Source organism: Cupriavidus sp. 01L45 (assembly GCF_056399885.1).
This window is the reverse complement of sequence record NZ_JBFTSG010000015.1, coordinates 1-55672: the sequence shown is the minus strand read 5'-3', so window position 1 is coordinate 55672 and position 55672 is coordinate 1. Positions and strand designations below refer to the sequence as shown.

The 55672-nt window shown below is 66.2% G+C and carries 50 protein-coding genes; 21 read left to right on the top strand and 29 right to left on the bottom strand.

The features are described from left to right. Window positions 1-173 precede the first annotated feature (173 nt). The 4 genes from AC1DT6_RS12480 to AC1DT6_RS12465 all read right to left on the bottom strand — a co-directional run bounded on the left by AC1DT6_RS12480 (window position 174) and on the right by AC1DT6_RS12465 (window position 4526). A complete protein-coding gene (locus AC1DT6_RS12480; RefSeq protein ID WP_441636752.1) occupies window positions 174-1250 on the bottom strand; it encodes a phosphotransferase in 1077 nt (358 codons plus the stop codon). A gap of 66 nt (window positions 1251-1316) precedes the next feature. Next, entirely contained in the window at window positions 1317-2051 is a 735-nt protein-coding gene (locus AC1DT6_RS12475) for a histidine phosphatase family protein (RefSeq protein WP_441636754.1), read from the bottom strand. 78 nt (window positions 2052-2129) lie between these two features. Next, on the bottom strand, window positions 2130-2909 hold the full coding sequence (locus AC1DT6_RS12470) for an oxepin-CoA hydrolase, alternative type (protein ID WP_045238115.1): 780 nt from the start codon (window positions 2907-2909) through the stop codon (window positions 2130-2132). 93 nt (window positions 2910-3002) lie between these two features. Next, complete coding sequence (locus AC1DT6_RS12465; RefSeq protein WP_441636756.1) at window positions 3003-4526, bottom strand: 3-hydroxyacyl-CoA dehydrogenase; 1524 nt, start codon at window positions 4524-4526, stop codon at window positions 3003-3005. 224 nt (window positions 4527-4750) lie between these two features. On the opposite strand from AC1DT6_RS12465, the gene AC1DT6_RS12460 reads away from it, so the two are divergent. Then, complete coding sequence (locus AC1DT6_RS12460; protein ID WP_441636758.1) at window positions 4751-5392, top strand: glutathione S-transferase; 642 nt, start codon at window positions 4751-4753, stop codon at window positions 5390-5392. A gap of 135 nt (window positions 5393-5527) precedes the next feature. On the opposite strand, the gene AC1DT6_RS12455 is transcribed toward AC1DT6_RS12460, so the two are convergent. Next, a complete protein-coding gene (locus AC1DT6_RS12455; protein ID WP_441629935.1) occupies window positions 5528-6724 on the bottom strand; it encodes a pyridoxal phosphate-dependent aminotransferase in 1197 nt (398 codons plus the stop codon). 54 nt (window positions 6725-6778) lie between these two features. Then, a complete protein-coding gene (locus AC1DT6_RS12450) occupies window positions 6779-7318 on the bottom strand; it encodes a putative toxin-antitoxin system toxin component, PIN family (protein ID WP_441629937.1) in 540 nt (179 codons plus the stop codon). Between the two features lie 39 nt (window positions 7319-7357). On the opposite strand from AC1DT6_RS12450, the gene yaaA reads away from it, so the two are divergent. Further along, window positions 7358-8143 (top strand): peroxide stress protein YaaA, encoded by a 786-nt coding sequence (gene yaaA / locus AC1DT6_RS12445; protein WP_441629939.1) that lies wholly within the window; start codon window positions 7358-7360, stop codon window positions 8141-8143. Window positions 8144-8254: 111 nt separating this feature from the next. After that, on the top strand, window positions 8255-9397 hold the full coding sequence (locus AC1DT6_RS12440) for a M14 family metallopeptidase (protein ID WP_441629940.1): 1143 nt from the start codon (window positions 8255-8257) through the stop codon (window positions 9395-9397). 78 nt (window positions 9398-9475) lie between these two features. Here the strand turns inward: AC1DT6_RS12440 and AC1DT6_RS12435 are convergent, their stop codons facing one another. The 3 genes from AC1DT6_RS12435 to AC1DT6_RS12425 all read right to left on the bottom strand — a co-directional run bounded on the left by AC1DT6_RS12435 (window position 9476) and on the right by AC1DT6_RS12425 (window position 12438). After that, window positions 9476-10309, bottom strand: coding sequence for a BspC domain-containing protein (locus tag AC1DT6_RS12435; RefSeq protein ID WP_477114713.1), 834 nt, complete (start codon window positions 10307-10309; stop codon window positions 9476-9478). A 257-nt stretch (window positions 10310-10566) separates the two neighbouring features. Beyond that, window positions 10567-11439: an N-formylglutamate amidohydrolase gene (locus tag AC1DT6_RS12430; protein ID WP_441629944.1), complete on the bottom strand. Its 873-nt coding sequence runs from the start codon at window positions 11437-11439 to the stop codon at window positions 10567-10569. 12 nt (window positions 11440-11451) lie between these two features. After that, window positions 11452-12438 (bottom strand): tripartite tricarboxylate transporter substrate binding protein BugE, encoded by a 987-nt coding sequence (locus AC1DT6_RS12425; protein ID WP_441629946.1) that lies wholly within the window; start codon window positions 12436-12438, stop codon window positions 11452-11454. A gap of 132 nt (window positions 12439-12570) precedes the next feature. Between AC1DT6_RS12425 and gcvA the strand changes: the two genes are divergently transcribed. The 3 genes from gcvA to AC1DT6_RS12410 all read left to right on the top strand — a co-directional run bounded on the left by gcvA (window position 12571) and on the right by AC1DT6_RS12410 (window position 16408). Further along, the gene (gene gcvA, locus AC1DT6_RS12420; RefSeq protein WP_035868553.1) at window positions 12571-13473 is read left to right on the top strand and encodes a transcriptional regulator GcvA; all 903 of its coding nucleotides are present in this window, start codon (window positions 12571-12573) and stop codon (window positions 13471-13473) included. A gap of 407 nt (window positions 13474-13880) precedes the next feature. Then, entirely contained in the window at window positions 13881-15254 is a 1374-nt protein-coding gene (locus AC1DT6_RS12415; RefSeq protein WP_441629948.1) for a DUF1800 domain-containing protein, read from the top strand. A gap of 5 nt (window positions 15255-15259) precedes the next feature. After that, the gene (locus AC1DT6_RS12410; protein WP_441629950.1) at window positions 15260-16408 is read left to right on the top strand and encodes a DUF1501 domain-containing protein; all 1149 of its coding nucleotides are present in this window, start codon (window positions 15260-15262) and stop codon (window positions 16406-16408) included. Window positions 16409-16455: 47 nt separating this feature from the next. On the opposite strand, the gene AC1DT6_RS12405 is transcribed toward AC1DT6_RS12410, so the two are convergent. From AC1DT6_RS12405 to AC1DT6_RS12395, 3 genes are read right to left on the bottom strand one after another with little or no spacing between them, the layout of a single operon-like run. Beyond that, the gene (locus AC1DT6_RS12405) at window positions 16456-17631 is read right to left on the bottom strand and encodes a vWA domain-containing protein (protein WP_441629952.1); all 1176 of its coding nucleotides are present in this window, start codon (window positions 17629-17631) and stop codon (window positions 16456-16458) included. A gap of 52 nt (window positions 17632-17683) precedes the next feature. Continuing rightward, a complete protein-coding gene (locus AC1DT6_RS12400) occupies window positions 17684-18298 on the bottom strand; it encodes a GNAT family N-acetyltransferase (protein WP_441629954.1) in 615 nt (204 codons plus the stop codon). A gap of 39 nt (window positions 18299-18337) precedes the next feature. Beyond that, entirely contained in the window at window positions 18338-19216 is an 879-nt protein-coding gene (locus tag AC1DT6_RS12395) for an AAA family ATPase (RefSeq protein ID WP_045238101.1), read from the bottom strand. A 410-nt stretch (window positions 19217-19626) separates the two neighbouring features. On the opposite strand from AC1DT6_RS12395, the gene AC1DT6_RS12390 reads away from it, so the two are divergent. Then, entirely contained in the window at window positions 19627-19974 is a 348-nt protein-coding gene (locus AC1DT6_RS12390) for a c-type cytochrome (protein WP_045238100.1), read from the top strand. A gap of 12 nt (window positions 19975-19986) precedes the next feature. Then, window positions 19987-20385, top strand: a complete 399-nt coding sequence (locus tag AC1DT6_RS12385) for a c-type cytochrome (RefSeq protein WP_441629957.1) — start codon at window positions 19987-19989, stop codon at window positions 20383-20385. 136 nt (window positions 20386-20521) lie between these two features. Here AC1DT6_RS12385 and aroG read toward each other — a convergent pair whose 3' ends face one another. Together aroG and AC1DT6_RS12375 are read right to left on the bottom strand one after the other, a co-directional pair. Next, on the bottom strand, window positions 20522-21601 hold the full coding sequence (aroG, locus tag AC1DT6_RS12380; RefSeq protein WP_441629959.1) for a 3-deoxy-7-phosphoheptulonate synthase AroG: 1080 nt from the start codon (window positions 21599-21601) through the stop codon (window positions 20522-20524). Window positions 21602-21915: 314 nt separating this feature from the next. Beyond that, window positions 21916-22227 carry a helix-turn-helix domain-containing protein gene (locus AC1DT6_RS12375; protein WP_441629961.1) on the bottom strand — a complete coding sequence of 104 codons (312 nt, stop codon included), beginning with the start codon at window positions 22225-22227 and terminating at the stop codon, window positions 21916-21918. Window positions 22228-22442: 215 nt separating this feature from the next. On the opposite strand from AC1DT6_RS12375, the gene AC1DT6_RS12370 reads away from it, so the two are divergent. After that, window positions 22443-23498, top strand: coding sequence for a class I SAM-dependent methyltransferase (locus AC1DT6_RS12370; protein ID WP_441629963.1), 1056 nt, complete (start codon window positions 22443-22445; stop codon window positions 23496-23498). 36 nt (window positions 23499-23534) lie between these two features. Here the strand turns inward: AC1DT6_RS12370 and tldD are convergent, their stop codons facing one another. The 3 genes from tldD to AC1DT6_RS12355 form a co-directional block, all read right to left on the bottom strand. Beyond that, a complete protein-coding gene (tldD, locus tag AC1DT6_RS12365) occupies window positions 23535-24995 on the bottom strand; it encodes a metalloprotease TldD (protein WP_276287790.1) in 1461 nt (486 codons plus the stop codon). 103 nt (window positions 24996-25098) lie between these two features. Continuing rightward, complete coding sequence (locus AC1DT6_RS12360) at window positions 25099-25947, bottom strand: carbon-nitrogen hydrolase family protein (RefSeq protein ID WP_035868525.1); 849 nt, start codon at window positions 25945-25947, stop codon at window positions 25099-25101. Between the two features lie 152 nt (window positions 25948-26099). Next, entirely contained in the window at window positions 26100-30431 is a 4332-nt protein-coding gene (locus AC1DT6_RS12355) for a YhdP family protein (RefSeq protein WP_441629966.1), read from the bottom strand. A gap of 231 nt (window positions 30432-30662) precedes the next feature. Here AC1DT6_RS12355 and glnE point away from each other — a divergent pair, with 231 nt between their 5' ends. Together glnE and rrtA are read left to right on the top strand one after the other, a co-directional pair. After that, entirely contained in the window at window positions 30663-33500 is a 2838-nt protein-coding gene (glnE, locus tag AC1DT6_RS12350; RefSeq protein ID WP_441630081.1) for a bifunctional [glutamate--ammonia ligase]-adenylyl-L-tyrosine phosphorylase/[glutamate--ammonia-ligase] adenylyltransferase, read from the top strand. Continuing rightward, the gene (rrtA, locus tag AC1DT6_RS12345; RefSeq protein WP_441629968.1) at window positions 33497-34123 is read left to right on the top strand and encodes a rhombosortase; all 627 of its coding nucleotides are present in this window, start codon (window positions 33497-33499) and stop codon (window positions 34121-34123) included. Before glnE ends, rrtA begins: the two co-directional genes overlap by 4 nt. Window positions 34124-34167: 44 nt before the next feature. Here the strand turns inward: rrtA and AC1DT6_RS12340 are convergent, their stop codons facing one another. The 4 genes from AC1DT6_RS12340 to AC1DT6_RS12325 all read right to left on the bottom strand — a co-directional run bounded on the left by AC1DT6_RS12340 (window position 34168) and on the right by AC1DT6_RS12325 (window position 39248). Next, window positions 34168-35850: a S8 family peptidase gene (locus tag AC1DT6_RS12340; RefSeq protein WP_441629970.1), complete on the bottom strand. Its 1683-nt coding sequence runs from the start codon at window positions 35848-35850 to the stop codon at window positions 34168-34170. Between the two features lie 193 nt (window positions 35851-36043). Continuing rightward, window positions 36044-36478, bottom strand: a complete 435-nt coding sequence (locus AC1DT6_RS12335) for a hypothetical protein (RefSeq protein ID WP_441629972.1) — start codon at window positions 36476-36478, stop codon at window positions 36044-36046. A 46-nt stretch (window positions 36479-36524) separates the two neighbouring features. Continuing rightward, window positions 36525-38249 (bottom strand): DNA repair protein RecN, encoded by a 1725-nt coding sequence (gene recN / locus AC1DT6_RS12330; RefSeq protein ID WP_441629974.1) that lies wholly within the window; start codon window positions 38247-38249, stop codon window positions 36525-36527. 81 nt (window positions 38250-38330) lie between these two features. Next, window positions 38331-39248, bottom strand: coding sequence for an NAD kinase (locus tag AC1DT6_RS12325; protein WP_035868511.1), 918 nt, complete (start codon window positions 39246-39248; stop codon window positions 38331-38333). Window positions 39249-39362: 114 nt separating this feature from the next. Here AC1DT6_RS12325 and hrcA point away from each other — a divergent pair, with 114 nt between their 5' ends. The 3 genes from hrcA (at window position 39363) to AC1DT6_RS12310 (ending at window position 42057) form a co-directional block, all read left to right on the top strand. After that, complete coding sequence (gene hrcA / locus AC1DT6_RS12320) at window positions 39363-40400, top strand: heat-inducible transcriptional repressor HrcA (RefSeq protein ID WP_035868786.1); 1038 nt, start codon at window positions 39363-39365, stop codon at window positions 40398-40400. A gap of 112 nt (window positions 40401-40512) precedes the next feature. Beyond that, window positions 40513-41628: a ferrochelatase gene (hemH, locus tag AC1DT6_RS12315; protein ID WP_477114712.1), complete on the top strand. Its 1116-nt coding sequence runs from the start codon at window positions 40513-40515 to the stop codon at window positions 41626-41628. A 33-nt stretch (window positions 41629-41661) separates the two neighbouring features. Then, the gene (locus tag AC1DT6_RS12310; RefSeq protein ID WP_441629979.1) at window positions 41662-42057 is read left to right on the top strand and encodes an RNA-binding S4 domain-containing protein; all 396 of its coding nucleotides are present in this window, start codon (window positions 41662-41664) and stop codon (window positions 42055-42057) included. Between the two features lie 44 nt (window positions 42058-42101). Here the strand turns inward: AC1DT6_RS12310 and AC1DT6_RS12305 are convergent, their stop codons facing one another. Further along, window positions 42102-42257 (bottom strand): hypothetical protein, encoded by a 156-nt coding sequence (locus AC1DT6_RS12305; protein WP_035868505.1) that lies wholly within the window; start codon window positions 42255-42257, stop codon window positions 42102-42104. Window positions 42258-42532: 275 nt separating this feature from the next. On the opposite strand from AC1DT6_RS12305, the gene grpE reads away from it, so the two are divergent. Beyond that, window positions 42533-43087: a nucleotide exchange factor GrpE gene (grpE, locus tag AC1DT6_RS12300; protein ID WP_035868503.1), complete on the top strand. Its 555-nt coding sequence runs from the start codon at window positions 42533-42535 to the stop codon at window positions 43085-43087. 89 nt (window positions 43088-43176) lie between these two features. Beyond that, the gene (locus AC1DT6_RS12295) at window positions 43177-43617 is read left to right on the top strand and encodes a thioredoxin family protein (RefSeq protein ID WP_441629982.1); all 441 of its coding nucleotides are present in this window, start codon (window positions 43177-43179) and stop codon (window positions 43615-43617) included. 29 nt (window positions 43618-43646) lie between these two features. Here the strand turns inward: AC1DT6_RS12295 and AC1DT6_RS12290 are convergent, their stop codons facing one another. Both AC1DT6_RS12290 and AC1DT6_RS12285 read right to left on the bottom strand, forming a co-directional pair. Beyond that, window positions 43647-44960 carry a phospholipase A gene (locus AC1DT6_RS12290; protein WP_441629984.1) on the bottom strand — a complete coding sequence of 438 codons (1314 nt, stop codon included), beginning with the start codon at window positions 44958-44960 and terminating at the stop codon, window positions 43647-43649. A 137-nt stretch (window positions 44961-45097) separates the two neighbouring features. After that, a complete protein-coding gene (locus AC1DT6_RS12285) occupies window positions 45098-45529 on the bottom strand; it encodes a DUF1841 family protein (RefSeq protein ID WP_441629985.1) in 432 nt (143 codons plus the stop codon). 137 nt (window positions 45530-45666) lie between these two features. Between AC1DT6_RS12285 and AC1DT6_RS12280 the strand changes: the two genes are divergently transcribed. Then, the gene (locus AC1DT6_RS12280; RefSeq protein WP_441629987.1) at window positions 45667-46611 is read left to right on the top strand and encodes a DMT family transporter; all 945 of its coding nucleotides are present in this window, start codon (window positions 45667-45669) and stop codon (window positions 46609-46611) included. Between the two features lie 84 nt (window positions 46612-46695). Beyond that, on the top strand, window positions 46696-47283 hold the full coding sequence (locus tag AC1DT6_RS12275) for a malonic semialdehyde reductase (RefSeq protein ID WP_035868490.1): 588 nt from the start codon (window positions 46696-46698) through the stop codon (window positions 47281-47283). An 84-nt stretch (window positions 47284-47367) separates the two neighbouring features. On the opposite strand, the gene nth is transcribed toward AC1DT6_RS12275, so the two are convergent. Both nth and rsxB read right to left on the bottom strand, forming a co-directional pair. Further along, window positions 47368-48012, bottom strand: coding sequence for an endonuclease III (gene nth, locus AC1DT6_RS12270; RefSeq protein ID WP_441629989.1), 645 nt, complete (start codon window positions 48010-48012; stop codon window positions 47368-47370). Then, window positions 48009-48830, bottom strand: coding sequence for an electron transport complex subunit RsxB (gene rsxB / locus AC1DT6_RS12265; protein ID WP_441629991.1), 822 nt, complete (start codon window positions 48828-48830; stop codon window positions 48009-48011). Before rsxB ends, nth begins: the two co-directional genes overlap by 4 nt. 203 nt (window positions 48831-49033) lie before the next feature. Between rsxB and AC1DT6_RS12260 the strand changes: the two genes are divergently transcribed. Beyond that, a complete protein-coding gene (locus AC1DT6_RS12260) occupies window positions 49034-49669 on the top strand; it encodes a TetR/AcrR family transcriptional regulator (protein WP_045238081.1) in 636 nt (211 codons plus the stop codon). A 71-nt stretch (window positions 49670-49740) separates the two neighbouring features. Here the strand turns inward: AC1DT6_RS12260 and AC1DT6_RS12255 are convergent, their stop codons facing one another. After that, window positions 49741-50982, bottom strand: a complete 1242-nt coding sequence (locus AC1DT6_RS12255) for a polyhydroxyalkanoate depolymerase (RefSeq protein ID WP_276288595.1) — start codon at window positions 50980-50982, stop codon at window positions 49741-49743. A gap of 274 nt (window positions 50983-51256) precedes the next feature. Then, entirely contained in the window at window positions 51257-52453 is a 1197-nt protein-coding gene (locus AC1DT6_RS12250) for an amino acid aminotransferase (RefSeq protein WP_441629994.1), read from the bottom strand. 157 nt (window positions 52454-52610) lie between these two features. Here AC1DT6_RS12250 and uvrB point away from each other — a divergent pair, with 157 nt between their 5' ends. After that, complete coding sequence (uvrB, locus tag AC1DT6_RS12245) at window positions 52611-54710, top strand: excinuclease ABC subunit UvrB (protein WP_441629996.1); 2100 nt, start codon at window positions 52611-52613, stop codon at window positions 54708-54710. A gap of 83 nt (window positions 54711-54793) precedes the next feature. Then, window positions 54794-55093: a putative quinol monooxygenase gene (locus AC1DT6_RS12240; RefSeq protein WP_441629998.1), complete on the top strand. Its 300-nt coding sequence runs from the start codon at window positions 54794-54796 to the stop codon at window positions 55091-55093. A gap of 72 nt (window positions 55094-55165) precedes the next feature. On the opposite strand, the gene AC1DT6_RS12235 is transcribed toward AC1DT6_RS12240, so the two are convergent. After that, on the bottom strand, window positions 55166-55411 hold the full coding sequence (locus AC1DT6_RS12235) for a hypothetical protein (RefSeq protein WP_428177876.1): 246 nt from the start codon (window positions 55409-55411) through the stop codon (window positions 55166-55168). Window positions 55412-55672: the final 261 nt, after the last annotated feature.

Below are 55672 nucleotides of genomic sequence, written 5' to 3'. Positions count from 1 at the left end.
GCGGGCGTTCCCAATGCGGCTTGCCATCCGTTCGCCGGCACCCATTGCAATCCTGCTGGTTAAATCGAGAATGACCTCATCACATCATCTGATACGATAACTAGGGCTTAAAAAAAGACCTCTTCAACAAGCGAAGAGGTCTTCCCATTCAAGCCGTGCGCAGCAATGCGCGCTTATTGCTGCGCCATCTTTGCATACTCCCACCCCATCTCCGCCATCGGTCGGGCTCGCTTCCCCGCATCCAGGGCCTGCGCCGACGAAGCCGTCCCGTCGACCACGCGCTTCATGATCCCCTGCAGGATCCCCGCGATCCGGAACATGCTGAACGCCAGGTAGAAATTCCAGTCGCCCGTGATCGGCCGGCCGGTGCGCTGCTCGTAGGTCCTGCGGTAAGTCGCCTCGTCGGGAATGCCGAGCCCTGCGTGGTCCAGGCCGGCAATGCCGCGGAACTGGCCCGGCGCGATATGCCAGCTCATGCAGTGATAGCCGAAGTCGGCCATCGGATGCCCCAGTGTGGAGAGTTCCCAGTCGAGCACCGCCAGCACGCGCGGCTCGGTGGGATGGAACATCAGGTTATCCAGCCGGTAGTCGCCATGCACGATCGAAGTGAGATCGGCGTCTTCCTGCGGAATATGATCAGGCAGCCAGGCCATCAGCGAGTCCATGGCGGGGATGCTCTCGGTCTCGGACAGCTTGTATTGCTTGGTCCAGCGCTCGATCTGGCGCGAGAAGTAGTTGCCCGGCTTGCCGTAGTCGCCCAGGCCGATGGCCTTGTAGTCGACCGTGTGCAGTGCGGCGATGACACGGTTCATCTCGTCGTAGATGGCGCTGCACTCCGCCGACGTCATGCCGGGCAGGGACTGGTCCCACAGCACGCGGCCGGCGACGAATTCCATGATGTAGAAGGCGCGGCCGATCACGGTTTCGTCCTCGCATAGCGCGTACATCCTGGCGACCGGCACGTCGGTGCCTGCCAGCGCGGCCATCACGCGGTACTCGCGTTCGATGGCATGGGCCGAGGGCAGCAGCTTGGACTTGGGGCCGGGCTTGGCGCGCATCACATAGGTCTGGCCCGGCGTGATCAGCTTGAAGGTGGGGTTGGACTGGCCGCCCTTGAACTGCTCGATGGTGAGCGGGCCGGCAAAACCCGCCACATGCTCGCGCATCCACACCTCCAGCGCGGCCATGTCGAAGCGTTGCTGCTCGGCTACCTCGCGGGTGCCTTCGAAATTCGAAACGTTGGTGCTCATGCTGTCTCCGTTTTTTCGGTATGTTCCGGGTTTTCCGAGATTCGAAACTGTCTGCCTGCGGCGTGGCTAGCTGGCCGGCCCCCGCAAGTCGCGAAAGCGCAGGTACTGGTGCAGCAGCACTTCCATGGTGGTGTGGCGCGTGCCGCTGTGCACCGGCGTGGGCGGCGAGTAGTTCATCATGCGCACCACCCAGTCCAGCGGATCGTCGCCCACGTCCAGCACGTTGATGCAGCCGGCGGTTTGCATCAGGCTGCCGTAGAACAAGCGGCGACCGCAGGTGATGGCGTGGGACAGGATGGCGCGATTGGTGCCGCCATGCAGGACGAGCAGGACGGTGTCCCAGTTGGGATCCTCGCGCAGGCGGCGCAGTGCGGGCAGCACGCGGTCAAGGAATTCGCCGACGCTTTCGCCGTCGAGAAAGCGCTTGTCTTCCGGCACTTCGCCTTCGAAGGCGCCGATAAAGGCATCGCGCAGCTTGTCGTCGCTGATGCCCTGCAGCTTGCCGCCACGGATTTCCTGCAGCTCGGGCCAGGTTTCCAGCGTGGCGTCTTCCATCCCGGGCAGTTCGGCCAGCACGCGTTCGGCGGTTTCCACCGTGCGCGGCAACCCGCTGACGATGATGCGGTCGAAGCGGATGTTCTCCGCGGCAAAGGCGCGGCCGGCGGCGCTGGCCTGCGCCCGGCCGGTTTCGTTGAGCGGTACCAGCTCGGGCAGCGCCGGGCGGCCGGTCGCGTCGAAGTAGGTCACGGCGCCGTGGCGCAACAGGTAGACGCGGCGGCGGGGCGAGGGCGGCAATTCCATGCAAGTCTCCGGTGCTTGGCCGATGCGCCCGTCTGCGCGGGCATGGTCGGCGTGGTATTGCGTGGCCAGGTCGGCCGCTCAGCGATAGTTCGGCTTGCGCTTTTCCAGGAAGGCGCCAATGCCTTCGCCCGCATCCTTGTGATGCAGCGCGGCCACGAAGTTGTCGCGCTCTTCGGTCAGGTGCCCGGTCAGGCTGGCGGTGCTGGCGTGATTGATCAGCGCCTTGATGCGGCCCACGGCATGCGGCGAGCGCGCGGCCAGCGTTTCGCCCAGGCGCAGCGCTTCGGTGAGCGCCTGGCCGGCAGGCACCACGCGGTTGACCAGCCCGAAATGGGCCAGGCGCGCGGCATCGATGGGCTTGCCTTCCATCATCAGTTCGGAGGCGAGCTGGCGGGGCAGGGCGCGGGCCAGTTCATACGAGCCGCCACCGTCAGGCGTCAGCCCGACATTGACGTAGGCCATGACGAACTTCGCATCGCTGGCGGCCACTACGAAATCGCACGCGAGCACCAGCGAGAAGCCAGCGCCCGCGGCAGGGCCTTCCACCGCCGCGATGATGGGCTTGGGAAAGGCGTGCAGCGTTTCGATCCAGTGATTGAGGACTTCGATGCTCTCGGCCTGCACTTCGGGCGGCTTGGCGCGGTTGCCCAGCAGGCGGTTGAGGTTGCCGCCGGCACAGAACACGCCGTCGGCGCCGGTGATCACCACCGCACGGATTTCCTGATCGCGTGAGGCAAGTTCAAGTGCTTCCTGCGATGCCGCGTAGATGTCCGGGTGCAGCGCGTTGCGTGCCTCGGGGTTCGAGATGGTCAGCACCAAGGTGGAGTCGACGCGTTCGGATAGCAACTGTGCGGTCATGGCGGCCTGTGGGAAGAAGCGAATGCAACAATGCAGAAGCGGGGGGCGGATACGAAACGACCGCAGGCCAAGACAAGCCTGCGGTCGCGGTTCTTACTGCTCTTCGGCCAGCAGCGACAGGCCGAGGCCGGCGCGGCGCCACAGCCACGGGCTGGGGCGGTAGCGCATGTCGCCGGTCAGGCGTTCCAGGTTGCGCAGCACCGTCAGCACCAGGTGCGGGCCGATCACGTCGCCCAGCGCCAGCGGGCCCTTGGGGTAGCCCAGGCCGAGGTTGACGGCGAGATCGATGTCGACCGGCGTGGCAATGCGCTGCTGCGCGATGTCGCTGGCGATATTGACGATGCAGCTGACAATGCGCTGGGCCACGAAGCCGGCCGAGTCGCGGATCACGGTGACGGGCACGCCATCGCTGCCGAACAGGCCGTGTGCGGCCTCGCGCATGGCGGCGGAGGTGGCGGGCGTGGTCATCAGCGTGCGGCGCTTGGTGGCTTCGAACGGCAGCAGGGTGTCGATGGCGACCACGCGTGTCGCATCCAGGCCCTCATGCAGCGCGCAGGTGGTGGCGTCCAGGCCCAGCGGCGTGACCACGATCAGGGCGTCGTCCGAGGGCCGGTTGCCGGCTTCGGGCGTGATGCCCAGCGAGAGCAGCAGCTTGACGGCCATGCCGTGGCCACGTTCGTCGGCAAGGCTTACCCACACGCTGGTGGGGCGCGCGGCCGGCACGGCGGCCGCGGCGGGCACCTGCTTCTGGCCATCGGCATAGCGGTAGAAGCCGGCGCCGGCCTTGCGGCCGATCAGGCCGCCCACCGAGCGGACCGCCGTGATGGGCGACGGGCGGTAGCGCGGCTCCTGGTAAAACTGGTTGTAGATGGATTCCATCACCGGGTGCGAAACGTCCAGCCCGGTCAGGTCCATCAGCTCGAAGGGGCCCATGCGGAAGCCGGCCTGCTCGCGCATGATGGCGTCGATGTCGGCGAAGTCGGCCACGCCTTCCTGCGCCACCTTCAGGCCTTCGATATTCATGCCGCGGCCGGCATGGTTGACGATAAAGCCGGGCATGTCCTTGCAGCGCACCGGCGTGTGGCCGAGCCGGCGCGACAGCGCCATCAGCGCATCGCCCACGGCGGGGTCGCCCGACAGGCCGTCGATGACCTCGACCACCTTCATCAGCGGCACCGGGTTGAAGAAGTGGTAGCCGGCGATGCGGCCGGGCTGCTTCGCGCCGACCGCGATCGCGGTAATCGACAGCGACGACGTGTTGGAGGCAATCACCGCATCCGGACGCAGAATGGCTTCCAGCTTTGCCACCAGGTCACGCTTGACTTCCAGCTTCTCGACGATGGCTTCGAGCACCATGTCGCAGCCGGCCAGGTCGTCCAGCGTGGCGCAGGGCAGCACGCGGGCCAGCGCCGCTGCGCCGTCCTCTGCACTCATCTTGCCCTTTTCGGCCAGCTTGGCAAAGGTGTCCTGCAGGTATTGCCGGGCCGCCGCCACGGCTTGCGCGTTGGTGTCGTACAGGCTGACGGTCAGGCCGGCTTGCGCGGCGATCTGCGCAATGCCACGGCCCATGGCGCCCGTGCCGACGATGCCGAGGGTGTCGATGGTGAAAGTGCTCATAGTGCTTCCAGAAAAGTGTGGTTAAATTAGCACGATCGTACGTTTTTTGCATCATCCGCGACAGTGGGCCGATGCAAGCGGCGTGCGCTGATCGGCCAGAGAGGACCACCAGAGTCTGTCATGGCTCACAATGCCTGTTGATCAGGTATGCGCAGGACACGATGCCCCCTGATTCCATCGCGATTCCCCCCCTGTGGATCGCAAATAACGAGGAGAGAGACGACATGCTGAAACTTTGTGGCTTTGCCGCCAGCAACTACTACAACAAGGTCAAGCTGGCCTTGCTGGAGAAGAACCTGCCGTTCGAGGAAGAACTGGCCTGGATCGGCAAGACCGATCTCGAAGCCTCGCCCTTGGGCAAAGTGCCCTACATGATCACCGATCACGGCCCGCTATGCGAGTCCGAAGTGCTGGACGCCTATATCGAGTCGACCTATCCGCAATCTCCGCTGCTGCCGGCGGACCCTTACCGGGCCGCGAAGGTACGCGAACTGGTGACCTTCCTCGAGCTTTACCTGGAACTGACCGCGCGCGAGCTTTATCCGGAAGCGTTCTTTGGCGGCAAGGTGAGCGATGGTGTGAAGGAGCGCCAGAAGAAGCTGCTGGAGCGATATATCCCCGCGTTCGCCAAGCTGGCGAAGTTCTCGCCTTACCTGGCTGGCGAGACCTTCACGCTGGCGGACTGCGCCGCGGTGGTGCACTTCCCGCTGATTTCGTCGTGCACCAAGATCATCTACGGTACGGACATGTTGTCCGACCTGCCGGTCAGGGATTACCTCAAGCGGATGGGTGAGCGGCCCACCGTGCAAAAGGTGAACGCGGATCGCAAGGCGAACACGGAGCTCATGCTGAGCGGGCGGAAGTAAGTCAGGGTTTGCTCCAGGCAAAACGCCCGCGATCCGCGGGCGTTTTGCGTTGATGGTCTTGCGTCAGGGGCGGGAGCGGCTCGCAGGACCGTTCTGCTTGGGTAACCAGCGCCGCACGCAGTCCCGCAGGCGCTCTTACAACGCCTTCAACCTCTCCAGAGCCAACGCCAGCGTCTCCTCCTTCTTGGCAAAGCAGAACCGCACCACGCCAGACTCGCGCGGCTGCGAATAGAACGCCGACACCGGGATCGCCGCCACCCCGATCTCGCGCGTCAGCCACATCGAGAAATCCGCCTCGCTCATATCGGAAATGGCCGAGTAGTCCACGCACTGGAAGTAGGTGCCATCCGACGGCAGCAGCTTGAAGCGCGTCGTGGCCAGCCCGGCGCGGAAGAAGTCGCGCTTGGCCTGGTAGTAAGCCGGCAGGTCCAGGTAAGGCGCGGGGTCCGCCATGTACTCGGCCAGCCCGTACTGCACCGGCGTATTCACCGTAAACACGTTGAACTGGTGCACCTTGCGGAATTCCGCGGACAGCGCCGCCGGCGCGGCCACATAGCCCACCTTCCAGCCGGTGACGTGATACGTCTTGCCGAAGCTCGACACCACGAAGCTGCGCCGTGCCAGTTCGGGATGGCGCGAGACCGACTGGTGAAGCTGGCCGTCGAACACCATGTGCTCGTAGACCTCGTCGGACAGCAGCAGGATATCGGTGCCTGCCAGCAGTTCGGCCAGGCGCTCCATGTCGCCCGCGCGCCAGATGGTGCCGGTGGGGTTGTGCGGGGTGTTGATCAGCAGCATCCGCGTGCGCGGCGTGATGGCGGCGGCGAGTCGGTCGAAGGGGATGCGGAAGTGCGGCGCGTCCAGCGCGACCGATACCACCTTGCCGCCGGCCAGTTCGATGGCGGGGATGTAGCTGTCGTAGCAGGGCTCCAGCACGATCACCTCATCGCCCGGATGCACGGCGCACAGGATGCTGGTGAGGATGCCCTGGGTGGCGCCGGCCGTGACCGTGATCTCGCTGTCCCAGTCGTAGGCATGGCCGTACAGCTTGCCGATCTTGTCGGCGATGGCCTGGCGCAGCCTAGGCACGCCCGCCATCGGCGGGTACTGGTTGAGGCCCGAGCGCATGGCATGCGCGACCGCATCGACGATCTTCGGGTCGCAGTCGAAATCCGGGAAGCCCTGGCCCAGGTTCACCGCGTTGCGCTCGGCGGCCAGCGCCGACATCACGGTGAAGATGGTGGTGCCGACGTTGGGCAGGCGCGACATCGGCGGGGTGAGCGGATCGAGGGTGCTGGCGCCGGACGGGGCGCTCGGATTGGTGGTGGGCATGGGAAGCTGCGTCAGGCTGGACGGTCTGGATGGACGGGAAACGTTGCTGGCATTCTAGCGGGGATCGGCCTGCGCCTGCGCACGGCGTGCCGCCAGCCAGCCGGCGAAGGCCTGGGGCAGCAGGATGTCCACGCCGCTCTGGCGGCGCAGCCGGCTCTTCAGCTTGAGCACAGCCTTGTCCTTGGACACCAGGCAGGCCGCCTGGGCAAAGTGCGCCAGTTCGATGAACTTCTGGTCGTCGGTGTCGCGGCAGCGCGGCAGGCGCGCCGCCAGCGTCTCGGTTTCCTCCGGGATGGCGAAGGCGGTGGTCAACCGGTCCACCGTGGCCATGGCGGCGGGAATGTCGACGCCGAAATGGGCAAATTGCGGATAAGCCAGCACACGGCGCAGTTCCTCGCGGCAGTCGGGCCGGATTACCGCGGCGATGGCGCCGCTGTGCAGCGCGGCCCGGATGGGTTCGACATGGGGGTCGGCAAAGACCAGCAGGTCGACCCAGATATTGGAGTCGAGCACGACCCGCGGCGCGGGCAGGGCGGCAAAGGCGGGCTCGGCCGGCGGGGAATTGGCGGGTACTGCGGTGGATTCAGGGTGCATTCGTTACAATCTGGCCTTTGTGTTTGCCGCGATTTTGCCATGCTCATCGTCCTGTCCCCTGCCAAGTCGCTCGACTACGAGACGCCCCCGCGTCTGAAGACCCATACGCTGCCCCGTTTCATCGACCGCTCGGCGGTGTTGATCGAGCGCCTGCGCAAGCTCGCGCCGCAGGATATCGGCGCGCTGATGGACATCTCCGACAAGCTCGCGGTGCTCAATGCCGTCCGCTACGGGGACTGGTCGCCGGAGTTTACCGCGGCTAACAGCAAGCAGGCCGTGCTCGCCTTCAATGGCGACGTGTACGACGGCCTGGACGCGTCCACCCTGTCCAGCGAAGATCTCGCCTTCGCGCAGAAGCACCTGCGTATCCTCTCCGGGCTGTACGGCGTCTTGCGGCCGCTTGACTGGATGCAGCCCTACCGGCTGGAAATGGGCACGCGGCTGGACAATGCGGCGGGCAAGGATCTCTATGCCTTCTGGGGCGACGACGTCACCCGCTTGCTGCAGGAGGACTTCAGGGAGCAGAAGAGCGAGGGTAGCCCCACCCTGGTCAACCTGGCCTCCGAAGAGTATTTCAAGGTGGTGCGGCCCAAGGTGCTCGCGGCCAGGATCGTTACGCCGGTATTCGAGGACTGGAAAGGGGGCCGCTACAAGATCATTTCCTTCCACGCCAAGCGGGCACGCGGCTATATGGCCCGCTATGCGGTGACCCACCGCATCACCGAGCCGGCAAGGCTCCAGCGCTTCGCCGAGCACGGCTACGCCTTCGATGCGGCAGCCTCCGACGACGCGCGCTGGGTATTCCGCCGGCGCCTGGAAGACTGACGCGCAGACAGACCAACGCCCGCCGGCCAGTTGCCGGACCGCCCCCGAACCCAGCGCCAGGGCTTGCCCAGAGAGAGGCATTCCGGCGCGAACCCTGCGAGATGCCACGCCATGACCAGAGCCCTGCATATCTCCGCCAGCTTCGATGCGGGCGCCATCGAAGTCGAGTCGCTCGCCCAGGCCGACGACATCCGCCTGCGCATCCGCGCCGACTCGCACGCCGAATTTCGCCAGTGGTTCCATTTCCGCTTGCAGGGCGCGGCAGGGCAGGCCTGCCGCCTGCAATTCCTCAATGCCGGCGACTGTACCTACCCCGATGGCTGGCGCGGCTACGAAGCCGTGGCGTCGTACGACCGCGCACACTGGTTCCGCGTGCCGACCACCTTCGACGGCAGCACCATGACGGTGGCCTTCACGCCCGAGCACGACAGCATCTGGCTGGCCTACTTCGAGCCTTATTCCGAAGACCGCCATCTGTCGCTGCTTGCCGGTTGCCAGCGCTCGCCGCTGGCGCGCCTGTCGCACCTGGGCAGCACCGTGGACGGCCGCGACATGACCGCGGTCACGGTGGGTACGCCCGGCGACGGCAAGAAGACCATCTGGATGATCGCGCGCCAGCATCCCGGCGAAACCATGGCGGAGTGGTTCTGCGAGGGCGTGCTGCAACGCCTGACGGGCACGGGCCTGTGGGCCGGGGACCCGGTGGCGCGCCGCCTGCTGGAGCGCGCCGTCTTCCACATCGTGCCCAATATGAATCCCGACGGCTCGGCGCGCGGTAACCTGCGCACCAATGCGGCCGGGGCCAACCTCAACCGCGAATGGATGGCTCCCAGCCAGCAGACGAGCCCCGAGGTGTATCACGTGCGCCGCGCCATCGAGGCCGCCGGCTGCGACATGTTCTTCGACATCCACGGCGACGAAGGCCTGCCCTATAACTTCGTCGCCGGCAGCGAGATGCTGCCCGGCTTCACCGAAGCACAGCGTGCCGAACAGTTGCGTTTCATCGACGCGTTCAAGCGCGCGACGCCGGATTTCCAGGACGTCCACGGCTATGCCGCCAGCAAGTACAACGCGGACGCGCTCAAGCTGGCCTCGAAGTACATCGGCCATACCTTTGGCTGCCTGTCGCTGACGCTGGAGATGCCGTTCAAGGACAATGCCGATCAGCCCGATCCGGCGGTGGGCTGGAACGGCGCGCGCAGCGCTTTGCTGGGCGCGGCAATGCTGCAGGCCATCCTGGAGCAACTGGGCTGAACGCACGGATGGCCAGATAGCCGCCCGCCGGGCGGCTATCTGGCGGGGCGCATCAGTTCGCCTTAATGCGCGTTGGCATTAATTCGTCTTTTTGGTGGTCGACTTGCTGCTGCTCTTGCTGGCCGGCTTGGCGCTGCTGCTGCTGCTGCTGCTGCTGCTGCCGGCTTTGGAAGAGGTTGCCTTGGTGGACTTGGTGCTGGTGGTGGCCTTCCCAGAGCCCGACTTGCTCGCCTTGCCGCCCTTGCGGGCTTTGCTGCTGGTGGCCTGGCGCGTAGTCGCGCTGCTGCGTACGGCGGGCGCGGCGGCCGGTTCGCTGATGATGGTGCCGCTGCCATCGAGCAGCTCGTAGGCCAGCATCATGCCGTCGGCATAGCCGCAGCGCACCTTGACCGGTTCCCACTGGGCTTCGGCATGGCGCTTGTGGGCGGTGGCGGTAAAGGTCACCACGGCGCTGACCGGAACCGCCTGCTTGCCTTGCGAGAAGCGGCCATCCCAGGGTTCCACGGTGGCCTGGCCGGCGCCGAGCGCGCCGGTGGGGATCTTCAGTGCGTCGTAGCTGGCCGAGCGGGGCACCACCCAGCTGGCGTGCGCGGCGCAATCGGCCACATCCGCGCTCGCATTCTCGGTTTGCATCAGTTGCTGGCGCATCTGCGCACGGTACTCGGCCAGACTCACGCGGCCTTGCGCGGGTAGCGTCACGGTCTTGGTGGGCGGTGCCGCAGTGGCGGCGGCCACGGGCGGGGCAGGGGTCGCGGGTTTGGCGGCGGCCTGGGTGGCGATGCCGGGCGTTGCCACGGCGTCGCGATCATTGAGCGGAGTATCGGCGCAGCCCACCAGGGCGATCGCACCTGCCACTGCAGCAGCGAGCGAGCACAGCCGGCTGCTGATGAGGTCAGAGAGTCGTCGGATCACGGGATCGTCTTGCTTTGGAGCATAAGGGGTTGGCAAAGGTCTGCCATGATAGAGGAAACCCATGCAGCAAAGTTCCGAAATCTCCCGGCGTAAGGGTTCCACCCGAAGCGGGTTGCTGCCGGCGTTGCGGCCGAGTGCAGCCTTCGGCGCGGCGGCAAAGACCGCCGCGGGAGCGGCGGTGCGGGATTTGGCGCGCGCTGCGGTGCCAGTGCGGCCTGCCCTGCATTGCACGGCGGGCCGCATGGTTTCCGGTACGCTCAAGCGGCCTTGACGAAGACCTTGAGCTCTTCCAGCAGCGCGTTGAGATCGGCCTTCAGCTTGCCGAACCCGGCGTTGTGCACGAGGCCGACTTCGTCCATGTACAGCTTGCGGTTGATCTCGAGCTGCAGGCTGTGGCGCTTCTGTGCCGGCTGGCCCACCACGCGCACGATCTCCACGCCCTTATAGGGGTGGTTGCGCCAGACGTCGTAGCCCATCTCCTTGAGCACGCCTTCGACGCGGTCCGTGAAGCGCGTATCGCAGGTGGTGCCGTCGCGGTCGCCGACCACGAAGTCGGGATGCTGCAGCCCCGGATGCTCGGTGGCGTACTGCGCCGCTTCGCTGGGCATCGAGTGGCAGTTGATGTGCCACGCGCTGCCATGGCTGGCGATAGCCTGGTCGGCCAGCTTCTGCAGCTGGGCGTAGTAGGGCAGGTAGTACTGCGCAATGCGCGCCTGCACCTCGGCCACGCTCAGCTTGCGGTCGTAGATGGCTTCGCCGGTATCCAGCACGCGCCACACCAGCCCCTTGCCGAGTCGGGTCTTCGAGGTTTCCTGGCGCGGGCCGGGCCAGGGCGCGTCCAGCACGGCCTCGTCGATTTCCTCGATGCCGCGGTTGGCATCGAGGTAGCTGCGCGGGAAGCCCGCGCACAGCAGCGCAATGCCGCGTGCGGGAGCGTCGGCGTACAACTCGTCGACGAAGGTGTCTTCGGCCTGGCGCAGCAGCGCCAGGGGCAGGCCGGCGGCCGGCCGGAAATCAGCCGGGTAGCTGGTGGCGCTGTGCGGGGAATCGAGAAAGAGCGGGCTGCTCTCGCCTTGCGGCAGTTGCAGGAGGTAAGGGCTGAGCCCGGTCTTTCGGTCTGCTTCCGTCATGATGGGTGTCGGTTAATCCAGGGTGATCTTGGCTGCGGCGGCGATGCGTTTGTTCTTCGCGACTTCGGATTTGATCTGCGCGGCGAACTCGGCCGGTGTATTGCCAACCGGCACCGCACCCAGCTTCTCCAGCTTAGCCTTTACTTCGGGCATCGCCAGTACCTTGACAGCGGCGTTGTGCAGCTTGGTCTGCACGTCGGCGGGCAGGCCGGCCGGCGCGATCAGGCCGAACCAGGCGGCATCGTTGACTTCGGGCAGGCCGAGTTCGGCGAAGGTCGGCACATTGGGCAGGGCCGGCACGCGCTTGGGCGAGGCTACGGCCAGGGCGCGCAGCTTGCCGCCTTCGATAAAGGGCAGCGACGAGGGCAGGTTGTCGAACAGCACCTGCACCTGGTTGGCCAGCGCGTCGTTCAGCGCGGGGCCCACGCCCTTGTACGGCACGTGCAGGAGTTCGGTCTTGCTGCTCATCTTGAACAGTTCGCCCATCATGTGCGAGACGCTGCCGTTGCCGGCCGAGCCGTAAGCCATCTTGTTCGGCTGGCTCTTGGCCAGGGCGATGAAGGCCTTCATGTCGTTGGCCTTCACAGCCGGGTTGATGCTCATCACGTTGGGCACCGAAGCCAGGTTGGTGATGGTGGTGAAGTCCTTGGTGGCATCGTAGGACAGGCGCGGGTACACAGCGGGGTTGATGCCATGCGTGGAAGCCGTGGCGATGCCCAGGGTGTAGCCGTCCGGCGCGGCCTTGGCCAGGTAGCCGGTACCGATGCTGCCGCCGGCGCCGCCGCGGTTGTCCACCACCACGGTCTGGCCCAGTTGCTGGCCGAGCTTGTCGGCCACGATGCGCGCGACGATGTCGGTGGTGCCGCCTGCGGGGAACGGCACGATCAGCGAGATCGGCTTGGTCGGGTAGCTGCCCTGGGCCGCGGCCGAAAGCGACAGGCCAGCGGCGGCGGCGCCAGTGGCGGCGGCAAGGAGGCGGAGCATGTTACGGCGTTGCATGGTTCGGTTCCTGAATGGAGGGAGAGAGGGGAGAAAAAGGGCTTTCGCGATTCTGCTTGTTTGGGCAACGACACCGCAAACGAATTAAAATCGTGGGATCATTCCGTTTGGTAGCGAAGTAAGGGGTTATCTATGCGGCGCTTGTGTCCGTCGCTGACTGAATTGCAGGCCTTCGAGGCCGCCGCGCGCTACAACAGTTTTACCGCCGCGGCGAGGGAGCTCCATGTCACGCAGGGTGCGGTGAGCAAGCAAGTGCGCAGCCTGGAAGCCTTTCTCGGCGTGGAGTTGTTCGAGCGCGTGCGCCAGCGCCTGATGCTCACGGATGCCGGCCAGCGCTACCTGGACCGTATCCGGCCCAGCCTGACCGAGATCGAAGCCGCCACGGTGGAACTGATCGCCCGGCAGGGCCGCGGCGGCACCTTGCACATTGCCAGCATGCCCACGCTTGGCGCCAAGTGGCTCATCCCGCGCCTGCCGCAGTTTTTCGAGAAACATCCCGACGTCAGCCTGGAGTTCGTGCCGCATGCGCAGGGCTACGATTTTTCCCAGCCCGACCTCGACGCCGCCATCCGTTTCGGCGATGGCATGTGGCCGGGCAGCCTGGCCGACTACATGACCGGCCGCGAAGTCCTGCCGGTGTGCCGGCCCGCCCTGCTGGCGGGCGAGCCCGAAGGGATGGTGCGCACGCCTTCGTCCCTGCTGCGCTTTCCCCTGCTGCATCACACCACCGTGCCCGAAGCCTGGCCCGACTGGTTCGCCGAGCTTGGCGTCGCCACGCGCAAGGCGTGGAGCGGCGCGCGCTTCGACCAGTTCTCGCTGCTTACCCAGGCGGCGATGTCCGGGCTTGGCGTCGCGCTGATCCCGCGCTGCCTGATCGAGGAAGAGCTTGCCACCGGCGTGCTGGTGGTGGCGCATCCGGCACGGGTGCTGAGCAAGAAGGGCTACTACCTTTGCTATCCGGAGCAGAAACAGCATCTGCCGGCCCTGCAAACCTTCCGCCAGTGGGTGATGGAAGGGGTCGACGTGGTGGCATGACGGACCCTTTGTAATCAAGACTTACGTTTTTCCGCAAACGATTTTCCGGCCGACTGCGTTTAAGAGATATGTCAGCCATGACGGCCCCGGGGGGCTAGTGGCGCCGGGGCCTGGACTGGAGAATCTCATGTGCGGGTCGACATTTCCCTTCCCTGTTTTGCCCACGGCCAGCCTCGTACGGATTGTCGACGCTACGCTGTCCGGCTGCGCGATCTTGCCGGCGCGGCCTGCCACCACTATCGCGCGCCGGTCTTTGCCTACTGACGCGGCGGGGGCGGGCGCGGCATTCACGGAGGATGAGCCGGCAAGGCGGGACCAGAGCCATTGAGCGACAAAGCAGCAACCAGCAGGGCGGCAGGTCGCCACGCCGCCCCGGTGCAAGACGCGGACTTCCGGGAGAGCAACGCATGACCACCACCGCCACGACAACCGCAGCCATCGCGGTCAACCGCTTCGGGCTGGGCGCGCGCCCCGACGAATCCCCGCCCGCCGATCCGCGTGGCTGGCTGCTCGACCAGTTCGAGCGCTACCAGGCCAGGCCGGCGCCCTGGAGCGGGCAGCCCGATACGGCGGCGCTGGCCGGCGCGTATGGCGCCCAGCAGCGCGAGGTCCGCCAGTCGCAGGCTGACGTCAAAGCCGCCGCTCGCCAGCAGTTGCAGCGCGAGACGCGCGAGGCCTATCGCAATGCCGTGGACGCACGCGTGACGAGCGCGCTGGTTACGCCCGCGCCGTTCGTCGAGCGGCTGGTGCACTTCTGGTCCAATCACTTCGCGGTCTCGGTCGAGAAGCCGGCGGTAGCCGCGCTGGCCGGCGCATTCGAGGCCGAGGCGATCCGCCCGCACGTGCTTGGGCGCTTCGAGGACATGCTGGTGGCGGTGGAGCGGCATCCCGCCATGCAGATCTTCCTGGATCAGGTGCGCTCGATCGGGCCGGACAGCATGGCCGCGCAGCGCGCGCCCGGACGGCAGCTCGGGCTGAACGAAAACCTGGCGCGCGAAATCCTGGAGTTGCATACGCTGGGTGTGCGCAGCGGCTACCAGCAGGCCGACGTCACCGAGTTCGCGCGCGCGCTGACCGGCTGGAGCATTGGTGGCCTTGGTGCCCGCGCAGAAGGCGAGCCAGGGTACTTCGAGTTCCGGCCGCGCCTGCATGAGCCCGGCGCCCGGACCATCCTGGGCCGCACCTACGCGCAGCAAGGCGAGGCGCAGGCACTGGCGGTGCTGCACGATCTCGCGCACAGCGAAGCCACCGCGAACCATCTCGCCACCAAGCTGGCGCGGCACTTCGTCGCCGATACGCCGCCGCCGGCACTGGTGACACGTTTGTCAGATGCATACCTGCGCAGCGGCGGCGCGCTGTCCGAGGTGTATCGCGCACTGGTGGAATCGCCCGAGGCGTGGGCCGGCGCGCCGGCCAAGTTCAAGACGCCGTGGGAGTGGGCCGTGTCCTCGCTGCGCGGGCTGGGGCTGCGCGAACCGGGCGCGCAGCATTTCGCGCCAATGCTGACCCAGCTTGGCCAGCCGGTCTGGCGGCCGGGATCGCCCGCGGGCTACGACGACATCGCCGCGAGCTGGGCCGCGCCCGATGCGCTGGTGCGGCGGGTGGAACTGGCGCAGCGCCTGGCCGCGCGCGTCGGCGACCGGCTCGATGCGCGCGAGCTTGGTCCCCGGCTGCTCGCCGGTTCGTTGTCCGCACCGACCGCCGGCGCCATCGCACGCGCCGAAAGCGCCCAGACCGCGCTGGCCTTGCTGCTGGTCTCGCCCGATTTCCAAAGGAGGTGATCGCCATGTTTTCCCGCCGAGATTTCCTGCGCGCCACCGCCGGCGCGGGCGCCATGCTTGCACTGCCACGCCTCACGCTGGCCAGCGTGGATTCCGACCGGCGCTTTGTCTTCGTCATCCAGCGCGGCGCCGCCGACGGCCTGAACACCGTGATTCCCTACGCCGATCCCGGCTACGCCCGCCTGCGCGGCGCGCTCGCCATCGACGCCACGCAGGCCACGCGGCTCGACGGCACATTCGCGCTGCATCCCGCGCTGGCGGAGACGGCGCGTCTCTATGCCGCCGGGCAGGCGCTCTTTGTGCAGGCGGTGGCATCGCCTTACCGCGAGCGCTCGCACTTCGACGGCCAGAATGTGCTGGAGACCGGCGGCAACGCGCCCTACCAGGTCAAGGACGGCTGGCTGAACCGGCTGGTGGGCATGCTGCCGAAGCGGACCGATAACGCGATCGCCTTCGCGCCGACCGTCCCGGCAGCCTTGCGCGGGACGGCCGATGTCAGCTCCTATGCGCCATCGGCCTTGCCGGCCGCGCCGGATGACCTGCTGGCGCGTGTCGGGCAGCTCTACGAGATGGATGCGCAACTGCATCCGCTCTGGAACGCCGCGATGCAAGCCCGCGGACTCGCCGGCGATGCCGGCGCGCGCCAGGACCCGGCGAGCCTGGGACGCCTTGCCGCCGGCTTCCTGGCGCGGGCGGACGGGCCTCGCATCGCCATGATCGAAACCGGCGGCTGGGACACGCACAGCGCACAGGCGCCGCGGCTGGCTGCCAGGCTCAAGGCGCTGGACGCCATGCTGGCGGCGCTGCGCGACGGGCTGGGCCCGTCATGGGAACGCACCACGGTACTGGTGGCTACCGAGTTCGGACGCACCGCCGCCGCCAACGGCACCGGCGGCACCGATCACGGCACGGCGGCGGCGGCGATGCTGATGGGCGGCGCCGTCAAAGGCGGGCGGGTGCTGGCTGACTGGCCGGGCCTGGCGCCGGGTGCGCTCTACCAGGGACGCGATCTCGCGCCAACGACGGAACTGGACGGATTGATCGCCGCGGCAGCGGCACAAAGCTTCGGGCTGGATGGCGAGCGCGTGGCGCGCACGCTGTTCGGACGCGGGGGCGGGCAGGGGGGGATGCTGGGCGGACTGCTGCGCGCCTGAGTCAGGCGCGCGGCAGTCCAGGCCCGGGTGATGCCGGATATTGCCGGTTACTTGGAGAGCAGGCGCATCGCCTGCTCCAGGCCGGCGAGCGTGACGGGATACATCCGCGACTTCATGATCTGGTTGATCACCGTCACCGATTGCCGATACTGCCACAGCCCTTCCGGTTCAGGGTTAAGCCACACAAAGCGCGGGAACTGCTCGATCAGCCGGTTGAGCCAGACCGCGCCCGCTTCCGGATTGTTGTACTCCACCGACCCGCCGGGCTGCAGGATTTCATACGGACTCATGGTGGCGTCGCCGACAAAGATCACCTTGTAGTCCGGCGTGTACTTGTGGATCAGGTCCCAGGTAGCGATCTTCTCCGCATGGCGGCGGCGATTGTTCTTCCACACGTAGTCATACACGCAGTTGTGGAAGTAGTAGTACTCAAGGTGCTTGAACTCGGTCTTGGTCGCCGAGAACAATTCCTCCACGCGCTTGATGTGGTCGTCCATCGAGCCGCCCACATCCATCAGCATCAGTACCTTGACCTTGTTGTGGCGCTCGGGCCGCAGCTTGATATCAAGCAGGCCCGCGTTGGCCGCGGTCGAGTGGATGGTGTCGTCCAGGTCCAGTTCGGTCTCGGCACCCTCGCGGGCGAACCGGCGCAGGCGGCGCAGCGCCACCTTGATATTGCGCGTGCCGAGTTCGACCTGATCGTCGTAATCCTTGTACGCCCGCGTCTCCCACACCTTGATGGCGGTGCGGTTGCCCTTGGAGGGACCGCCGATGCGGATGCCTTCCGGGTTATAGCCGCCATGCCCGAACGGCGAGGTGCCGCCCGTGCCGATCCACTTGTTGCCGCCCTCGTGTTTTTCCTTCTGCTCGTCGAGCAGCTGCTTGAGCCGCCCCATCAGCTTGTCGAGCCCGCCCATGGCTTCGATCTTGGCTTTTTCCTCGGCCGACAGCTCGCGCTCCAGCGTCTTCTGCAGCCAGTCCAGCGGAATGTCGGATTTCCAGTCGACCAGGCTTTCCACGCCCTTGAAGTAGGCCGCGAAGGTCTGGTCGAACTTGTCGAAGTGCTTCTCGTCCTTGACCAGCGTCATGCGCGACAAGTAGTAGAACTCGTCGATCGACGGCGTGATGACCTCGGACTTGAGGGCTTCCAGCATGGTCAGGTATTCCTTGACCGACACCGGCAGCTTGGCGTGGCGCAGCGAGAAGAAGAAATCGATCAGCATGGTGGTCTCGCTTAAAGTTTTCCGGAGCGGGGGCGGTGGTTCGCGGGCGTGTTCACGATGCGCGCCCAGGCAGGTCCAGGCGGTATTGCAGGTGGCGCTTCACGGTCGGCCATTCGCTGGCGATGATGGAGAACACCACGGTGTCGCGCAGAGAGCCGTCGGGCATGCGCTGGTGGTTGCGCAGCACGCCGTCCTGCTTGGCGCCGAGACGGGCGATGGCAGTGCGGCTCTGATGGTTCATCCAGTGCGTGCGGAATTCCACCGCGATGCACGCCAGCTGCTCGAACGCGTGCGTGAGCAGCATCAGCTTGCATTCGGTATTGACCGCGCTGCGCTGCACGCGCTGCGCGTGCCAGGTATGGCCGATCTCCAGGCGCCGGTGCGTGCCGTCGACGTTGAAGTAGCGGGTCGCGCCCACCACCGCGCCCGGCACGCCGTCGCGGATCTCGCGGATCACGAACGGCATCGCGCCCTGTTGCTCGCGCATCTGCAGCGCGGTGTCGAGCCAGGCGCGGACCTGGTCAGGCGCCGGCACCGAGGTGTACCACAGCTTCCACAGTTCGCCGTCCGCGACCGCGGCCTGTACCTCCGCTTCATGCTCGGGGCGCAGCGGTTCCAGCAAGGCGTGCTGGCCGCGCAGGGTGATGGGTTCGATAAAACGTGCCATGGCTTGGTGGTCCGATGCCGTTGCGGTGCCTGGCTGTGTTCAGCGATTGGCGCGGTTCATGAACACCAGGCGCTCGAACAGGTGCACGTCCTGTTCGTTCTTCAGCAGCGCGCCGTGCAGCGGCGGGATCGCGGCCTTCTTGTCCGGGCTCTTGAGTGCTTCGGGCGGGATGTCCTCGGCCATCAGCAGCTTGAGCCAGTCGATCAGTTCGGAGGTGGAGGGCTTCTTCTTCAGGCCCGGCAGGTTGCGCATTTCATAGAAGGACTCGAGCGCGGCGGCCACCAGCTCGCGCTTGATGCCGGGATAGTGCACGTCGACGATGCGCTGCATGGTCTCGGCGTCGGGGAACTTGATGTAGTGGAAGAAGCAGCGGCGCAGGAAGGCGTCGGGCAGTTCCTTCTCGTTGTTCGACGTGATGATCACCAGCGGGCGGTGGCGCGCCTTGACCAGCTCGCGCGTCTCGTACACATAGAACTCCATGCGGTCGATTTCGCGCAGCAGGTCGTTGGGGAATTCGATGTCGGCCTTGTCGATCTCGTCGATCAGCAGCACCACTTGCTGGTCGGCCTCGAAGGCCTGCCACAGCACGCCCTTGATGATGTAGTTGCGGATATCGTGGACGCGGTCATCGCCCAGTTGCGAGTCGCGCAGGCGCGACACCGCGTCATATTCGTACAGGCCTTGCTGTGCCTTGGTGGTGGACTTGATATGCCACTGCAGCAGCGGCATGCCGAGCGCCGCCGCCACCTCCTCGGCCAGCATGGTCTTGCCGGTGCCGGGCTCGCCCTTGATCAGGAGCGGGCGCTGCAGGGCGCGGGCCGCGTTGACGGCCAGCTTGAGGTCATCGGTGGCGACGTACTGCTGCGTGCCTTCGAAACGGGACTGCTGGTTCTGGCTGGCGTTGGTGGTGTTGGACATGAGGCAACCTGAGGGGTTTGTGCGTGTCGGAATGGGCCAGTATAAAAGAGCTTTCCGGTTCGCGTGTGGCTCGCCGCTCCATGGCTGGACTGTCACGTGCAGCCTGCTGTACAATGCGGCGGTTTGACGCGCCCCCCACGTCCACGACTCCACCCCCACGCTCTGTCCGCCTTGTCACTCCCGCGGTCCTTGCCGGGAGGCGGCAATCGACAAGAGATGGTTCCAGAATGAGGCGGAGACAGCGCCGACATGCCTGGCAGTGCCCAGGTGTCCGGCCCAAGCTGGCGGCCCACACTGGCAGCGCCGCATCCGGCCGCAGGCCGATGCGATCCTGCCGGATGCATTCTGAAGCCATTTCCGACCGGTCGGGCAGGTCACGCAGGGTTTAACACTTCCAATCAGCTACGACAATGAAAAAGCTCCTCACAATGGTGGTGCTGGGCGCGGCCGCAACGGCTGCGCAAGCCCAGGAAGTCAAGGGCAATGTGGACGCCGCCAAAAACAAGGTCGCGATGTGTATTGGTTGCCATGGTATTCCCGGCTATCGGGCCTCCTTCCCCGAGGTGTACCAGGTGCCCCTGCTCGGTGGCCAGAACGCCAAATACATCGAGAACGCGCTGAAGGAATACCAGAAGGGCGACCGCAAGCACCCGACCATGCGTGGCATTGCCGCGACCCTGACCGACCAGGACATCGCCGACGTGGCTGCCTACTACGCGCAGCAGACCTCCGGCTCGCAAAACAACACCCAGAAGTAAGAGGACCCATCCATGAATACGCTTAAGACGCTTTCGCTCGCGATCGGCGCACTCGTGCTGGGCGCCTCGGCCATCACGGCCTCGGCTGCCGACCTGGCCGCCGGCAAGGCGCTGGTGGAGAAGGGCAACTGCGTGGCCTGCCACGGTGCCGGCATGAACGCCCCGATCAGCCCGGATTACCCGAAGCTGGCCGGCCAGCACGCCGACTACCTGTACCACGCCCTGGTTGCCTACCAGATCACCACCAACCCGCAGGTGGGGCGCTCCAACGCCATCATGGCTGGCCAGGTCAATGCCAACCCCGGCGTGACGGGCAAGGACGGCAAGCCGCGGCCCTTCACGCGCGAGGAACTGAAGGACATCGCCGTCTACATCGAGTCGCTGCCGGGTGGCCTGGTTCTGAAGAAGTAAGCACCCCGCCGCCGGCACGCGCCGCGCGACGAAGAAAGAAAGCCGCTGATGTCCAGCGGCTTTTTTCTTGCTTGCGACACGAGGGCGGGACCTTGCCCGGCGCGCCGGGGCGCTCCGGGCAAGGTCCCGGGCCGGATCAGTTGCCGGTGCTCTCGGCCAGGCGCCGTGCCTTCACGGCATTGGCCAGCGTTTCCAGCACCTTCACCGAGTCATCCCAGCCGATGCAGGCATCGGTGACCGACTGGCCATAGGTGAGATCTTCCACCGGCGTACCCTGGATGTGATCCTGGCGGCCGCCTACCAGGTGCGACTCCACCATCACGCCGACGATGCGCTCGTCGCCTGCTGCCATCTGGCGGCCGATGTCCTCGCAGACCGGGATCTGGTTCTCGTGCTTCTTGCTGCTATTGGCGTGCGAGGCATCGATCATCAGGCGCGCGGCCAGGCCGGCCTTGGAGATGGCTTCGCAGGCTTCCTGCACGCTGGCGGCATCGTAGTTGGGCGTCTTGCCGCCGCGCAGGATGATGTGGCAATCCTCGTTACCGGATGTCGAGACAATGGCGGAGTGGCCGCCCTTGGTCACCGACAGGAAATGGTGGGGCTGCGAGGCAGCCTTGATCGCATCGACCGCGATCTTGACGTTGCCATCGGTGCCGTTCTTGAAGCCTACCGGGCACGACAGCCCGGAGGCCAGTTCACGGTGCACCTGGCTCTCGGTGGTGCGCGCGCCGATGGCGCCCCAGCTGACCAGGTCCGCGATGTACTGCGGGCTGATCATGTCGAGGTATTCGGTGCCGGTCGGCACGCCCAGTTCGCTGATATTCAGCAGCAGTTCGCGGGCGGTGCGCAGGCCATCGTTGATCTTGAAACTGCCATCCATATGCGGATCGTTGATCAGCCCYTTCCAGCCCACCGTGGTGCGCGGCTTCTCGAAATACACCCGCATCACCACTTCCAGTTCCCCGGCGAAACGGTCGCGCTGGACCTTGAGCAGCTTGGCGTACTCGAGCGCGGCGCGGGTGTCGTGGATGGAGCAGGGGCCGATGATGACGATCAGGCGGTCATCCATGCCGTGCAGGATCCGGTGCATGGCCTGGCGAGCGCCGTAGATCACGTCGGACGCCTTTTCTGAGCAGCCGAATTCGCGGATCAGGTGCGCCGGCGGCAACAATTCCTTAAGTTCGCGAATGCGCAGGTCGTCGGTGTTCTTCAGCATGATGGCTCCGGATTTTGTAGGGTCGTGTGTTTGGGGTGTCTGGGCTAGAGCTTGGTGCGGGCCGGGATAAAAAAAGCCGCCAGGTTCGCTGGCGGCTTTTTTTGAATTCTGGAGGCACTTACGATCGTCCCTCTCCATCCGCCAGCGGTGCGAGATCGCTAAAAAAGTAAAAATAAAACTTAGCGGACATGGATGGGATCAGGCTCAACTGGCGTCGGTTATTTGCGGCAACGCGTCACGAGATGGCAGAAAATTGCGCCAAGCCTGTCAAATCTGCGGGCTGCGGCGGTTGATCATCGGGCAACGAAGCATCTTTATAGCGCGTTTTCAGGGGCTTGGCAAGCGTCCGGCAGTACCCCCGGCACATTTTCGAGCCGCCTCGTGGCGGGCCCCGGATCGAGCTCCAGCCCGCGCATTACGGCGGCAGTGCGATTCTCCACCCCCAGCTTCACGTACACATGCTGCAGGTGCTTTTGCACGGTGCGGGCACTGATGCCGAGCATGGTGGCGATCTCGCGATCCGTCTTGCCATGCGCCAGCCAGCGCAGCACCTGCTGCTCGCGCACGGTCAGCCTGGCGAGCATGGAGACCGCATGGACGTCCTGGCTAAGGCTCGATGTACGCATTGCGGCAGATAAGGGCCAGCGCGGCGGTACGCAATGCTGCGTATTGGCGCGCTCCCGTGTGTGAACCAACATGGATGAGGCCAGTATAGGCGCAGCCGGCGCGCGCAGCGGCGCGGTGGCGGCCCCTGCACAGGTTTGCCCGGGGGAAGACAGGCGAACGTGGCGTGCCAGGCTTGTCCGGCACGGGCGGGGCCATTTGGGAGGAGTAAAACACCATGCCGATCGACGAAGGGAGGCTGAAGGCCTTCATGGATCAGTTCGTCCAGGATTTGGGGGCGGTCATGCATGCCGCGACCATCGTGCTGGGCGATGCGCTGGGGCTTTACAAGGCCCTGGCCGAGAAGCCGATGACCGTACAGGTGCTGGCCGAGAAGACGCACACGGATGAACGCTATCTGCGTGAGTGGCTGTCCGCGCAGGCGGCCAGCGGCTATGTCGCCTATGACGCGGCGAGCGAGATGTTCAGCCTGACGGAGGAGCAGGCATTCGCGCTGGCCCAGGAGGGCAGTCCCGCCTTTATTCCGGGCGCCTTCCAGATCGCGGTGGCACAGTTCAAGGCGATCCCCAAGATGGTGGATGCCTTTCGCAACGGGCGCGGACTTGGCTGGCATGAGCACGATCCGTCGCTGTTCCACGGCACGGAACGTTTCTTCCGGCCGGGCTATGCCGCGCACCTGACTTCGGAGTGGATTCCGGCGCTCGAAGGGGTGCAGGCCAGGCTGCAGGCGGGCGCGCGCGTGGCCGACGTGGGCTGCGGGCATGGCGCCTCCACCATCATCATGGCCCAGGCTTATCCCGCATCGGAATTCCACGGCTTCGACTACCACGAGCCATCGATCCGCTTCGCCACCGAGGCGGCGGCGCGCGCCGGCCTGCGTGATCGGGTGCATTTCGAGGTGGCAAAAGCCAAGGAGTATGGCGGCAAGGACTACGACCTCGTGGCCGTGTTCGATTGCCTGCACGATATGGGAGATCCGGTTGGCGCGGCCGCCCACGTGCGCGAGACCTTGCGCCCGGACGGCACCTGGATGATCGTCGAGCCTTTCGCCAATGACCGGCTGGAGGAGAACCTGAATCCGGTCGGGCGGGTGTACTACTCTGCCTCGACCTTCATCTGCACGCCGGCGTCGCGTTCGCAGGAGGTGGGCCTGTGCCTGGGCGCCCAGTCGGGCGAGGCGCGCATGCGCTCGGTGGTGCAGCAGGGCGGTTTTTCGCGCTTCCGCCGGGCGGCGCAAACGCCGTTCAATCTGATCTACGAGGCGCGGCCCTGAAGGGAAGAGCGGCCGCGCCCGGCGCCAAGCCTGGCCTCAGGCGGTGCCGCCCACCGTCATGTTTTCGATGCGCAGTGTCGGCTGGCCCACGCCCACCGGCACGCTCTGGCCTTCCTTGCCGCATACGCCCACGCCCGAGTCCAGGCGCATGTCGTTGCCGATCATGGTGACGTCCTTGAGCGATTCCGGACCGTTGCCGACCAGCGTGGCGCCCTTGACCGGCGCGGTGATCTTGCCATCCTCGATCAGGTAGGCCTCGCTGGCGGAGAAGACAAACTTGCCGTTGGTGATGTCGACCTGGCCACCGCCGAAGTTGACCGCGTAGAGGCCGCGCTTGACGCTGGCGATGATCTCCTGCGGATCCCGGTTGCCGTTGAGCATATAGGTGTTGGTCATGCGCGGCATCGGCAGCGCGGCGTAGCTTTCGCGGCGCGCGTTGCCAGTCACCGGCATCTTCATCAGGCGCGCGTTGAGCGTGTCCTGCATATAGCCCTTGAGGATGCCGTCCTCGATCAGCGTGGTGCACTGGGTGGGGTTGCCCTCGTCGTCGAGGTTGAGCGAGCCGCGGCGGTTGGCCAGCGTGCCGTCGTCCACCACGGTCACGCCCTTGGCCGCCACCCGCTCGCCCATGCGGCCGGCGAAGGCCGACGAGCCCTTGCGGTTGAAGTCGCCTTCCAGCCCGTGGCCGATGGCTTCGTGCAGCAGCACGCCGGGCCAGCCCGGGCCGAGCACGACCGTCATGGCGCCGGCGGGAGTCGGGCGTGCCTCGAGATTGACCAGGGCCGAGGCCACCGCTTCATCCACATACTTCTGCAGCAGTTCGTCGCTGAAATATCCGTAGGCATAGCGGCCGCCACCACCGGAGGAGCCGATCTCGCGGCGCCCGTTCTGCTCGGCGATCACCGTGACGGAGACCCGCACCAGCGGCCGCACGTCGGCGGCGATGACGCCGTCGCTGCGCGCCACCAGGACCACGTCGTACTCTCCGGCCAGACCCGCCATGACCTGCACCACGCGCGGATCCTTGGCGCGCGCCATGCGTTCCACGCGTTCGAGCAGCGCTACCTTGTCGGCGGCTTCCATCGAATCGAGCGGGTCGTTGGGCGAGTACAGGTTGCGCCCGCCCTGGGAGGCCATCTTGCCCGCCACCTTGACGCGGCCGCTGCCGGCGCGGCCGATGGTGCGGGTCGCGGCCCCGGCCTTCAGCAGGGCGTCGAGGCTGATGTCGTCGGAGTAGGCGAAGGCCGTCTTGTCGCCGGACACGGCGCGTACGCCGACGCCCTGGTCGATGCTGAAGCTGCCCGATTTGACGATGCCTTCTTCCAGGCTCCACGCTTCGTTGCGGGTGTACTGGAAGTACAGGTCGGCGTAGTCGACCTTATGGGTGAAGATGTCCGCCAGCACGCGCTGCAGCTTCACTTCGTCGAGGCCGTAGGGAGCCAGCAGCAATTGCTGGGCGGTGGCGAGGTTGCGGATTCCGAGGTCGCCGGCGTTCATGGTTGTCCTTTATCGTCGTGCCGCGGCGGCGCCAAGGCGCCGCCGCGTGGAAATCTGGGGATGTTGGCGGCTCCGGGKAGCCGGCCTTGTCTGGTTGTACATCCTACAGCACCCGATGGCGCAGCGCAGGCAGGTTCTGCCTCACTTCGTCCAGGCGCGCGGGATCGATCAGTCCGCTCACCACGCCTTCGCCTTCCGGCAGCACCGCCATCACCTCGCCCCAGGGATCGATCAGCATGGAGTGGCCCCAGGTGCGGCGGCCGTTCTCGTGCTTCCCGCCCTGTGCCGCGGCCAGCACATAGCACTGGTTTTCAATGGCGCGGGCACGCAGCAGGATTTCCCAGTGCGCCTGGCCGGTGGTGTAGGTGAAGGCGGCCGGCATCAAAATCAAGCTGGTGCCGCCGCCAGCGGCGGCGAGCTGGCGATAGAGTTCCGGGAAGCGCAGGTCGTAGCAGACCGACATGGCGACGCGGCCACAGGGCGCCTCGAAGCTGGCCGGGGTATTGCCGGCCAGGATGGTACGAGATTCGTCGTAGCTTTCGGTGCCCCGCGTAAAGCCGAACAGGTGAATCTTGTCGTAGCGCGCCACGCGTTCGCCGCGCGGGTCGTAGGCGAGCGAGGTGTTGTAGACGCGTGCCTCGTCCTCGCACCACAAGGGCAAGGTGCCGCCTACCAGCCAGATGCGGTGGCGGCGAGCGGCGCCGGCCAGGAAGGCCTGGATCGGACCGTCACCGTCGCGCTCGCGGATGGCGACCTTGTCGCTTTCGCGCAGTCCCATCATGCAGAAGTACTCCGGCAGCAGCACCAGTTCGGCGCCGCCCTGCGCCGCTTGCGCGATCAGCGCTTCGGCGCGGGCCAGGTTGGCCTCGGGCGAGACACCGCTGACTGTCTGGATCGCAGCGACGCGAAATGGTGCCGCGCTGGCGGCTTGGGCGGAGGCGGTTGCGGTCATGAAGCGGTTTCCTTGGCTGGCGGCGGCTGCAGGGGAGCGAATCCGCCCCATCCGTGCGGCTCGGCCAGATCCTGGCGGCGGCGCAGCCGGACTTGCCGGGCATCGGCGATCGCTTTGGACCCGGGCCTTGGCCGTTCATGCAAACGGGTCGGTCATGGTGCCGGGTAGACGCGATTCGACGGGCCCTGCACAGGGGGCGTGTCGGCCCTATTCTCCCCCACTTTGGTAATCTGCGGGTTCGCCCAGCCGCCGCTGATGCGGTACCGGCGGCTAAAGGCCTTGGAGAATTCATCGGCGAACATCAACTGGGCAGCCAGCGTGCCGATGCCCAGCGCCGGATTGATAAAGGCTGCTGCCACCGAGGCGGACGTGGCGTTGATACGCGGCACCACCGTCACATCGAGGTCCTGCGTCTCGCGCGGGATATTCGCGCTGCCCGCCATCGAGGCCCGCAGTTGCGCGCCCTTGAGCGCGAAGTCCTTGGTGCTGGCCACGCCGCTCTCGATAGTACCGGTGCCCGTGATCTCGTCGAACACCATGCCCTGGCCCGCCACGCCGCGGAAGTCGAAGGTGGCCAGCCGCATCAGGCCCTGCAGGCTGAGCACGCCCAGCAGCTTGGCCGCGCCCGGATCCACGCTGAGGATCTGGCCATTCTCCAGCTTGAGCTTCATCTGGCCCGACAAGGTGGGGTAGTCGATTGACATCGGCGAGCCGCGCCACGCCACCCGGCCCTCGAAGGTGCCGTGGCTGTCGGCCAGGATGTGCGGCAGGCCCATGCGTTCAAGCACCTGGCCGCCGTTGCGGACATCGAGCTTGAAATCGAGCCGCGTGCGGCGCTCCGCATCGGCCCCTTCGCGCAGCCGGCGCGGCATGCGCCAGCTGCCGCTGCCGGTGAAGGTGGCGCCGGGTTGTTCGATGACAAGGCGCTCCAGCGTCCATGCCGGCTCGCCGCCGCTATCGCCGGAGTGCGCCTTGACCTCCAGCTTGCCGAAATCGCGGCCGTGCAGTTCGAAGCGATCGGCCACCAGGTCAATCGCTGGCAACTCGCTCGTATTGTCGGCCAGCGTCTCGGCAACGTTGCCCGCATCGGTGGTGTCGGGGATATTCAGGCGCGAAAGACGCAGCGTCAGCGCCCCTGCCGGCGTGGCTGCATCGCTACGCCAGCGCAGGTTGCCCGCGATCTGGCGAGAATCGATCTGAACGGTCCAGCCGGCGCTCTCGCGGCTGGCCTCCAGCACGACATCGTCGAGTTGCCGGCCATAGGCCTGCAGCGCGCGCACCCGCGCGGAGAACTTCTCCGGCATGAACGCGGAGGGCACGGTAACCGCGCCGGCGCCGGCGCCGGCCTTGCCGCTATCCGTGAGCAGGCCATGCCAGGCGTCGAGGTCGAAGCGGCCGGCGGTCAGCGCCGCCACGACGCCGCTGGCCGGTTGCGGCGCCGGCTGTTCGACGCCGATGCCGCCGGATTGCACTTCCATGCCATCGGCGTTGCGGCGCAGCACATAGCGCGCATTGAGCACGTTGCCGTACTGCACGAGCATCTCCTCGCTGCCGGCGCGGGCCGCGGCGGGCCGGAGCTCAAAGCGCAAGGGCAGGGCCTGGCTGGCGCTCTTGGCCAGCGGGGCAGGCATGCCCACCGCCAGGCCGGTCAATTCCGAAGTGACCGTGATCTGCGGCTGATGCTCGCGCACTCCGATCACCGCGCTATAGGCGGTACTGCCTTCCAGTTTCTGCGCCAGGCCGGCCATCGGCGAGCCGGTGAGCGCCTCGCGCATGCCCTGGGCGCTGGCATTGCCGCCGGCATTGACGCGTACCGTGCCGTCCGCCTGGCTGCCGCCGCTGGCGCGAATCTCGCCGCCGAGGAAACGGGCGCGCAGATCGTTGAGCTGGAAGCCGTGCTCGTTGAAGGCGACGACGCCGGTGGTGCCCGCCAGCACGGGCAATTGCGGGGTGAGCACCACATCGTTGCCCGGTAGCCGGAACTGGCCATCGACCTTGGCGTCCTGCGCCGCGGTGAGGGGAAGATCCAGCTTGAGGCGCAGCTCGCCATTGCCCTGGGCGCGCATGTCGCTGGTCACCTGGCCGGTCCAGTCGCGTACCGGGCTGGCGGCCACGAAGCGCAGGAAGCCCGTCATCGCTCCGCTGGCGCTGCCGTCCAGCACCAGGCGGCCGTGATCCGCCAGGTCGGCGATGCGGCCATTGACATCCTGCAGCGTGACGCCGGCAACGCCTTGCACGCCGGCACGCTGCGCCACGAAGGACAGTCCGCCGCGTTCGAACAGCAAGCGCCCGCTGATGTCGGTGAAGTTCGGCCACGCCTTGCCGCCGTTGCTGGCGCTGGCGGCGCTGCCCGGCGCCGCGCTCAGGTGGGGCGCGATCTGGTAGCTGACATGCTGGATCGGCACCTCGACCCGGAAGTCGCCGGCGCCTTCGTGCGGGCTGTGGAAGGGGAAGTGTTCCAGGTCGCCCTTGAGCAGGAACTGGACGTCGCTGGCTTCGCCTGTCACCAGGGCGCCGGCCAGGTACTGGCGTGTCGCGGCGGGGATGCCTGTGGGCAGGTAGCGCGGCACCCGGTTGACCTGGGCGCGCACCAGTTCGCCAGTGAGATCGGCAATGCCGCCGTGCCCGTCGCCGCCGGCATGCCAGGTACCACGCACGCTGCCTGCGGTATCCGCGTTGGCAAACTGCACGCCGTCGGTGCGCACCGCCAGCTTGCCGTTGTCGTTGGTCCAGCGCACTTCGCCGCTGATCTGGTCGAAGGGCAGGCGTGGCTCGTCGAACATGCCGGGGAACACCAGGGCGGCATTGCTGCCTTCGAAGCGGGCGCTTCCCTGCCTCTCGTCGAAACTGAAGCTGCCGGAGAGCCGCGCAAATCCTGGCACGCCCAGGTGGGGCTTGCCGCTGGCACCCGCCGGCGGGTTTGCGGGCTGGCTCAGCACCGAGACGTTGCGCAGCGTGCCCTGCACGTTGAAGTGGCGCTGGCCGTCGCGGCGGCTGAGTATGCCCTGGCGATCGCGGGTCCAGTTCACATCCAGGTTGTCGATATGGCCGGAGGGCTGGAGCGCGCGCAGCTGGCGCGACAAGGCGGTGTCGAGCGGCAGAGAGGTGGCCAGCGCGCGCACGGTGTTCAGGTCGAACGTGGGCGCCTTCAGCGTGAACTTGCGCAACTGGCCTTTGTTGTCGGTGGCCCAGCCCACCACCACCTTGCGCATGCCTTCGCGCCAGGCGCTTTCTCCGCTCGCCACGCTGGCGGCGGCGCTTGCCTCGGCTGCGGCGGCCGACGCCGCCGAGGCAGGCTGGTCTTGCCGTGCCTGCGGCACGGCCGGACCCTCGGCGGGTTCGGGCTGCCACAGCAGGGTGTCGATGGTGAGGATGTTGTCGCGGTCGCGGCCGGCGCGGTGCAGGACGAAGGCCTGGGCGCTGGCCAGCTTGAGTGGTTCGGGCGCGCCGGCCAGTTTCAGGTCCACGCCATTGGCGCGCAGCCTCGCCTGGCTGCGGGTGACTTGGCCGCCGCGGAATTCGATCGTGCCGTCGGTGCTGAAGGTGCCGCGCGCGACCCGCTCGAAGATCGCCGTGTAGCGTTGCAGTACCGGCAGCTCAAGCCGGCCGAGGTCCCAGCTGGCCTGCCCGTGCCAATTGCGCCAGTCGCCGGTGCGATGCAGGTAGTCATGGCGAAAATCCGCCTGCACCACGAGGGGGCGGGGCGCGAGCGTCGCCGACTGCGCTTCCAGTTTGAAGAGGTGGCGCGAACCCAGGCGCTGCACGCTGAGCTGGATATTGCCGACGTCGAGTTGGGGCAGGTGGTTCTTTTCGTCGAGCCAGCGGAGCTTGCCGTCGGTGAGTTCGACCTTGCCCTGGGACAGCAGCCAGTCGAACAGCCGGTTGTCTTGCGGCTGGGCGCCGGTAGTGTCCACGGCCAGCCCGGCTACCTGGAGTTTGCCGTCGGCGGAACGCCGTACCAGCAGGTCGGTATGGCTGGCGGAGATTCGCTGGAACAGCACGTCCATGCTTAACAGCGATCGCCATGACAACTTGCCGTCGAGCGTGCCGGCCGCCAGCAGCACACGCTGTTCGCCATCGACCGCCTTGACGTCGCGGGCATGGAAGGCAGGGTGCCAGCCGTCCCAGTACGTGTCCAGCTGGCCGATGCTCAAATGGGCCGCCAGCGCCACCGAGCCGCGCTGTTCCAGCCAGGTGCGGGCCGCCGAGGCCTCGGGCCAGAGCACGAAGCGGATCAGCAGGCCGGCCAGCATGGCGACCACCAGCAGCGACAGGGCCAGTCGTATCAAGACGCGGCCAAGGCCGCGCCACATGGGATGGCGCAAGGCTGCGAGCAGGACACGGCCGAGCGCGCGCGCCAATGCCAGCGGGCTCCGCCTGGAAAGTTGCAAAGGAGTAGAGCCTGCACCGGCGGCCCCGTCGAGCGCCGGCGTGCCGCCGGTGGTGGGGCCGGGCTCGGCGGGTGGGGTGGCGCGGCTGGACATGCGCAGATTATCCGACAATACTAGGCGCTCTCCAATTCGGTGCCTGACCGGCCGTGCATAACGCGCGGGCCGGCACAGTGCCGGCTCACGCGCTTCCAAGTAACAGGAATGACTTCCACTGATCCGACGAGTTCCACGGCTGCGCCCAATCCCGCCGCTACCGAGGCCGGCGCTGCCGGCGAACATGCTTCCGGCAACACTTCCAGCGCTGCCAGGCAAGCGGTGGCCGACATGGCCACGGGCCTGTACGCGACAGTGGCCGCCACGGAACTCGTGCCGGTCGATTGCGCCGGCATGGCATTGTACTCGCCCGCCTATTCGCATTACACCCGCCGTATGGTGCAAGCCCGCCCGGAGCTTGCCGGAATCGTTGCGCGCGCGCGCGAGCAGCCGCTGACGCGGGCCTGGATGGAGGCGCGGCTGAAGGCCCTGCATGAGCCGTCGGCCGATGTCGAGGAGGCCATCAAGCGCGCGTTGCGCCGCTTGCGCGCCGAAGTGATGTGCGTGGTGATCGAGCGCGACCTGCGCGGCCTGGCGCCTCTGGGCGAGGTCACTGGCGCGATGACGGACCTGGCCGAACTGGGCGTCCAGTATGGCCTGGCCATGCTGGAAGCGGACCTGGCGCCGACCTACGGCCGGCCTGTCGGGGAAAGCAGCGGCGAGGTCCAGGAACTGGTGGTGGTCGGCATGGGCAAGCTCGGCGGCCGCGAACTCAATGTGTCGTCCGACATCGACCTGATCTTCCTGTACGACGAAGACGGCGATACGCGCGGCGGCCAGCGCAGCCTGTCCAACCACGAGTACTTCATCCGCCTGGGACGCCGCCTGATCAACCTGCTGGCCGACGTGACTGCCGATGGCTACGTGTTCCGCGTCGACATGCGCCTGCGCCCCAACGGCGACGCCGGGCCACTGGCGTGCAGCCTCGGCATGCTGGAGCAGTACCTGATGGTGCAGGGGCGCGAATGGGAGCGTTACGCGTGGATCAAGGGCCGGGTGGTGTCGGCGCTGGACACGCCGCATGCGCAGCGCACCGCGGCGCAGCTGTCTAGCCTCACCACGCCCTTCGTGTTTCGCCGCTACCTCGATTACGGCGTGATTGCCGCGATCCGCTCGCTGCACGCGCAGATCCGCGCCGAGGCCGCCAAGCGCAGCGGCGGACTGGCGGCGCCCGGCGGCGGGCAGCGCGTGAACCAGCGTGCCTTCAATATCAAGCTGGGCCGCGGCGGTATCCGCGAGATCGAGTTCATGGCCCAGGTCTTCCAGCTGATCCGCGGCGGGCAGGACCCGGCGCTGCGCATCCGGCCCACCCTGGAAGTCCTGGCGGTGGCGGTGGAACATGGCTTGCTGCCTGCCGGCCAGGCCGAGCAACTGGCCGATGCCTACCGCTTCCTGCGCCAGCTCGAGCACCGCCTGCAGTATCGCGACGATGCCCAGACCCACCACCTGCCCACCGCCGCGGATGAGCAACTGGCCGTGGCACGCATGATGGGCTGCGCCGACTGGCCGGCTTTGCTGGAACGGCTTTCGTCGCTACAGGATCCGGTGGCGCAGCAGTTCGAAGCCACCTTCTCCGATCCCGATGAAGCCCACGCGCCTTGCGAGGCGCTGTGGCCGGCGTTGATACAGGAAGAGCAGGACGAACCGCCATGCGAGCGCCTGGCGGGTGCCGGCTTTCAGGATTGCAACGCGTTGCTCGACCGCTTGCGCGCCATTGGCGCTTCGCTGCGCTACCGGGCGTTGTCGGAGCAGAGCCGGGTGCGCTTCGACCTGCTGGTCAACCGCGCGCTCGACCTGGCTTCGCGCCAGGACGACGCCGACCGCACCATCGCGCGCTTTGTCGACTTTCTCGATGCCATCAGCCGCCGCGCGTCTTACCTGTCGCTGCTGTCGGAATACCCGCAGGCGATGGCGCGCGTGGCCGACACGCTGCACGCATCGAGCTGGGCGGCAGCCTATCTCACGCGTCATCCGCAGCTGCTCGACGAGCTGCTCGACAGCGATGCGCTGGCCGGCGCGCCCGACTGGAACGGATTCCGCAGCCGCCTGGCCGCGCGCCTCGATGCGGCCGACGGACAGATCGAAGCGCAGATGGACATCCTGCGCCGCGAGCATCATGCCGAGACCTTCCGCATCCTGCTGCAAGACCTGCAAGGCATGCTGACGGTGGAGCAGATCGCCGACCGTCTGTCGGACCTGGCCGATGCCATGCTCGACGTGACCTTGCGGGCCGTCTGGCGCCAGCTTGCCACGCGGCATGCCGAGCAGCCGCGCTTTGCCGTGATCGCCTACGGCAAGCTGGGCGGCAAGGAACTGGGCTATGCCTCGGACCTCGACATCATCTTCCTCTACGAAGACGAACACGAACGCGCGCCCGAGGTCTATGCCGCCTACGCGCGCCGGCTGATCACCTGGCTGACCAGCCATACCGCTGCCGGCACGCTGTTCGACGTCGACACGCGCTTGCGCCCCAATGGCGAGGCGGGGCTGCTGGTGACCAGTTTCGAGGGCTTCCGCCGCTACCAGCAGCGCGAGGGCGACAACACGGCCTGGGTGTGGGAGCACCAGGCCCTCACGCGCGCACGTTTTTGCGCGGGAGACCCGGTGATCGGCGCGCACTTCGAAAGCCTGCGCGACGAGATCCTGCGCCAGCCGCGCGATGCCGCCACGCTGCGCGGCGAGATCACCGCCATGCGCCACAAGGTGTCCGAGGGACATCCCAACCCAAGCGGTCTGTTCGACCTCAAGCACGACCGTGGCGGGATGGTCGACATTGAGTTCACGGTGCAATACCTCGTGCTATTGCACAGCCACGACCATCCCGCGCTGACGCGCAATGCCGGCAATATTGCGCTGCTGCGCACCGCCGGCGAGCTTGGCCTGATCGATGCCACGCTGGCGCGCGAAGTGGGCGACGCGTATCGCGTATTCCGCGCGCGCCAGCACCAGTTGCGCCTGGATGGCCAGGTTCACGCGCGTGTTGCGCCGGCCGCCGTGGCGCCGCAGGCGGCGCAAGTCCGCGCGCTCTGGCAGGCGGTGTTCGGCGAGCCGGCGGAGCCCGGAAAATGAATCCGCCCGTGGCCGGCGCCGCGCGCTGGCCGGCTTTGCTGGCCGCGCTGGCGGCGACTGCCGTCCTGAGCGCCGCCTTTACCTTTGTACCGTGGCTGCATGCGCAGGGACTCTATCTGCGCGACGCGGTCATGGGCCACGGCGCGGCCGGCCAGTGGTGGCGCCTGTTTACGGCGATGTGGGTCCACCTCGGCTGGCAGCACTGGCTGGCCGATCTGCTGGCTGCCGTGGGCCTGATGCTGCTGGTCGGGCGCGAGGCGCGCGCCGGCGCGATGCTGGCGGTGCTGGTTGCCTGCGGCATAGCGGTGCAAATGGCGCTGTGCCGGGTTCCCTCGGTAGGCTGGTATGGCGGATTGTCGGGCGCGCTGCACGGGTTGGCCCTTTGGGGTGGTCTGCGCCTGCTGGTTGGCAGCGGCGTGTCGCGCGTGCTTGGGGTGGTGCTTTGCCTGGGCGTGCTGGTCAAGACCTGGCTAGAGCAGTCGTGGCTCGCGCCGGTGGTATTCGACGCGCAGTGGGGCTTCGGGGTGGTGCGTATCTCGCACGCGGCCGGCACGGTGGCCGGCCTGGCGCTTTGGCTAGCGCAGGAGTGGTGGCAACGCCGTCGCGGCCAGTCAGCCGCATAGGCATGCCGAGGCAGGATACCCGGCCTCGGCACAGCGTCATTCGCTTAGCGCGGTTTCGCCGGTAGCCGGCGCCGTCCGGACCAGCTCAGCAGCAAGCCAAGTACGCACAGGCCCAGCGCGAGCGGCCACGACAGCGCACCGCCGCCACCGCCACCGCCGCCGGAGGATGTGCCAGGCGTACTGGGCGTACTGGGCGGGCTGGGTGGAGGCGGCTGGGCCACCTGCGTTGCGGCGATGACGGCGGCGTTGGCATCGAGCAGGCCTGCACCACATTTGCCGGTACCCGTGGTGGTCGTGCAAAACGTGCCTGCAGGGTGGGGGCGCGCGGAACTCTTCAGGGTGGCAAGCAGCTGGGCGGGTGTCAGCGCCGGATTGGCCGCGAGCATCAGCGCAGCCACGCCCGACACCAGCGGCGTGGCAAAGCTCGTGCCCTGGGAACTGGTGACCGTGTAATTGCCAAGCGACGTGGTGCCGTCATTGGAGAGGGTGCGGATGAAGGAATTCGCCACCGAACACGTACTGCCGTTGCTGCCCTGCACGACCTTGGAATTGCCGCAGCCACCGCCGGGCGCGCTCAGCGAGACTTGCGGTCCCACATTGGCATAGCCGGCGTTCTCGCCGTCGTTGGCGTGGGCCGTGACGGCCACCACGCCACTGCAGTCGGCAGGCGCCTCGACCGCACTGGCGCTGTTGCCGGTGGCGGCAACCACGATCACGCCGTTGGCAGCGAGGTCGTTCACGGCCTGCTGCTCGATGCTGGAGCAGGTGCCGCCGCCCAGGCTCACGTTGATCACGCGCGCGGGGGTGGGGTTGGCCGGAGCATTGGGCACGGCGAGGCCGCCGGCCCACCGCATGCCATCCACGGTGTCGGACAGCAACGCGCCGCAGCGGCCGGATACGCGCACCGGCTGGATGCGTGCGTTCCAGTCCACGCCGGCGATATTCACCCCGTTGTTGGTCAGCGCTCCCAGCGTCCCCGCCACGCGGGTGCCGTGCCAGCTATTGTTGGTGGCAGTGGTGGTTGGCGCCGATGTGCCGGGACAGGTGAATCCGCTCGGCACGCCGTCGCCAGCATCGGTAGCATCGGTGTCGCGCCCGTCGCCGTCATTGGCGATGCTGGTGTCGGTAATGAAGTCATAGCCAGGCACGATGCGCGCGGCCAGGTCCGGATGCGGCAGGTAGCCGGTATCGAGCACCGCGATCACGAGGCTGCTGCTGCCGCGGGTGCGGTCCCATGCCGGCGGCAGGTTGACGCCGCCCACCACTTGCGCGGGCGTGCCGAGGTAGGGCTGGTTGAGCGCGAATTCGGGATCGTTGGGTGCCGTGTCATGCAGGTGCAGCCAGCGGTCCGGCACCACCTCCGCGATGCGGGGATCCTGGCGCAGCCGGGCGGCGGTGGCCTCGGGGTCGGCGGCATCGCTGCCGGAGACGCTCAGCAATTGCAGGCTGCCGCCCATCTGGCGCTTGACCGCGAGCGCCACGCCGGTGTTCTGGTGAACGCTCAGCATGCGGTCGGGCTGGCCGCTGGCGGCAGCGCTGCTGCCGTCGCGCCAGCGTACGATGAAGTTGCCGCTATAGCGCGGCGCCGGGCGCGCGGCGGGGTCGGGCCCCGCGCTGGCGGCTGCCGGTGCCCCCAGCCAGAGGGCGGCGCCCAGCGCCAGCAGCAGGGCGCCGTGGCGCGCTATGCGTCTTGTGCAGCATGACCGGTACTGAAGCTGTTGCTGCATGTCTGCCATCTCCCGTTAGGCCCGCGTCGGACTGACCGCGGTGGGGCTTTCCGTGCGGAGCGCCCCGGAATCTGCAAGAGCGCGATCGCGCCGGGAACCACGGTTACAGCATTCAACCTACAACGTTCAAGTCAGGGAAACCGACTACAGAGCCTGCCCGTCCCGCCATGCCCGCAGTGCGGGCACGCCGGCTTCAGCCCGGCGGCATGTCGCGTCCCATGGGCATGGTGCGATTCGGCTTGAGCACCCGGTCCGGTTCGGCCAGCTCGATGCGGGGAGCGGCTCGCAGCGTGGCCACGGCCTGTTCCATCGTAGCATCACCGGATTGCGAAATGGCAGTGACCAGCCAGACGCCGCCCGACATCGGCCGCTTGACGACGAAACGGATCGGCCCGGAAATCGACTCCAGCAGGCGGCCGGCCTCTTCGGAGCCGGTCACCGGCGGCGCGCTGAAGCGCACCATGATGTCGCCCACGGCGCGGTCGGCGCTGATACTGCCGGCCGGCGCATAGGGGCGCTGCTGCGCCTGGCAAGCGGTGAGTGCGAGCAGTGCCAGCAGGCCGCAGGCGGCGGTGATCCGCAGCGGGCGAGCCATTGAGCGGGAGTGCGGCAGTTTGCCGGTTGACATGGGAAAGCTCCTGGATGGTTACTGGGCCGGTGCGGGACGCGGGCGATCAGCTTGCGCTCCGGCGCGAACGGCGCGTTTCCCGGGCCGTGCCGGCGGCGCCGCGCATGCCTTGCGCGAGCATTTCCTCGGCGTGCTGCACGGTGGTGGCGGTCACGGTGGTGCCGCCCAGCATGCGGGCGGTCTCGACCACGCGGCCGGCCGGGTCGAGGGCGCGGATGCGCGAGCGGGTGACCGAGCCCTTGCCTTCGGGCTGGCTGGTCTCCTTGCTGACCAGCAGGTGGGCGCCGGCCTGGGCGGCGACTTGCGGCAGGTGGGTCACGCACAGCACCTGGCGGGCGCGGCCAAGCTCCTGCAGCCGGCGGCCTACCACTTCGGCCACCGCGCCGCCGATGCCTGTATCGACCTCGTCGAAGATCAGGGTCGGGGTAGGCGCGGCCTCGCTGGTAATGACGGAGATCGCCAGGCTGATACGGGCAAGTTCGCCGCCCGAGGCCACCTTGGCGAGGGGACGCGCGCTGACGCCGGCATGGCCGGCCACCAGGAATTCGACTTGTTCCAGGCCGTGGCTTTGCCCTTCGTCGAGCGGGTGCAGCGCCACCGCGAAACTGCCGCCCGCCATGGACAGGCCTTGCATGGCGTCCGTGACGGCGGCCGACAGGCTTTCGGCCGCCACCTTGCGGGCGGCGCCTAGGTGCTGGGCGATGGTCAGGTAAGCGGCTCGGGCCGCGGCCTCGCGCGCCATCGCCTTGTTCAGGTCCTGGGCGGACTGGAGGTCGTCGAGCTGCTGGCGGCGGGCCATCAGTTCGTCGGGCAGTTGCTCAGGCGGCAGCCGGTACTTGCGCGCGGTGGTGTGCAGAGCCTGCATGCGCGCTTCCACCAGTTGAAGGCGTTCGGGGTCGAGATCGAGCCGGTCGACATAGCGGTTGAGCGAGTGAGCGGCCTCCTCGACCTGCACCAGGGCCGGGTCCAGCGCCGCCAGCACGTCGCCCAGGCCGGGATCGACGCCCGCCAGCTGGCGCAGGCGCTGTACCACGCTGTTGAGTGCCGACAGTACCGAGCCATCGGCCTCGGACAGCGCTTCCAGCGCGGCGCGGCTGCCCTCGATCAGCCCCGCGGCGTGCGACAGCCGGTTGTATTCGGCCTGGATGTCTTCCCACTCGCCAGGTTGCGGCGCCAGCTTCTCGAGTTCGCCGACCTGCCATTCGAGCCGTTCGCGCTCAAGCTGCATCTCGCGCGAGCGGTGCTCGATGGTTTCGCGCTGGCGCACGCAGGCACGCCACGAGCGCCAGGCCTCGGCTACGGCGCCCGCCTGGGCGGTAAGGCCGGCATGGGCGTCCAGCAGCAGGCGCTGGGCGTCCGGGCGCAGCAGCAACTGGTGGGCATGCTGGCCGTGGATATCGACCAGGCGGTCGCCGATGTCGCGCAACTGGCCCAGCGTGGCGGCGGCGCCATTGATAAAGGCCTTGCTGCGCCCGCCGGCGTCGACGGTCCGGCGCAGCAGCACGGTGCCATCGTCGCCGGTGAGGTCGTGTTCGGCCAACCAGTCATCGAGCCCGGCGGGGGTGGCGAAGGTGGCGCTGATGCTGGTCCGGGCGGCGCCTTCGCGGACCACGCCGGCGTCGGCGCGCTCACCCAGCACCAGGGCCAGCGCATCGATCAGGATCGACTTGCCGGCACCGGTCTCGCCGGTGAAGACGGTGAAGCCCGGGGAGAAGTCGAGGTCGAGCGTATCGACGATGACGAAATCGCGGATGGACAGGCTGCGCAGCATCGTGGGCGACGGGTCGGGGTCAGGGGCGGATTCGGTTTGGGGGCGGCGGATCTGGGCCRGATCGGTCAGGATCGGCGCGGCTCAGAGCCGGTTGTCTTCGCTCGGGTACTCGTGCCAGTGCAGCTTCTTGCGCAGCGTGGCGTAATAGTTGTAGCCGATCGGATGCAGCAGGTTGACGGTCTTGGCCGACCGGCGAACCACAATGCGGTCGCCCGGCAGCAGCGAGGTCAGTGACTGCATGTCGAAGTTGACGCTCGCGTCGCGCGCCGTGGCCACCTCGATCGAGACTTCGGCGTCATGCGGCAGGACGATCGGGCGGTTGGACAGCGCATGCGGGGCAATCGGCACCAGCACCAGCCCCGACAGGGTGGGGTGCAGGATCGGGCCGCCCGCCGACAGCGCATAGGCGGTCGAGCCGGTCGGCGTCGAGACGATCAGGCCGTCCGAACGCTGGTTGTACATGAAGTGGCCGTCCACGGAGACGGCCAGTTCGACCATGCCGGAGATGCCGGAACGGTTGACCACGACGTCATTGAAGGCCAGCGCGGAAAAGATCACGCCGTCGTCGCGTACCACCTGCGACTCCAGCAGCATGCGGGTCTCCGACTCGTAGCGGCCCGCAAGCATGTCGGGCAGCACCGAATGCACGTCTTGCAACGGGATGTCGGTCATGAAGCCGAGGCGCCCGTGGTTCACGCCGATCAGCGGCACCGGGTAGCCGGCCAGCTGGCGCGCCAGGCCCAGCAAGGTACCGTCGCCGCCGAGCACCACCGCCACATCCGCATGCTTGCCGATCTCGTCCGGCGCCAGCGCCGGATAGTCGGTCAGCCCGGTAGCCATCGCGGTTTCGCGCTCGAACACCACATCCTGGCCGTTCCTGAGGATGCAGGCGGCCAGATCCTCCAGCGGGCCCTCGATGCCGGCGGTGGCGTACCTGCCGATCAGGGCGACGGTGCGAAAGGGCGCGCGCGCGGCGCCGGGCGTGGGGAGCGAAGACATGCCGGGATTAGACCATACCGCCGCGACCATTGTCAGCAGATGGGCACCTGCGGCCGGGCCGGAACACGGATGAGCCGCCCGAACGGGGTAAACTTGCGTAAAATCGGGAACATCATGGATGAACGTGCAAAAACGCTTCTCAAAACCCTGATCGAGCGCTATATCGCCGAGGGACAACCCGTGGGCTCACGGACCTTGTCGAAGTACTCCGGGCTCGATCTGTCCCCTGCCACCATCCGCAATGTGATGTCGGATCTGGAGGAAATGGGGTTTATTGCCAGCCCGCATACCTCGGCGGGGCGCATTCCGACGCCGCGGGGTTATCGCTTGTTCGTCGACACCATGCTGACCGCCCAGCCGCTGGATGGCGCGCTCAACCTGGCTGAACTGACCGGCAAGATCCAGGGCCAGTTGCGCGGCCAGCAGCTTGGGCCGCAGCGGATGATCACCTCGGCGGCTCATACCTTGTCCAACCTGTCTCAGTTCGCCGGCGTGGTGATGACCCCGCGCCGCGCCCAGGCGTTCCGCCAGGTGGAATTCATGCGGCTCTCGGACAAGCGCATCCTGCTGATCATCGTCACGCCGGAGGGCGATGTGCAGAACCGCATCATCCAGACCGAACTGCCGTATTCCCCGTCGCAACTGGTCGAGGCGGCCAATTTCATCAACTCGCACTTTGCCGGCATGAGCTTCGACAATGTGCGTGACCACCTGCGCGGCGAACTGCAGGCGCTGCGCATGGATATGTCGCAACTGATGCAGGCCGCGGTGGAGGCGGGCAGCAACGCCATGGCCGAGGAAGAGGACGATCACGTCTTTATCTCGGGCGAGCGCAAGTTGCTCGAAGTGGAGGATCTTTCCTCCAGCATGGAAAAACTGCGCAAGCTGTTCGACGTGTTCGAGCACAAGACCGGCCTGCTCAAGCTGCTCGATGTCTCCAGCCACGCCCAGGGCGTGCAGATCTTCATCGGCGGCGAGAGCAAGCTGGTGCCGCTGGAAGACATGGCGGTCATTACCGCGCCCTACGAAGTCGACGGCCAGATCGTCGGCACGCTCGGGGTGATCGGGCCGACCCGCATGGCCTACGAGCGGGTGATCCCGATCGTCGACATCACCGCGCGCCTGTTGTCCAGCGCGCTCAGCCAGAACTAGTGTCGTCCTGGCCCGGTCTCACAGACTGCCTGTTCCGTTCATCCTGTAAGCTCGGCGAGACCTGGCGGCCGCGCGCCCTGTGCCCGCGCCGCTCCGCCACACCGGAAATTACATGACGTTTACTCCCGAGCCGGCCTATCAGCATGGCCAGGCGCCGCGTACGGCGATCCTGCTGATCAACCTCGGCACACCCGATGCGCCGACGCCTAAAGCGGTCGGCAGCTACCTCAAGCAGTTCCTGTCGGATCCGCGCGTCGTGGAGATTCCCCGCGCCGCATGGCTGCCGATCCTGTATGGCCTCATCCTGCCGCTGCGCTCGCGTGCGTCGGCGATGAAGTACGAATCTATCTGGCTGCGCGAAGCCCATATGACGGGGTCGCCGCTGCTGGTGCACACCGAGCGCCAGGCCCACGCCTTGCAGTTGTTGCTCAACCAGCATGGCCACGAAGTTACCGTGGCGTGCGCCATGCGTTATGGCAACCCCTCGATCGGCTCGGTGCTGGAGGCGCTGCGGCGCCAGGGGACCGAGCGCATCCTGCTGCTGCCCCTGTACCCGCAATATTCAGGCACTACCACCGCGACCGCCTTCGACGAGGCATTTCGTGTGCTCAAGGCGTGGCGAAACCAGCCGGAGCTGCGGCTGATCAAGCATTTTCACGACCATCCGGCGTACATTGCGGCTTTGCACCAGCAGGTCGGGGCATACTGGGCGCAACAAGGCACACCGGATTTCGCGCGTGGCGACAAGCTGATCCTGTCGTTTCACGGGGTGCCGCGCAGGACGCTGGAACTGGGCGATCCCTACCACTGCGAATGCCTGAAGACCGGGCGCCTGCTGGGCGAGGCGCTGGGTTTGCAGCCGGGGCAGTACCAGGTCACGTTCCAGTCGCGCTTCGGCAAGGCGGAGTGGCTGCAGCCCTATACCGCGCCTACCCTGCAAGAGCTAGGCAAGGTCGGTACCGGCCGGGTCGACGTGTTTTGTCCCGGCTTCCCGGCGGACTGCCTCGAAACGCTGGAAGAGATCGCCATGGAAGGGCGGTCCGAGTTCCAGGTGGCTGGCGGCAAGGTATTCCACTACATTCCTTGCCTCAACGATGCGGAAAGCTGGATCGCCGGGCTCGCGGAGATCGGATTGCAGCACCTGCAAGGCTGGCCGCTGCGGATGCCCCATCCGCATGAACTGGAAGCCCGGCGCACGCAAGCCCAGACCCGCGGTGCGGCGGCATGAGCGGCGCGGGAGTTACGGCTTGGAGGTGAAGGTATGAACGTATCTTTTGAGGCCGATGCCCGCCTGCGCATCGACAAATGGCTGTGGTGCGCGCGATTCTTCAAGACGCGCTCGCTGGCAGCCGAGGCGGTGGAGCGGGGCAAGGTCCAGGTCAATGGCCAGGCCTGCAAGAATTCGCGCGAGGTCAAGCCGGGCGACACGGTCGTACTGGAGGCGCACCAGCAACGCTGGGAAGTGGTGGTAAAGGGCGTTGCGGGAGCCCGCGGTCCGGCAACCGTCGCCCAGACACTCTATGCGGAAACTGAGGCCAGCGAGGCGCGCCGGCGCCAAGACGCGGAGAACAGGCGGCTCAACGATGAACCGGCGTCGCGCTTGCAGGGCCGGCCGACCAAGCGCGACCGGCGCCAGATCGATGGCGTCATGGGGTGAGGAGGGCAGCCGCGTGGGCGGTCGCCCGGACTCACCTGGCTGGGTCAGCGAACGTAGGGGATGATGTAGTGCTTGAAAACCGCCTTGCCGCTGCCGTACTCGGTGTCTCGCGGCGTGAACGCGCCGGAAAGGCAGATAAAGGCTGTCATCACCGATAATGCGGCGAGTAGGAAGACCGTCAGAACAGGTAGCTTATGCATGGCTAACCTTTCGAGAGTGGCCCGACGTGTGATGCATCTTCGACCCCGTTATTTTTGTCATTTTTATACGTTTTCATCTTAGGGGGTGCGCTGCTGCAAAGCAATATGGCCCCTATTTCCACACGCCTCTCTTTGTAACCTTGTGTTTCACCGCACCGTCCCGGTGCGCCCTTGAAAAACAGACGCTTGCCACCAACTGCAGGCTACATTTGCCGATTGACCACCCGGCGGCCTGCGACCAGGCAGGCCGCGTCCTTGTATTGATACGGATCGACATGGAAGAACAGAAGCAGACGCCACCCACCACGCCGCCGCTCACGCCCGCCAGCGAGGAGCTGAACACCGCCCCGGCCGGCCAGGCCGAGAACGCCGCTGGCGACGTGGCGGCCCAGTTGGCCGCGCTTGAAGCCAAGGCCAAGGAGCACTACGACATGTTCCTGCGGGCAACTGCCGAGGGCGAGAACATCCGCCGCCGCGCCCAGGACGATGTCACCAAGGCGCATAAATTCGCCATCGAAAGCTTCGCCGATTACCTGCTGCCCGTGATGGACAGCCTGCAGGCCGCGCTGGCCGATGGCTCAGGCGATATCGCCAAGCTGCGCGAAGGGGTCGAATTGACAGCGCGCCAGCTCCTTAGCGCCTTCGAGAAGGGCAAGATCGTCGAACTGAACCCGGTCGGCGAGAAATTCGACCCGCACCGCCACCAGGCCATTTCCATGGTGCCCGCGCCGCAGGAACCCAACACCGTGGTCACGGTACTGCAGCGTGGCTACATGATCGCAGACCGCGTACTGCGTCCGGCACTGGTAACGGTGGCGGCGCCCAAGTAAGCGCAACGCCTCGGCTGTCCGCCCATTTGGCCGGCACAAGCAACGCCCGGTGCCGCTGGCCCGGGCGTTTTTCATTGCAGGAGAAGCTTATGTCCATCAAGCCAGACAATACCGCCGCACCCGGCGCCGCTGCCGACGCGGCGGCGCACCTGGATCACCGCGCCTTCGATGCATTTGGCATGCGCGAAGTAGCGAGTGAAGACATTGATGCGGCCATTGCCGCTGCCGGCGACGCGCTCGTTTGTGTGTTTTTCTGGGGCGTGGACTGCTTTAACTGCGAGATGGCGAAGAAAGCCATGCTGGCGAATCCCGAGCCGGTGCATGCCCTCGAACTGCACTGGCTGCACGCCAACGTCTATGCGCATCCCGAGTTGGGCAAGCGCTTCGGCCTGCATGGCATTCCCGTGTTCATGTTCTTTCACAAAGGCAAGAAGCTGGGCCGGGCCACCGGATGGCACGGGCAAGGCCAGTTTGCAGCGGCCGTAGCCAACGCCCGCCTGAAGGCCAGCGGCAAGCCGCTGGCGGGCTGAACGCGACCCGGGCCGTTGCGGACGGCGGCTCAGCGCGACAGTGCGTACCCTAGCCGGAATTGCCACGGCAGCTTGCGATTGTAGTCCAGCAAGCTCTCGCCGTAGCCGACAAAGTAGCCGGCCATCAGATATCCCGCCGTGCCCGGGATCAGGCGTGCCAGCGGGTAAGTCACCGCCGCGTCGACGCTGCCGTAGTACTTCTGCGTGCCCTTGCGCAGGGTGGCGGCAAATTCCCATGAGTCGGGCTTGCCGTAGGCCAGCTTCAGATCCATGTAGCCACGGTAGCTGGCGATGTCCGGGTTGTCGTTCTTCTCGACGTAGTAATACAGCTTGGGCGAGATGCTCCAGTGCCAGTTGGTCAGGTCGCCCAGGTAGAAAGTGGGTTTGACGAACACGGTATTGATGCTGCGCGACTGGTCGCCATCACGGCCATTCGACTCGTGCTCCACGCCCGTTGCCAGCGAGAGCCGGCTGATGGCGCGGTTGTGCACGCCAGTGTCCGAGAGGTAATAGAACAGGCTCGGCCGATAGTTAGTGTCGCGGAAGGGGCGCGAATCGCCTGACAGATCCCACAGCGAAAACTGCGTGTAGCCGAAGTACAGGTTTTCGAGCAGGCCGCGCGAAGCCGGGTTCTCGCCCTGGTAGATGCGGAACTTGAAGCTGAACTGGAACTTCGCATTGGCGCCGTCGTGCGCACCCAGGATGAAATACATCGGGTCATTGAAGGTGAGCCGTCCCTGGTCGCGGAGGTCCGGCTGGACCGGCGCTGCCTGGCTGGCAGAAGCCACCGGAACTACCGGGACCACGGGGCTAGCGCCACTGGCGCTTGCCTCCGGTGCGGTTCCCGCTGGCGGTGTATTCGCGACCTGGGCCACGGGCGGATCATCCGCGCGCGGTGCGCGATTGAGCGTGACGAGAACCGGGGCGGCATCGATGTCAACCGGATCCAGCCGCACCAGGCCGCGCAAGTTGGGTGGCAGTTCCGCGCCATATTCGATAGTGCGGTACTCTCCCTTGCGCAGTTTGATGGTCGACGGGCCGGCGGTGACGCGCCGCATGCCAAGCCGCACAGGTGCCTGCAGGTCCGCCGAAGCCATGACCTCAAGGGTTTCGGGCACGAGGAAACTGCGGTTGGCGCTATTGGCGCTCAGCAGCAAGGTCAGGGTCAGTGGCTTGGTGCCATCGACCACCTTTGGCGGTTGCAGCAAGGCGATGGCGGCGTGGCTGGACAAAGGCCAACCGGCCGCGATGGAGATAGCCAGCAGGAGAGCGGGCCTCGCGCCGGGGAGGCGCCGGATGGGCGCGCCGGCACCCGCCTCCGGCTTGGACGTACTAGGTGGCATTGAGATCTGTGCGCCGCATTTACCGGAGGAGGTGATGCATGCGCTGCGTGATATTGCGAGGCGGTAAAGCCTATCATGCTCCGCATCACAACTTTGTGATCATTTGTACGCAGCCCACGTGCGTGCGATCCCGCGCCTCAGCGGCTGGCGCGGCGCTGGATCGATGCGATGTATTGCTCGCCGTCAGGCGGCATGCCTGTGCGTTGCGCCTGCCAGAGCATTTCGCCCAGGCACTCCATCACCTGGTGCTGCGCCTCGTGGGGCGAATCCAGGCGCTGGGTCAGGGACTCATAGGCCCGGCGGATGCCAGGAGGCTGGTCGATGGAAACCTGCTCGGAGATGGACAGGTGCATGGCCAGGTGCAGGAAGGGGTTCGTCTGGCCGGCTTCAGGCGTGTAATCCTGGGTCAGCGCGCCTTCCGTGTCGGTGAGCAGGCTGTGATACTCGGGGTGCTCGCCGATCCAGTCGACTGCAATGACTTCGAGCGGCGTCAGGACATTGCCTGCGCGCTGCTTTTGCCATGCTTCGCAGAAAAAACGGCGGACTTCTTCGCGGGAGGGATTGAACATGATGCCGGTATTGTAAACGAGCTCTCCCATCGCTGCAGCGCAGTTCGGCCGCCAGAGCGCTGCCCGAATCGGACCGCCAGCTACTAGAATGCGGCGTTGCCCGGTGTCGCCGGGCGTGTCCTCGACCGCGCACCGCCATGTCTGCTTCCCGATCTTCCGCCACCGCTGGCCACCAGCCCGTCCGCAACGCCCGCGAGCAATTCGCCGGCGTGCTGCTGATCGCCCTGTCGGCCAGCGCCTTTGGTGCCATGGCGATCTTCGCGCGATTCGCCTACGAGGCCGGCACTGACGTCTACGGCTTGCTTGCGGTGCGCTTCGTGCTGGCGGCCGGCGCGCTGGCGCTGGCGATGCGCCTGCGCGGGGTTGGCATGCCGGGCTGGCGCAAGGTACTCGCGCTGGCCGCCATGGGCGGCATTGGCTATGTCGGGCAGTCGTTCTGCTTCTTTACCGCGCTCAACCATGCCCAGGCCAGCCTGGTGGCCTTGCTGCTTTACCTGTATCCGCTCTTTGTCACCATCCTCGCCGCCGTTTTCCTCAAGGAGCGCCTGAGCATGGCGTCCGTGATCGCGCTTGTGTTGTGCTCGGTCGGGGCGGGGCTGACCGTGGGCGGCGGCCAGGGCTCGGCGCTCGGCATTGCGCTGGGCCTGGCCTCGGCCGCGATCTACTCGGTCTACATCATCGTGGGCGCGCGCATTACGGCGGGCGTCAACCCGCTGGCGACCACTACCGTGGTGTGCAGCGCCGCGGCCGTGGTTTATGTCGTGGTGGGCCTGGTGCGTACCGGGGCGGGCGTGCCGCCTCAGTTCCCACAGAGCTTCGCGGGCTGGCTGGCGTTGCTGGCGATCGCATTGTTGTCGACCGTCCTGGCCATCCTGGCCTTTTTCGCTGGCCTGCAGCGGCTCGGTGCGGCACGGGCTTCGATGCTGTCCACGCTGGAACCCGTGGTGACAGTGGTGCTGGCCGCACTTCTGCTGGGGGAGCACGTCGGGCTGACGCAGGCGCTGGGCGGCGGGCTGATCCTGGCGGGTGTGTTGTGGCTGACGCGCAAGGGTGCCGGCGGCCAGGTTGTGCAACAGAATTGAACCCTTTGCTCAAATCGCCTGGGGGGAGGAGTGCGGCGATTTCGATACAATCCGGCTCTCACTTCTTGTTCAGGAACCGAACGCATGAAATCGATCGATCAGGCCGCTATCGCCCAGCTGTTCACCGAAGCCCGCACCCACAATGTGTGGCAAGACCGCAAGGTGGACGATGCCGCGCTCCATCAGATCTATGACGCGATGAAGTTTGGCCCGACCGCGGCAAACGGTTCGCCGGCACGCATCGTCTTCGTCAAGAGTGCCGCCGAGAAGGCGCGCCTGGTCGAATGCGTTTCCGCCGGCAACGTCGAGAAAACGCGCTCGGCGCCGGTTACCGCGATCGTTGCTTTCGATAACGACTTCCATGACCAGTTGCCCAAGCTGTTCCCGCACGCCGATGCCCGCTCGTGGTATGCCGGCCAGCCGGAGAAGATTGCCCGTGACGCGCTGATGAACAGCTCGCTGCAAGGCGGCTATTTCATCCTGGCCGCGCGTGCCCTTGGCCTGGATTGCGGTCCGATGGCCGGCTTCGATGCCGCGAAGCTCAATGCGGCCTTCTTCCCCGATGGCAAGTGGTCGGTCAATTTCCTGGTGAACCTGGGTTATGGCGAGGCCGACAAGCTGTTCCCGCGCAGCCCGCGCCTGTCGTTCGACGAAGCCTGCCGCATCGTTTGACCGGCCGCGCCTTCGCGGCGCCCACGGTTCAAGAAAAGACCCGCTTCGTGCGGGTCTTTTCTTGCCTGCCCGGCGCGCTCGCACTTAAATGCGCGGCGCCTCGGTCTTCTCGCGGTATTCGCAGAGCGGCTCGATCGCGCAGTGCCAGCATTCGGGTTTGCGTGCCTTGCACACATAGCGGCCATGCAGGATCAGCCAGTGGTGCGCATCGTGCAGGAATTCTTGCGGGACGACTTTGAGCAGCTTCTGCTCGACCACCTGCACGTTCTTGCCGGGCGCCAGCCCGGTGCGGTTGGCAACGCGGAAAATATGCGTGTCGACCGCGATGGTGGCCTCGCCGAAGGCGGTGTTGAGCACTACGTTGGCGGTCTTGCGGCCCACGCCCGGCAGGGCTTCTAGCGCGGCGCGGTCGCGCGGCACCTGGCCGTCGTGCTGCTCCACCAGGATGCGGCAGGTGGCGATGACATGCTTGGCCTTGGTCTTGTACAGGCCGATGGTCTTGATGTATTCGATCAGCCCTTCCTCGCCCAGGTCCAGCATCTGCTGCGGGCTGTGCGCCACCGGGTACAGCTTGCGCGTTGCCTTGTTCACGCCTACGTCGGTGGCCTGCGCGGACAGCAGCACCGCGATCAGCAGCTCGAACGGCGAGCTGTACTCCAGCTCGGTGGTGGGGGTCGGGTTGACTTCGCGCAGTGTCTCGAACAAGGCGCGGCACTTGGCTGCGTTCATTGGTCCTTGGTGGCTGGGTTGGCGCCGGACGTGGCGCCAGGATCGGCCTGTCCTGGCTCGCCCAGACCCGCTTTGGCCCGGCGGGCTTCGGCTGCATCGATCTGCGCCTGCACGGCAGGGGAGACGTTTTCAGTATTACGCGGCTTGACGGCTTGCTGCTTCAGGCGCGCACGTTCGATGGCGGCCTGGATGATGGCCTGCTTGCGCGCCTGCGCCGCCCGTTCCTCCTCGCTCTGCGCGGTCTCGGCCTGCAGCGCTTCCAGCTTGGCGGCTGCCTTGGCCGCGAGGCGCGCATCGTTCTCCTCGCGCTCGCGCACCAGCCGAGAGCGGCGCTCCATATAGCGCGCGTGGGCTTCGTCAGCTTGTTCCTGCGACCATGCGGCCCACCCGGTGCGTTCGGCGGTGACGGGAACCATGGCGATGCAGTCAACGGGGCAAGGTGCCACGCAGAGATCGCAACCGGTGCACCAGTCTTCCAGCACCGTATGCATCTGCTTGGGCGCACCGACGATGGCATCGACCGGGCAGGCCTGGATGCACAGCGTGCAGCCAATGCACAGCGCTTCGTCGATCACCGCCACTGCGCGGGCCTGTTCCATGCCGCGCTCAGGGTCCAGCGGCAGCACCGGGGTGCCCAGCAGAGCCGACAAGCGGCGGATGCCCTCGGCCCCGCCCGGCGGGCAACGGTTGCAGGCCGCGTCGCCCGCTGCCATGGCTTCGGCATAGGGGCGGCAACCATCGAAGCCGCACTTGGTGCACTGGGTCTGCGGCAGCAGGGCTTCGAGGCGATCGGCGAGGGTCGGGCGGTTGGCAGTCACGAATATTCTGGGGTTTGCGGGGACAGCTAGGCGCCGCTCTCTCTTTCTTGCCCGGCGGGCAGGCCGGCTGGAACGGGTGCGCGGCAGGGATTATCCCCGATTTCGCCGCAGTGCAGAAACGCGAGATGATGCGCCCTTTGCCGGGGCCGCTGCGCGCAAGTTGCCCTGTGCCATAATCCGCGCAACGATTCACCAGCCGTCGCATGCGAAACGAAACCAGAACCAAGCGGGACCCCGAAGGAACGCGCCGCCGCATCCTGGATGCGGCCACCGAGGAATTTGCCAAGGGTGGACTGGCCGGCGCACGCGTCGACCAGATCGCGCGCCGCGCCGAGACCAACGAGCGCATGCTGTATTACTACTATGGCAGCAAGGAAGGCTTGTTCCTGGCCGTCCTGGAAAAACAATATGCGGAGTTTCGTGCCGCGGAGGAGCAACTGCATATCGTCGAGGAAGACCCGGTGGCCGCCGTGCGCACCCTGGCCCGCTTCGTGTGGGACTGGTACTACCGCAATCCGGAGTTCATCCGCCTGGTCAACAGCGAGAATCTTCACGAGGCCCGCCACCTGAAGAAGTCCACGCAGCTGCACCAGTTGATCAACCCGGTGGTCAATGTGCTTGCCGATATCGTCAAGCGGGGGCAGAAGAAGGGCGTGTTCCGCGACAATGTTGACGTTTCGCAGCTCTACCTGACCATTTCGGCCCTCGGTTACTACGTGCTTTCCAACCGTTACACCATCAGCGCCGTGATCGGGCGCGATGTGGCGGCCCAGGACGAGCACGAGCGTTTCGCCGAGTTGCACACCGATATGTTGCTTTCCTATCTGGAACGCCGCTGAACTTTGCCGCCGCGAGAGCCCATGAAAAACGCCCGCTTGCGCGGGCGTTTTTCATGGATGGCAGCCGTGGCTCAATGGTGCTTGAGCACGAAGTTGCGCAACTCCGGATAGATCTCCTGGCGCCAGCGGCGGCCGGAGAATATCCCGTAGTGACCGCACTTGGCAGCCGTGATGTGCTGCTTGCGATCCTTGGGAATCCCGGCGCAAAGTTCGTGCGCCGCCGCCGTCTGGCCGGCGCCCGAGATGTCGTCCAGTTCGCCTTCGATGGTCAGCAGCGCCGTGCCCTTGATGTCCTGCGGACGGACCGGCTTGCCTTCGATTTCCCACGTGCCATTGGCAAGACGGAATTCCTGGAACACCTCGCGGATGGTGTCGAGGTAGTACTCGGCGTCCATGTCGAGCACGGCGTTGTACTCGTCATAGAAGCGCACATGGGCTTCCGCATCGTCGGCATCGCCTTCGACCAGGTTCAGGTAATAGTCGTAGTGCGAGGACAGATGGCGGTCCGGGTTCATCGCGACAAAGCCGGCATGCTGCAGGAAGCCCGGATACACCTTGCGGCCGTGGCCAGGGTAATTCGCAGGTACCGTGTAGATCACATTATTCTCGAACCACTCGAACGACTTGTTGGTCGCCAGCGAATTCACCGCGGTCGGGCTGCGCCGCGCATCGATCGGGCCGCCCATCATGGTCATGGTCTTGGGCGTCTTCTCGCCGGCCGAGGCCAGCAGGGAGATGGCCGCGAGCACCGGCACCGTAGGCTGGCACACCGAAATCACATGCAGGTTTTCCGCGCCGATGTGGCGGATGAATTCCTGGATGTAATGGATGTAGTCGGCCAGGCGGAAGCGGCCGTCCTCGACCGGCACCATGCGGGCATCGATCCAGTCGGTCACATAGACCTTGTGATCCTGCAGCAGGGTTTTCACCGTGTCGCGCAGCAGCGTGGAATGGTGGCCCGACAGGGGCGCGCATACCAGTACGACCGGCTCATCCTTGAGCAGCTTGATGGTCTCGGGGTCGTCCGCATAGCGCTTGAAGCGCACCAGTTTGCAGAAGGGCTTTTCGATGATGGTCTGTTCGACGATCGGGATGTCCCTGCCGTTGGAGCGTACCGACTTGATATCGAAGCCCGGCTTCTCGTATTCCTTGCCGAGCCGGTAAAGCAGTTCGTAGCCGGCGGCCAGTCGCGTGGCGCCTGGCACCAGGGACATCGGGCTCAGGGGATTGGTGAAGGTCTTGGCTGTAGCCTGCGCCCACGCGGTAAGTGGGTGCAGCATCGAGCGCTGGAATTCGTGCAGCTGGTAAAGCATGACGGGTCCCTATCAGGCTGGGGGCGAAGCTGGAATTCAACGCCTTGATATTACGAATGCAGCAAACACAGAATTGCTAATGTGTTACCGATTATGCTCGTTATCGAACGATCGTGCGATGCAGCATATACCCTAAGGTACGCTTGCATCGGAAAAAGACAAGAGGACAAACGCTGTACTTCTGGCTGACAAATCCAAAAAAATGTAAAAAGATGCGGCCAGACGTGGAAAAGGCGACCGAAGTCGCCTTTCCGTCCACTTTACACGTGTACCGTTACAGCACGGCGGCGATGGCGTCGACCACCGCGTCGATGTTGCGGCTGTTGAGCGCTGCTACACAGATGCGGCCGGTGCCCACGGCGTAGATGCCATGCTCGTTGCGCAGGAGGTCCACTTGCGCCGAGTTCAGGCCCGAGTACGAGAACATGCCGCGCTGGGCCTTGACGAACGAGAAGTCGCCCGGCACGCCCTTGGCGGCCAGCTTGTCCACCAGCGCATGGCGCATCAGCTTGATGCGGTCACGCATTTCGCCCAGCTCCTGTTCCCACATGGCGCGCAGCTCGGGGCTGTTCAGCACGGTGGCGACCACGGTGCCGCCATGGGTCGGCGGGTTGGAGTAGTTGGTGCGGATGACGCGCTTGACCTGCGACATCACGCGCTGGGCTTCTTCCTTGCCCGTGGTGACGATCGACAGCGCGCCCACGCGCTCGCCGTACAGCGAGAAGCTCTTCGAGAACGAGCTCGAGACGAAGAACGGCAGGCCGGATTCGGCGAACAGGCGCACTGCAGCGCCGTCCGGGTCGATGCCATCGGCGAAGCCCTGGTAGGCCATGTCGAGGAACGGGATCAGGTTGCGTTCCTTGATCAGTTCCACCACTTGCTTCCATTGCTCGGGCGAGAGGTCGACACCGGTCGGGTTGTGGCAGCAGGCGTGCAGCACGACGATGGTGTTGGCCGCGTACGACTTCAGCGATTCCACCATGCCGGCGAAATTCAGGCCGTGGCTGGGGGCGTCGTAATAGGTGTAGTTGATCACGGGGAAGCCGGCTGCCTCGAACAGGGCGCGGTGGTTTTCCCAGCTCGGGTCGCTGATGGCGACCTTGGCGTCCGGATACAGGCGCTTGAGGAAGTCGGCGCCGATCTTGAGCGCGCCAGTGCCGCCGAGTGCCTGGGCCGTCACTACGCGACCTTCGGTGATCAGCGGCGATTCCTTGCCGAACAGCAGGGTCTGCACGGCCTGGTCGTAGGCGGCGATGCCTTCGATCGGCAGGTAGCCGCGCGGAGTGGCGGTGGTCAGGCGGGCCTTCTCGGCTTCCTGCACGGCGCGCAGCAGAGGGATTTTCCCTTCGTCGGTGAAGTACACGCCAACACCCAGATTGACCTTGGTCGCACGGGTATCGGCATTGAAGGCTTCATTCAGGCCCAGGATCGGGTCGCGCGGGGCCATCTCGACGGCAGAAAACAAACTCATTTGGGATCTCGTGGTCAACTATGTAACAAAACGGGAAGGCGTAGAATGCTCCGGACTGCGCTCGGGAGTGCGGGCGGCCCCCATCTTGATACCTGGCCGCCAACCCCAAGATTCTAGCGTATCTGCCCGTTTTCCTGAGGTTTTCCCCTACCAGCCTATGTCGAATCTCGTTGAAGTCGCACCCGCGCTGGATGAAGAGAAGTTCGCGACCTTTCCCGGTTCGCCGTTCCAGCTTTACCAGCCTTATCTGCCGGCTGGCGACCAGCCCGAGGCGATCCGCCAGCTGGTCGAGGGGGTGGAGGATGGCCTGTCCTACCAGACCCTGCTGGGGGTGACCGGTTCGGGCAAGACCTTCACCATGGCCAATGTGATTGCCCGCATGGGGCGTCCGGCCATCGTGTTCGCGCCCAACAAGACGCTGGCCGCGCAGCTGTATTCCGAGTTCCGCGAGTTCTTCCCGCGCAATGCCGTGGAGTACTTCGTCAGCTATTACGATTACTACCAGCCCGAAGCCTACGTGCCGCAGCGCGACCTGTTCATCGAGAAGGATTCCTCGATCAACGAGCATATCGAGCAGATGCGGCTGTCGGCCACAAAGAGCCTGCTGGAACGGCGCGACACCATCATCGTGGCCAGCGTCTCCGCCATCTACGGTATCGGCAATCCGTCCGAGTACCACAAGATGATCCTGACGCTGCGCACGGGCGACAAGATCAGCCAGCGCGATGTGATTGCGCGCCTGATCGCCATGCAGTACACCCGCAACGAGACCGATTTCCAGCGCGGCACCTTCCGCGTGCGAGGCGATACGCTGGATATCTTTCCGGCCGAGCATGCCGAGCTAGCGGTGCGTGTCGACATGTTCGACGACGAGATCGATTCGCTGCAGTTCTTCGATCCGCTGACCGGGCGCGTGCGCCAGAAGATCCCGCGTTTCACGGTCTATCCGTCAAGCCACTATGTGACTCCGCGCGAAACGGTGCTGCGGGCGATCGAGGATATCAAGGTCGAACTGCGCGAGCGCCTGGACTTCTTCTACAAGGAGAACAAGCTGGTGGAGGCGCAACGGCTGGAGCAGCGCTCCCGCTTCGACCTGGAAATGCTGTCCGAGCTGGGTTTCTGCAAGGGCATCGAGAACTATTCGCGCCACCTGTCGGGCGCAAGGCCGGGCGACCCGCCGCCCACGCTGGTCGACTACCTGCCGTCCGATGCGTTGATGTTCCTGGATGAGTCGCACGTGCTGATGGGTCAGTTCAACGGCATGTACAACGGCGACAGGGCGCGCAAGACCACCCTGGTCGACTATGGCTTCCGGCTGCCCTCCGCGCTGGACAACCGTCCGCTGAAGTTCGCGGAGTTCGAGGGCAAGATGCGGCAGGTCATGTTTGTCTCGGCCACGCCGTCCAACTACGAGAACGAGCATGCGGGGCAGGTGGTGGAGCAGGTGGTACGGCCCACAGGGCTGGTCGATCCGATCATCCACGTGCGTCCGGCGACCACGCAGGTCGACGATCTGCTGTCCGAGATCCACCAGAAGGTATCCGTCGGAGAGCGCGTGCTGGTGACCACGCTCACCAAGCGCATGGCCGAGCAGCTCACGGAGTTCCTGACCGAGAACGGCGTCAAGGTCCGCTACCTGCACTCGGACATCGATACCGTGGAGCGCGTGGAGATCATCCGCGATCTGCGGCTGGGCACCTTCGATGTGCTGGTCGGCATCAACCTGCTGCGCGAGGGCCTGGATATCCCGGAAGTCTCGCTGGTGGCCATTCTCGACGCGGACAAGGAAGGCTTCCTGCGGGCCGAGCGTTCGCTGATCCAGACCATCGGCCGCGCTGCCCGTAACGTGAACGGCACCGCCATTCTCTATGCCGACCGGATGACCGATTCGATGAAGCGGGCAATCGGCGAGACCGAGCGGCGGCGAGCCAAGCAGGTTGCCTTCAACGAAGCCAACGGCATCGTGCCGCGCGGCGTCGTCAAGCGTATCAAGGACATCATCGACGGGGTCTACGACCCGGGCGAGGTGAAGGCGGAACTGCTGGCCGCGGAAGAGCGCGCCAAGTACGAAGACATGAGCGAGAAGCAGGTCGCGAAGGAGATCAAGCGGCTGGAAAAGCAAATGTTCGAGCACGCCAAGAATCTCGAGTTCGAAAAGGCCGGGCAGGTGCGCGACCAGTTGGCCAAGCTCAAGCGGCAGGTATTCGGCGCCAGCGGCGACGGGGAGCACTTGCCGCCGGCCGCGGCCGCGTCCTGAGGGCGCTCGCTCCTGTGGCATGCGGGCGCTGGCCTTGCTACCGTCTATAGTTGGAATCCCGGACGGTAGTGAGGAGACTGCTCATGGTCAAGTTCGCTCTGTGGGTTCCGCTGCACGCGAAGCCCGGCAAGGAAAAGGAAATAGAGGAACTCCTGCTTGGCGGCCTGCCGCTGGTGCAGGAGGAAACCGGCACCACTGCATGGTTCGCGCTTCGCCTCGGGCCGTCCATGTACGGCATCTTCGATGCGTTCCCCGATGAGGCCGGGCGCCAGGCCCATCTCTCGGGCAAGGTCGCGGCAGCCTTGATGGCGAAGGCCCCCGACCTGTTCGCCAAGCCGCCTTCCATCGAGAAGCTGGACGTGCTGGCGGCCAAGCTGCCCTGAGTCGCACTGTCGCCGGCCAGTCCTTCGGGCTGGCCGGCCCGCGCGGCTGCAAAGGCAGGCGAGGGGCGTGGCCTAGCCCTTTGGGGGGAGCGATCGCAGGCGCTTATTGACTTCCAGCAGGGTTTCGCACGCATCGGCATCAGCGTCGTGGCGCTTGCCGATGAAATCCACGATGGCGCGCAGCGGTTCGCGCTGCGCAGCGCACGCCGTGCCCGGCCCCGGAACCAGCGCCGGGCATGCCGAGCCGATTTCATCCTCCAGGCTGCGCCGGACCACGGTGAGCAGGTTTTCACAACCTGAATCTGGGGTGGCACCCACGGCAGGTTCGGCGGCGCCCGCTAGGCTTGCGCAAAGCAAGATGGGCGATATCAGGAGATGGCTAGGGCGGATATTCACTACGCGATTATGAGCGGGTGACGACTTTGCGTCAGCTATTGAGACTTGTATAAATCATGACAACCGATTTGAGTCTGACGCGTTATCTGACCAAGGCGTTGATCGGGAGTCGATTGCATGGCTGGGAAGATGGACGAAGCGACCAGAAAGCGGGTTCGCGCTGGACGGATGCTGTTAGCGAAC

What these genes read in the sequence shown, in the direction of transcription:
- AC1DT6_RS12480 (WP_441636752.1), bottom strand. Translation starts at nt 1,250, where the DNA reads ATGAGCACCAACGTTTCGAATTTCGAAGGCACCCGCGAGGTAGCCGAG.
- AC1DT6_RS12475 (WP_441636754.1), bottom strand. Translation starts at nt 2,051, where the DNA reads ATGGAATTGCCGCCCTCGCCCCGCCGCCGCGTCTACCTGTTGCGCCAC.
- AC1DT6_RS12470 (WP_045238115.1), bottom strand. Translation starts at nt 2,909, where the DNA reads ATGACCGCACAGTTGCTATCCGAACGCGTCGACTCCACCTTGGTGCTG.
- AC1DT6_RS12465 (WP_441636756.1), bottom strand. Translation starts at nt 4,526, where the DNA reads ATGAGCACTTTCACCATCGACACCCTCGGCATCGTCGGCACGGGCGCC.
- AC1DT6_RS12460 (WP_441636758.1), top strand. Translation starts at nt 4,751, where the DNA reads ATGCTGAAACTTTGTGGCTTTGCCGCCAGCAACTACTACAACAAGGTC.
- AC1DT6_RS12455 (WP_441629935.1), bottom strand. Translation starts at nt 6,724, where the DNA reads ATGCCCACCACCAATCCGAGCGCCCCGTCCGGCGCCAGCACCCTCGAT.
- AC1DT6_RS12450 (WP_441629937.1), bottom strand. Translation starts at nt 7,318, where the DNA reads ATGCACCCTGAATCCACCGCAGTACCCGCCAATTCCCCGCCGGCCGAG.
- yaaA (WP_441629939.1), top strand. Translation starts at nt 7,358, where the DNA reads ATGCTCATCGTCCTGTCCCCTGCCAAGTCGCTCGACTACGAGACGCCC.
- AC1DT6_RS12440 (WP_441629940.1), top strand. Translation starts at nt 8,255, where the DNA reads ATGACCAGAGCCCTGCATATCTCCGCCAGCTTCGATGCGGGCGCCATC.
- AC1DT6_RS12430 (WP_441629944.1), bottom strand. Translation starts at nt 11,439, where the DNA reads ATGACGGAAGCAGACCGAAAGACCGGGCTCAGCCCTTACCTCCTGCAA.
- AC1DT6_RS12425 (WP_441629946.1), bottom strand. Translation starts at nt 12,438, where the DNA reads ATGCAACGCCGTAACATGCTCCGCCTCCTTGCCGCCGCCACTGGCGCC.
- gcvA (WP_035868553.1), top strand. Translation starts at nt 12,571, where the DNA reads ATGCGGCGCTTGTGTCCGTCGCTGACTGAATTGCAGGCCTTCGAGGCC.
- AC1DT6_RS12415 (WP_441629948.1), top strand. Translation starts at nt 13,881, where the DNA reads ATGACCACCACCGCCACGACAACCGCAGCCATCGCGGTCAACCGCTTC.
- AC1DT6_RS12410 (WP_441629950.1), top strand. Translation starts at nt 15,260, where the DNA reads ATGTTTTCCCGCCGAGATTTCCTGCGCGCCACCGCCGGCGCGGGCGCC.
- AC1DT6_RS12405 (WP_441629952.1), bottom strand. Translation starts at nt 17,631, where the DNA reads ATGCTGATCGATTTCTTCTTCTCGCTGCGCCACGCCAAGCTGCCGGTG.
- AC1DT6_RS12400 (WP_441629954.1), bottom strand. Translation starts at nt 18,298, where the DNA reads ATGGCACGTTTTATCGAACCCATCACCCTGCGCGGCCAGCACGCCTTG.
- AC1DT6_RS12395 (WP_045238101.1), bottom strand. Translation starts at nt 19,216, where the DNA reads ATGTCCAACACCACCAACGCCAGCCAGAACCAGCAGTCCCGTTTCGAA.
- AC1DT6_RS12390 (WP_045238100.1), top strand. Translation starts at nt 19,627, where the DNA reads ATGAAAAAGCTCCTCACAATGGTGGTGCTGGGCGCGGCCGCAACGGCT.
- AC1DT6_RS12385 (WP_441629957.1), top strand. Translation starts at nt 19,987, where the DNA reads ATGAATACGCTTAAGACGCTTTCGCTCGCGATCGGCGCACTCGTGCTG.
- AC1DT6_RS12375 (WP_441629961.1), bottom strand. Translation starts at nt 22,227, where the DNA reads ATGCGTACATCGAGCCTTAGCCAGGACGTCCATGCGGTCTCCATGCTC.
- AC1DT6_RS12370 (WP_441629963.1), top strand. Translation starts at nt 22,443, where the DNA reads ATGCCGATCGACGAAGGGAGGCTGAAGGCCTTCATGGATCAGTTCGTC.
- tldD (WP_276287790.1), bottom strand. Translation starts at nt 24,995, where the DNA reads ATGAACGCCGGCGACCTCGGAATCCGCAACCTCGCCACCGCCCAGCAA.
- AC1DT6_RS12360 (WP_035868525.1), bottom strand. Translation starts at nt 25,947, where the DNA reads ATGACCGCAACCGCCTCCGCCCAAGCCGCCAGCGCGGCACCATTTCGC.
- AC1DT6_RS12355 (WP_441629966.1), bottom strand. Translation starts at nt 30,431, where the DNA reads ATGTCCAGCCGCGCCACCCCACCCGCCGAGCCCGGCCCCACCACCGGC.
- glnE (WP_441630081.1), top strand. Translation starts at nt 30,663, where the DNA reads ATGGCCACGGGCCTGTACGCGACAGTGGCCGCCACGGAACTCGTGCCG.
- rrtA (WP_441629968.1), top strand. Translation starts at nt 33,497, where the DNA reads ATGAATCCGCCCGTGGCCGGCGCCGCGCGCTGGCCGGCTTTGCTGGCC.
- AC1DT6_RS12340 (WP_441629970.1), bottom strand. Translation starts at nt 35,850, where the DNA reads ATGCAGCAACAGCTTCAGTACCGGTCATGCTGCACAAGACGCATAGCG.
- AC1DT6_RS12335 (WP_441629972.1), bottom strand. Translation starts at nt 36,478, where the DNA reads ATGTCAACCGGCAAACTGCCGCACTCCCGCTCAATGGCTCGCCCGCTG.
- recN (WP_441629974.1), bottom strand. Translation starts at nt 38,249, where the DNA reads ATGCTGCGCAGCCTGTCCATCCGCGATTTCGTCATCGTCGATACGCTC.
- AC1DT6_RS12325 (WP_035868511.1), bottom strand. Translation starts at nt 39,248, where the DNA reads ATGTCTTCGCTCCCCACGCCCGGCGCCGCGCGCGCGCCCTTTCGCACC.
- hrcA (WP_035868786.1), top strand. Translation starts at nt 39,363, where the DNA reads ATGGATGAACGTGCAAAAACGCTTCTCAAAACCCTGATCGAGCGCTAT.
- hemH (WP_477114712.1), top strand. Translation starts at nt 40,513, where the DNA reads ATGACGTTTACTCCCGAGCCGGCCTATCAGCATGGCCAGGCGCCGCGT.
- AC1DT6_RS12310 (WP_441629979.1), top strand. Translation starts at nt 41,662, where the DNA reads ATGAACGTATCTTTTGAGGCCGATGCCCGCCTGCGCATCGACAAATGG.
- AC1DT6_RS12305 (WP_035868505.1), bottom strand. Translation starts at nt 42,257, where the DNA reads ATGCATAAGCTACCTGTTCTGACGGTCTTCCTACTCGCCGCATTATCG.
- grpE (WP_035868503.1), top strand. Translation starts at nt 42,533, where the DNA reads ATGGAAGAACAGAAGCAGACGCCACCCACCACGCCGCCGCTCACGCCC.
- AC1DT6_RS12295 (WP_441629982.1), top strand. Translation starts at nt 43,177, where the DNA reads ATGTCCATCAAGCCAGACAATACCGCCGCACCCGGCGCCGCTGCCGAC.
- AC1DT6_RS12290 (WP_441629984.1), bottom strand. Translation starts at nt 44,960, where the DNA reads ATGCCACCTAGTACGTCCAAGCCGGAGGCGGGTGCCGGCGCGCCCATC.
- AC1DT6_RS12285 (WP_441629985.1), bottom strand. Translation starts at nt 45,529, where the DNA reads ATGTTCAATCCCTCCCGCGAAGAAGTCCGCCGTTTTTTCTGCGAAGCA.
- AC1DT6_RS12280 (WP_441629987.1), top strand. Translation starts at nt 45,667, where the DNA reads ATGTCTGCTTCCCGATCTTCCGCCACCGCTGGCCACCAGCCCGTCCGC.
- AC1DT6_RS12275 (WP_035868490.1), top strand. Translation starts at nt 46,696, where the DNA reads ATGAAATCGATCGATCAGGCCGCTATCGCCCAGCTGTTCACCGAAGCC.
- nth (WP_441629989.1), bottom strand. Translation starts at nt 48,012, where the DNA reads ATGAACGCAGCCAAGTGCCGCGCCTTGTTCGAGACACTGCGCGAAGTC.
- AC1DT6_RS12260 (WP_045238081.1), top strand. Translation starts at nt 49,034, where the DNA reads ATGCGAAACGAAACCAGAACCAAGCGGGACCCCGAAGGAACGCGCCGC.
- AC1DT6_RS12255 (WP_276288595.1), bottom strand. Translation starts at nt 50,982, where the DNA reads ATGCTTTACCAGCTGCACGAATTCCAGCGCTCGATGCTGCACCCACTT.
- AC1DT6_RS12250 (WP_441629994.1), bottom strand. Translation starts at nt 52,453, where the DNA reads ATGAGTTTGTTTTCTGCCGTCGAGATGGCCCCGCGCGACCCGATCCTG.
- uvrB (WP_441629996.1), top strand. Translation starts at nt 52,611, where the DNA reads ATGTCGAATCTCGTTGAAGTCGCACCCGCGCTGGATGAAGAGAAGTTC.
- AC1DT6_RS12240 (WP_441629998.1), top strand. Translation starts at nt 54,794, where the DNA reads ATGGTCAAGTTCGCTCTGTGGGTTCCGCTGCACGCGAAGCCCGGCAAG.